This window comes from Rhizobium croatiense (genome assembly GCF_019793465.1).
GTDB lineage: Bacteria > Pseudomonadota > Alphaproteobacteria > Rhizobiales > Rhizobiaceae > Rhizobium > Rhizobium croatiense.
Map to the genome: position 1 here is coordinate 344,609 of NZ_JAILYJ010000001.1, position 57,671 is coordinate 402,279.

Below are 57,671 nucleotides of genomic sequence, written 5' to 3' on the forward strand. Positions count from 1 at the left end.
GAGGGCGGCAACTCGTAGCTGGATGGTGACGGCAGATCGAGCACGAACCTGATATCCGCAGCGTTCGCCGCCGCGACCAGCTGGTAATTGCCGGCTTCGGCACGGAAAGCGCCGGCTTCGACGTCGAAATAAGCGAGATCGCGCGGCCGGATTTGCATTATCGCCGTGCCGGTCTCGCCGGGCTGCAGCGATAATTTGGCGAAGGCGCGCAACTCCTTGTCCGGCCGCGCCACTTTGGTCTTCGGCGAACGCACATAGAGCTGCACCAGTTCGGAGCCGGCCCGGTCGCCGATATTGGTCAGGTCGACGCTGACGGTGACGCCGTCGGAAGCCATTTCGCCGGCCGACAGCCGCGGCTCGCTCCAGCGGAAGCGGGTATAGCCGAGGCCGAAGCCGAAGGGGAAGAGCGGCTCGACGGCGTGTGTATCGTGATGACGATAGCCGACGAAGACGCCCTCGGCGTAGCGCACATGCCCATCCTTGCCGGGATAGACGGCGGAATCGCCCGTCATGGCGGAATTGTCGGCAAGCGTCTTCGGGAAGGTCTGCGGCAGGCGCCCACTCGGCTCGACATCGCCGAACAGGACATCGGCGACGGCATTGCCGAGTTCCTGCCCCGGATACCAGATCTGCAGCACGGCGCTAACCTTGCCGAGCCAGGGCATTTCCACCGGACCGCCGGTCTGCAGCACGACCACCGTGTTGGTGTTGGCGGCCGCAACCCGCTCGATCAGTTCCTCCTGTAGGCCGGGCAGCCGCATGTCGGGCAAGTCCAGTCCCTCAGTATCCCATTCGCCGTCGCGGCCGACAAAGAGAAGCGCCACGTCGGCATTGCGCGCCGTCTCGACGGCCGACTCGATATCGGCCTCGCCGAGCGGCTTTTCGACGCCGAAGCGCACAGCGATGAGGTTGATCCCCTCCTCGGTCGCGGTGGACGGCTCATATTCGACGGTGATCTTGTATGACCGTCCGGCATCGAGGGACACCGCCCCGCGCTGTTCGTCATTGGCGGTGCCGAAATAATTCTCGCCGCGTGTCCAGCCGTCACGGCCATCGACCGTCAGTCGGCCATCGACGAAGAGCCGCGCCAGTCCGGCGTTGGTCATGCCGAATACGTAATCGCCGCTCTCCTGCGGCACGAACTGCATCGTCATGCGGGCCGAAAAATCGGCAGGGTCGAGATCGCCCGACGGCAGCTCGAACCAGAAGAATTCGCCCTTGTCGACCGTTTCGACATGCAGCGGCTCGCCCTTGCAGCCGCGGTCCTTGAAATACTCGACCGCGATCTTGCCCTTGAACACGTCGATCAGACGGTTGTGGCGGCAGCCGACCGCATGGCTGATGCTGTTGGCGTTGGAGAGGGCGGCGCGGATGCCTTCGAGCGGGCTCACCGTATAATGCGCGGCGATCTGCGCGCTGCCGCCGCCCATGACGCGCGCGCTTGCGGCATTGGGGCCGATGACGGCGATGCGATCGAGGGAGGTTTTGGCAAGCGGCAGGATGCCGTCATTCCTGAGGAGCACAGCGCCTTCCGCGCCGAGACGCCGGATCAGCGCCCTGTCTTCCGGCAGGTCGACCGCTCGCTCGCTCAGATCGGGTTTCTTCTCGAACGCACCGACCCGCTCGAGGAGAAGCAGCATGCGCCGCGCCGCAGCCCGTACCGTCGCGGCCTCGACCTTGCCCTCGCGCACGGCCGCGACCAGTTTGTCGCCGCGATCGCGCGCCGGACCCGGCATTTCGAGATCCAGGCCGGCATTGATCGTCTCGGCCGTCGAATGCGAACCGAACCAGTCGGACATGACGATGCCGTCGAACCCCCACTCCTCGCGCAACAGCTTGGTCAGCAGCCAGTGATTCTCGCTCGTATAGGTGCCGTTCAGGCGGTTATAGGAGGACATGACGGCCATGACGCCGGCGCGACGCACAGCCTGTTCGAAGGGCGGCAGGTAGATTTCGCGCAGTGTCCGCTCGTCGATATCGGAAGACATGGTCTGCCGCTCGATCTCGGATTCATTGCCGGCGAAATGCTTGATCGTCGCCGCGACGCCCTCACCCTGCACGCCCTCGATATAGGCAACGGCCAGTTCGGCGGTCAGCATCGGGTCTTCGGAATAACATTCGAAATTGCGTCCGTTGAGGCCGGAGCGATGGATGTTCACCGTGGGCGCCAGCAGCACTGCGGCACCCTTGCTCTTTGCCTGGCGCGCAAGGGCTGCGCCCATCTGATGGATAAGTTCGGGATTCCAGCTGGCGCCGAGCGCGATGGCGACGGGAAAGCAGGTCGCCTTGACGCCGGCGACCAGCGAGCCGGCGCCGCGCGCGCCGTTCGGTCCATCCGTCACCTTGATCTTCGGCACGCCGAGACGGTCGACCGGGACCGTCGTCCAGAAATCGGCGCCGGACAGAAGGGAGACCTGCTCTTCGAGCGTCATCTGGTCGAGAATGGAATCAATCATGCAAACCTCCCTGCTACGACTCCGGATATTTCAAGACGGCGATCCGGGCGCTTTGATCCTTAAACCTACCGATTACTCGGTATTTTTAAGATGTCAACTGCCACTGTCTGATGTATGGATAGAGCTTGCAAGCTGCAGCTTTGCCGATTGGCGCGTCGCCGTTAAAAGGAGGCAAACGGAAAGAGACGATGACAGAACAAGGGACCGGCGCGAGGGAAAAGCAGCGGCGCAAATCCAGCAAGGGGGAGGCGCGCCGAGCGGAAATCCTCGCGGCGGCGATGCGCCGCTTCGCCGAAGACGGCTATCAGAATGCCGCCATTGGCGATATCGCCCAAGATGTCGGCCTGTCGCTGCCCGGCCTGTTGCACCATTTCCCGACCAAGGTCGATCTCCTGCTTGCCATTCTGGACAAGCGCGATTTGGAAAGCGCAGATTTCATCGACCACTATCGTTTGGACCTTCGGGGCCTGCTTAAAGGCATGGTCTCGGTCTTCCGTCGCAACGCCGAAATGCTCGAGGTCACCAGGGCTTTCGCCATCCTCAATGCCGAAAGCCTGATGAAGGACCACCCCGCCAAGGCCTGGTTTCTCGATCGCGCCACGCAGATGCAGAAGCATATCGCCGCGACCTTCGAACGCGCCGCCGCCAATGGCTCGTTCGCCAAGAACATCGATAGCAAGGCGATGGCGGCCGAACTGATCGCCGTAATGGACGGCTTGCAGATGCTCTGGCTGCGCGACCCCGATCGCTTCGATATGGTCGGCGGGCTCGAAGCCTATGTCAGCCGCCTGCAGACGAGCCTCGTTCTGGATGGCTGAACGAGGATGGGGTGCAGATCGGAGGGCCTGGCATTGTCGCCTACTGCCGGCCGTTGCCTGCCTCCCGCGATCATGCGGCCTCTGGCGGTTACTCATTCCTTGCCGGCGGCAGCGACTTCAAGCAACGGACTATCCTACCCGACATTGCGCGGTGGCGGCTGAGGGACTTGGTAAGGCGGCGACATGCCTTTGGAGCGTTCTCGAATATAGCGAGCACAGAGATCTTTCAGACCTCGGTATGATCCAATTCCGAGAAAGCTGCTCAGCCGTATTACTGTCGTTTGCGAGACGGCGCATTTTTTTGCGACTGAGGCAGCACTTTCGAAGGCTATCATCTCCGGATGCTCAAGCATCCGCCTGGCAACCTGTTCCATCTGGTGAGGGAAAAAGATCCTTCTTTCGGCAATGCACTGTTTTAATTCCTGGAAGGTTTGAGGACGTTGATCTTTCATAGAACGCATGGCTGACATTGGCGCCTCCGTGGCGGATGCATTTCGCGCAGGACAAGTCGACTCTGCATTCGTGGAGTCGGCGATGCAGGGGAGCCACGAGGACCGAACTGCATCGCCTTGACGTCAATCGACGGCAACTGGCCTGCCTGTCTGCCAGCTCACTGTGGCGGCCTCCGCCAGTTTTTGAGCCTGAAGCCCATCCAATCCACCTGGCCTCGGCGATGGGTTGCCGCTGTCGATCGCTTCGATGAAGGCATTGATCTCGTTGGCATAAGCCTGCGCGTAGCGTTCGAGAAAGAAATGTTGAACGGGATCGCCGCTGACGCCGTTCGCATTGGAAAGCTCGACGCTCGTCGCGGCGATATTTTTCGCTGCAAGCATACCGGCAGCCCCATGGACTTCGATGCGCTGGTCGTATCCATAAGTCGCCCGGCGCGAATTGGTGATGACAGCAATGCGGCCCGAAGCCGTCTGCATCTGGACGGCGGCGGTATCCACATCGCCCTCGGCCCCGATCGCCTTGTCGACGAGCGAGGATCCGAGTGCGTTCACGACCACGAATTCCTCGCCCACGAGGAAGCGGGCCATATCGAAGTCGTGGATCATCATGTCGCGGAACAGGCCACCGGAGGATTTGACGTAGTCGGCCGGAGGCGGCGCTGGATCCCGGCTGGTGATCGTCACGATCTCGATCGCGCCGATATCGCCGCGGCGCAGGCGGGCCTCCAAACTTGCGAAGTTCGGGTCAAATCGGCGATTGAAGCCGATCATCAAAGTCGACCTGTTGTTCTCGACAATCTCGAGGCAGGCATTGATGCGGTCGACCGACAGGGATACCGGCTTTTCGCAGAGAATGGCCTTGCCGGCGCGCGCTGCCGCCTCGATGAGATCGGCGTGGCTCGGGGTCGGCGTCGCGATGAGGATCGCATCGACGTTCGAGGAGTTGATGACATCCTCCGCCTCGGCAACCTCGGCGCCCGTCCGTGCGGCAAGCTCTTCTGCTGATGCCTTGAAGGCATCCGCGACATAGGCAAGCTTCGCATTGGGGTTGGCCGCGATCGTTGTTGCATGCACCTTGCCTATCCGGCCGGCGCCGATCACTCCAAATCTGATCATTGATGTCTCTCCATGATATGTAAGTCTTGACTATCGAAACATTCAAACGGTGAACGCGTCGCGGAAGCGGGCAAGCGCCGTCTCGTCGTCTCCGGACGCCCACGCCTCCATGCCAATCGTGCCGCGATAGCCCATGTCTTTGAGCGCGCGGGCAATTGCCTTGTAGTTGATCTCGCCGGTGCCCGGTTCCATGCGACCGGGCACATCCGCCACCTGGATTTCGCCGATATAGGGCAGCGCGCGCCGGCATAGCTCGATCAGGTTTCCTTCGCCGATCTGGGCATGATAGAGGTCCAGATTGAGCTTCAACGCCGGCCGGTTGACGGACGAGACGAGCGCGAGCGTATCCTCGGCCTTGGCAAACGGCGTCCCGGGGTGATCGACTGCCTGATTGAGGTTTTCGAGCACGAAGGTCACACCCTCCTGCTCCCCGAGCTCGGCGATGCGCTTCAGCGTATCGCATGCCTTGAGCCACATGGAACTCGTCACCTGGTCAGCCTTGACGACCGGCAGCCCGTTGCCGTCGAGACCGGTGCCATGCAGGTTGAGACGTGGGCAATTCAGCTCCCGGGCGACGGGGATCGATAACTTCGCAGTTCGCAGCAATTCTTCTGCGCCATCGTCGTCGGCGAGCGTACCGGTCACATAGCCAGTCATCGACGAGAAGACCGCCCCGGATCTCGCAAGGGCAGCGATGTCATGTTTCGTCCAGTCCCAGATCTCGGCCTGGAAGCCGAGTTCGGTGATCCGCTTCAGCCTGTCGACAACAGGAAGCGACTTGAAAACCATCTCGGCGCAGACCGCGAGCGTGAAGGGGGATGAGATATTCGACGAACCGTCGTTCATGACCGTTTCCATGTTTGATGACTGAAAAAGCGGGCAGCCTTTGAAAGCCAATGGGCGCCGCCTCCGGGTAAAGCCAGGGCGCTAGATGGTACCGCCGAGCTCTTCGGACAGTTGCTGCAGTTCCTTGCCGCCGGCCATGAGGTTCTGAAGCTCGTCCATCGCGATATCCGCCTTGGCAAAAGTGCCGAGCGTCTGGCCGCGATTGAGGATGGTGAAGCGGTCCGCCACGGCATAGGCATGCCGAACGTTATGGGTGATGAAAATCACGCCCAGTCCGTTCTGTCGGACCTGGTGGATGTATTTCAGCACCATCGAGGTTTGTGCCACGCCGAGCGCCGATGTGGGCTCGTCGAGAATAAGGATCTTTGCGCCGAAATAGACCGCGCGCGCAATCGCAACGCATTGGCGTTCGCCACCAGACAAGGTGCCCACCGCCTGATTGGGATCGCGGATATCGATGCCGATTTTGCGCATCTCTTCACGCGTGACATCGTTGCAGTGCGCGAGGTCGAAGTGACGGAATGGGAAGATGCCTTTGCGAGGCTCCCGCCCCATGAAGAAATTTCGGGTGATCGACATCAGCGGAATCATGGCGAGATCCTGATAGACCGTCGCAATCCCTGCATCGAGGGCGTCGCGCGGGCTGCGGAAATTGACCGGCTTGCCTTCGACCAGAAACGCACCTCCGCTTGGCCGGACGACACCGGACAGCGTCTTGATCAAGGTGGATTTGCCCGCGCCATTGTCTCCGAGGAGACAAAGTACCTCTCCGGCCGACACTTGCATCGACACGCCGTTGAGAGCGATCACGGAGCCGTAGTGCTTGACGATATCGGTTACTTCGATGATCGGTGTTCGGTTGTTGACGTCTGGCATGATCAGCGCTCCCCGGTAACCTTGCGGCGGATGAAATTGTTGAAGAGAACAGCCAGCAGCAGCATCGAGCCGAGGAAGACCTGAAACCAGTCGGAGTCGAACTTGGTATAGGTCAAGCCGATGGAAACCGAGCCGAAGATGATGGCTCCGAAGAAGGCGCCGATCGCCGAACCATAGCCGCCGGTGAGCAGGCACCCGCCAATGACGGCGGCGATGATTGCCTCGAACTCTTTCTGAAAACCGCGTCGGGCGTCGGTTGAGCCGGCGTCAAGCACGGTGATGATGGCGACCAGCGCGGCAGCACACGCCGTCAACGCGAACAGGCCGGTTTTCACCCTATGGACCGGGACACCTGAATTTCTTGCTGCATTCGGATCGCCGCCGGCTGCGAAGATCCAGTTGCCCATGCGGGTGCGCAGCAGGACCCATGTTGCAGCCAGGGCAAGCACGACGAACCACAGGACCGACACGGGGATGCCCGTGACCTTCGGCAGGCCGTTCGGGAACTTGCCGATCAGGTCGTGATCTGCGAGCCAGACGAATACGCCCTTCAGCGCATCGCCGGAAAAGAGCCCGAGCAGCGGACTGTCCTTCACATGGTCGCCGATGCCGCGAAGCTGCGTGGAGCCGCCGGTGGCCCATTTCAGACCAACGAGGGTCAAGCCGCGCAGTATGAAGAGAAATGCCAGGGTCACGATGAACGACGGCAGCCTGGTGTGAATGACGATCTGCCCATTGATCGCGCCCATGAACGCCGCAAACAGCATTGTCATGACGATGGCAACCGAAAGCGGTTGACCAAAATTGGTCAGGATGACGCCGAAGATCAGTCCTGCGAAAGCCACCATCGAGCCGATCGAGAGATCAAACTCTCCGCCGATCATGAGCAGTGCCGCCGCAATGGCGAGGATTCCCAATTGCGATGCCGGCGCCATGATGGTCATCAGGCCCGAAAGAGAAAACATCGTCGAATCTGCAGTGAGAAAGAAAAAGACGATGACGAGAACAAGGCCCGCCACGGCGCCCAATTCGGGCCGCCGCATCATATGTGTTAAAAAACTTACTTGTTTGACGCGCTCATCGACCGTCGGCGCAGCCGCCGTGTTCTGCTCAAGCGAAGCCATAACTCCTCCCGTGGAATCTTTATTTTGAGGTAGCGGCGGCGCTGCTCGGCAGCGCTCTGTCAACGAACCCCCTCCCCTTGAGGGGGAGGAGATTCTGAGAGAATGCCTTCCGTCAGTTCTGGTCAGCGAATGCCCTTGGCGGAAAGATCGACCACCTGGGCGGCCTTTTCCTTGGTGATAAGATTGGGGCCGGATGGCACATTGCCTCCAGGGATCAGCCCGTATTTGGCGTAGTTGGCCAGAAACACGACGGGCAGATAGCCCTGCAGGAACTGCTGCTGATCGATCGCGAAGGCTGCCTTGCCGTCGGCCACTGCCTTCAGGAAATCTGCCGAAAGGTCGAAGGTCGCCACGTTGACCTTGCCGGTCATTCCGACATCCTCGACAGCCGCGAGAGACGGCTCGCCGGCGGTGCCGGCGCCGAGCGCCATGACGGTATCGACAGCGGCATTGGAACTCAGCGCCGCTTTGACCTTTGCCCGGACGTCGGCCGGATCGTTGCTGACGGGCAGAACCGTAACTTTGCCGCCAAAACCGTCTGCGAAGCCCTTGCAGCGCAGATCGAGCGCGACATTGCCGACCTCCTGATTCACGCACAAGCCTTCCTTGCCGCCCAACTCATGCAGCTTTGCACCGGCGGCCTTGCCCGCGGTGTATTCGTCCTGGCCGACATGCAGAAGCGCCCCCAATTCCTTCGAAACGTCGGATCCGGAGTTGATCGAAATAACCGGAATGCCGGCGGCCACGGCCTTCTTGATGGACGGGCCGAGCGCCGAGGCATCCGGAATGGAGACGATCAGCCCGTCAGGCTTCTGATTGATGGCCGCATCGATGAGCTGCCCCATTGATACCATGTCGAAGGTTTCCGGCGCCCGATAGTCGACGCCAACGCCGATATCCTTCGCCGCTGCATTGACCCCGTTCTTAACCACGGACCAGAACGGATCATTGGCCTGGCCATGGGTGACGGCAACAATGCGAATGTCCGCTGCGTTGACGATTGCTGAAGAGCACATGAACGCGACCGCGGCCCCCGCGAGAAGCGATTTCAAAGCAAATTTCATTTAACCCTCCCAAAAACAGTCCGCCTCATGCGAACGTGCGATTGCTACCGGTTGCAACTCCTTTGCTACCGGTAGCAAACTCAGACAAGTTACTTTATTGTCGGCAAAAATCAAGCATCCATTCCATTTTTATTTTTTTGTGGAATATTCATTCCAGTCGGCAGGAGATAGGCATGCGCAAAAGGGCGACAGCAAAAGAGGTGGCGGAAGCCGCCGGCGTATCGAAATGGACCGTTATCCGCGCGTTTACACCCGGTGCATCCATCACCGACGTCAGCCGGCAAAAAGTGCTTCAGGCCGCAGAGGCGCTGAACTATTCGCCGAACCTGCTTGCCCGCAGCCTCGCGACAAACATCACGCATCAAGTGGCGGTTTTCGTCGACGACTTCGCCAATCCGCACAAGCTTCCGGTCCTGGAAATGCTCACCGAGCGCTTGCAGGCGGAGGGACTACTGACGGTATTGATCAATATCAATCGGCATTTCGATCACGTTCACGCGCTGATCAATGCCGACCAACGGCAATTCGACGCCGTGATTCTGTTCGGTACGGCATTTCGCGAGGAAACTCTCGGCGATCGACGCCTCGGCCCAGGTTTTCCGCCGATGTTCGTTCTTGCAAGAGACAGCCAGATTCCCGGTGTCCCTGCAGTCGCCTGCGATGCTGAACTCGCCCTCAGCCAAATGGTCGATTACCTGTTCGACAAGGGGTATCGCCGTCCGGGTTTTATGACGGGAGCAAGAACCCTGTCGACGGCACTCGGCAGGCGCCATCACTACGCGAATTTCTGGCGACGGAAGGGCGTGGGGAGCGTGGTAGAGCTGAACGCAGACCGGTACAGTGCCGATGCGGGCGCCGAGGCGGTGCGAGCCTATCTAAGCGCGACCCCCTCCTCCTCACGGGTCGATGTATTGATGTGTGAAAATGACATTCTGGCGTTAGGAGCCATGGCCACGGCCCGCAGTGAATTTGGTTGCCGCGTTCCGCAAGACCTTGCGGTGGTCGGCTTCGACAATATCGAGCTCGGCGCGGCGCCCGCCTATGGCCTGACGACTTACGAGCAGCCCACTTATGAAATGATCAACACGATCGTAGAGATGATTATCGGAGCCCGCGCCGTCGAAACAGTCACCTTGCCAGGGCATCTCGTTCCCAGACTATCCGCCTGATTGGCGGTTGACGGGAGCCGCGCCAGATACGACTTATCGGAGCATGGACGGCCCGAAGCTCCGGTATTGTCGCGCCTGGAAGCCTTTGGCGGCTGGCTACCGGCGGGGCCTTGGCTTGGAGGGCTGACTGGAACAATCTTCCAAGCGTGCCAACCATTCGATGATGTGGCTTACGGCTTCGCGATACCTTTGCCCGACGAGCAAACCGGTATGCGTCGTCCCCCGAAGACCCAGATATTCGCTGCCAATAAGCCGTGCCGTCGCCCGGCCCCGACGATCGTCGTCTTCATTGTTGACCGCTGCTATGACCAGGCCGGGGCAAGTGATCTTGCCGCTTTCGATGGAAATTCCCCTCGCTCCGAAATGAAAGGAAAATGCAGCGAATGCCTTGCCGGATTCCATGGACAAGTATTTCCGCTGGAACGCGATATCTTCGAGCGTTTCATCGGCGCTGCATTGCTCGTCGCGCGCGGCCGCCGGCACGACAAGGCCAGGCATTCGTGGCGCAAGCTCCTGATAGGGCACCTCGTCATGCACCTGCCTGGAAATGCTGGAATCGATCAACACCAGCCCGGCAATCTCCACGCTTTCCGCCAGTTTCTGGCTGAGGATTCCTCCCATGCTGAAGCCGATTACAACAGGCGGGACCGCGCATTCTTCAACGATTTCGGAAATGGCCTGCCGGATGTCGTCCAGATAGTCCTCGAAGGTGACTTTGGTAAAATCGACCGATCGGCTTTTGTAGTGGCCGCGCAGGTTGATACAGTAGGCGTTCCATCCGGCTGACATGAAGTGAGGAACGTACTTGCTCCACATCCAACTGCCGGTGAAGGCGCCGTGGACGAAGAGCAAAGGCGGCCGAGCGGGCCGCTCCGAACCGGAGCTTCCACGAAATATTTCCAGAAACAAGTCGATTTCCCCGATGTATCTCGCCGTGTGCTCCGGTCGTTCTTTTGCGTAGTCCCGCATGCCGTTAACTCCTTTCGATAAGGCCAGACGTCACTCACGGACAAAGGATATTTCCTACGCAATATTGATCAACGGCGGCTCATGGAATTAGATACCGGACAAAATATCTCCAATCAGGTGTTGCCATGGATGGTCTCGCGGGCCTTTTCGCTCTTGTCTACGCTGCCGAACAGCAGAGTTATGTCGGAGCCGCGCGCATCGCCGGAATTTCACCATCGGCGATCGGAAAATCGATCGCGCGCCTCGAAGGCCGCTTGGGGGTGCGGCTCTTCAACCGCACGACGCGCAGCCTCAGCCTAACCGAGGAAGGGGCGGTCCTCTACGAGCGCTACAAGCGCATCATCGACGATATGCAAGACGCAGAGGCAGGTACCCTGCGAAGCCGGCAGCGGCCGAGAGGACGCCTCCGGGTCAGCGTCCCGCAAATCGTCGGACATCACCTGCTGATGCCGATCCTGCCGATGTTCGCCGCGCAATTTCCGGAGATCGAACTGGACGTCGATTTCGAAGACAGGGTCGTAGACCTGGTCGCCGAGGGCCTGGATGTCGTCGTGCGCAGCGGCGAACTTGCCGATGCCCGATTGATCGCCCGCCATCTCGGCGAGCAGCATTTCGTCGTTTGCGGAAGTGCCGATTATCTCGATCGTCGCGGACGGCCACAGACGCCGAACGACCTCTCAGGGCACGCCTGCATTCACTTCAAATATCCATCCAGCGGCCGCATCGCGCCATGGTCATTCCATCAGCCATACGACCGGCTGCTTTTGCCGAAAACCCTGACGTTCAACAATACGGATGCCGGGCTGCGGGCGGCACAGGACGGCCTCGGGCTCGCGCATCTGCCCGTCTATGTCGCGCAGCCTCATCTCCGAGCGGGTAACTTGGTTCCCGTCCTCACCGCCTTCATGGTGCCTTTCGGCTCGCTCTCGCTGGTCTGGCCATCCAACCGCCAGCTCTCACCCAAAGTCCGCGCTTTCGTGGATTTCGTCGTCGAGAATTTTGCCGCCCGGCCCGAGGCTCTTTGCCCGGCAGCAAACTGGTCACTGTGATCCGGATTTCCTCCGCTACTCCGCGCCGAATTTCTTCGGCGCAAAGAGGACCGGTTTCAAGAACCGGCCGCACGCGCTTCTATCAAAACTCCCTACATGAAGCAGCCGCGGCCGTCGCCGTCGCCGCGCGGCCGCCAAAGGCGCCGGTGAGCTTCTGGCCGAGGGTGCGCGCCGGAGAGGCGACCGGTCTGCTTTGCGGGGTGACGGCGCGTGGCGCCATCTGCGCGGCATCCAGCTTGAAACGGGCGATCAGCCGGGCGAGGTTGGCGGCCTCTTCCGCCAGCCGGTTGGCCGCGGCAGTCGATTCCTCGACCATGGCGGCGTTCTGCTGCGTCACCTGATCCATCTGATTGACGGCGGTCGAGACTTCGGAGAGACCGGTCGACTGCTCGCGCGCGGCGGTTGCGATCGAGCGGACATGCTCGTCGATCTTGACCACATGATCCTGGATATGGCCCAGCGCCTCGCCCGTCGCCGTCACCAGTTTCACCCCGGAATGGACCTCATCGCTGGAGCGGTTGATCAGCACCTTGATGTCCTTGATGTCCTTGGCGGCATTGGCCGAACGCTGCGCCAATTCACGCACCTCCTGCGCCACGACGGCAAAGCCCTTGCCGGCCTCGCCGGCACGCGCCGCTTCGACGCCGGCATTCAGCGCCAGAAGATTGGTCTGGAAGGCGATCTCGTCGATAACGCTGATGATCTTGCTGATTTCGCCCGAGGCCCGCTCGATCCGGCCCATCGCCGAAACGGCCTGGCTGACGACGTCGCTCGACTGGGCGGTGCCTCTCTTCGCCTCGTCGACCATGTGGCTGGCTTCCAATGCACGCTTTGTGGAGTGCTTCACCGCGACGGTGATCTCCTCCAAAGCAGAGGAGGTTTCCTCCAGCGACGCCGCCTGCTGCTCGGTGCGCTGCGACAGGTCTCCGGAAGCGGTCCGCATCTCGCCGGCGCCGCCGTTGATGATGTCGACGGCCGCCCGCACTTCGCCAAGAACGGAGCGCAGGTTGCTCATCGTTGTGTTGACGTTGTTCTGCAGCCCCGCAAAAGAACCCTGGAGCTCGCCGCGCATATTCTCGGTCAGGTCGCCATTTGCGAGCGCCGAAACGACCCGGCCGGTTTCCGCAACGCCACGGTCGACCGAGGCGACGAGCTGATTGAGGCCGATGACGATGCGATTGAGATCGGGATAGCCGAACTCTTCAGGCGCGCGCTGGGTGAAGTCGCCTGCTGCCGCCGCCGTGATGACCGCGTCGACGCTCTTCTGCATTTCGATGACCTTGGCCCGCTTGTTCGCGCCGGCCGCATCGAGTTCGCGCACCTTGGCGCCGTTCTGTTTGAAGACTTCGACGGCACGGGCCATCTGCCCGATTTCATCGCCTCGGTCGGCGAAGGGAATGTCGGCGTCGAGATTGCCGCCGGCGAGATCGTTCATGCTCGCGGTGATGTGGCCGATCGGCCTTGCGATCACCCGGGCGCCGAAGACAGCAGCACCGATCAGCGTGGCGATGGTCAAAAGGCCGATGCCGAGATTGAGAAAGAGAACCAGAACAGCGGCAGCATCCGCCTCTTCCCCAGCCTTTGTCGCCATCGCCTTTGCCGAATCCACTCCTTCGTCGATCAGCTTGGCCGCCTCATCCGAAAGCGCCGTCAGCCTTGCCTGAGCGTCCCTCTCCTTTGCGTCGAGGGACGTGTCACCAGATTTGAGGGCGAGCTTTGCCTTGGCGATGTCGACCATTTCGCCGGTGGCGTTGAAAAGGCTCTCGGCCAGCGTTTTGAGCTTCACGATCCGGTCCCTGTTGACCTGCAGTCGCAGTCCGCCCATGGCATCGTCGAGGTATTTGACCACCGAGTGGTGGCGGGCCGCAAGATAGTCGGCGGCCTTGGCAATCTCGTCGGCGGAGGCGGCGAGACGCAGATCGCGCACCCCGATCTGCATGCCGCGCCATGACGCCTTGGCATCGACCAGATCACGGGAAACGACCAGCTGGCCCTCCTGATATTTCGCGCTTTCGTATACATGCTGGCCGCCCTGCCAGACGGTAAGAAGCATGACCGCCACCAGGAAAATGCCGATGGCGGAAAGCGTGGCCAGTTTGGTGCTGATGCGCGAAAAGATGCTTGCGGGCATGTATCGGTTCCTGCTGAGCGCAGCAGGAGTCCTCATATCCCCTGCCCGCCACGGAATGGGTGATCGACTTCATTCGACCGCCATTTATGCGCCCGGCTTTTGAGAGCACCTTCGCTTTCGAAGCGCTGCCCTTTGCCTTGGCCTGGGTCCACTAACAGTCGATGAACATATAATAAAAAGTTCCACCTTCGCCGCGCCGGGAACTTGATGCGCGATCGGGATATCAAGCGCCGGAAACGGATAGGCCCGAGAACCAGCCCGATGGAACGGGCTGGTTCGCGTGACGGCGCGGATCGGAAGCGGTGAACGCCAGCATGCCGAAAAGTGTGAGCGGTTTTCGGACGACATCATGCTCTAACTCTTTAATTTAGAACCGGATTCAGATTTTAGGTCGACCGGACCTAAAATCATCCTGATCTAGGCGTCATCTGGCCCTTTGCAGCTTCCAGGTCCTGATCTCAAACGGCATGATCTCGGCAGGTCCTTTCCGCTCCATCGGCTCTTCGAGAATGTTGAGCGGCTGCGAGGCGGACCATCCGGACGGCAGCGCAAGGGAGAGGCGGCCGCGCCGGCCGGCAGGTTCATAGAGGCGCAGGATCAGGCCATCACCCTCCTCCGCCGGCTTCAGGCCAGAGAAGGCGACGGGGGTGCCGGCGACGGTGAGCGGTGCGAAAGTGCCGGCGGACAGGTCTTGAGCTTCCGAGGTGACGAGCGGCTGGTTGAGATCGATTGCCTCGTCGAGAACGCCGCCCTCATGCCAGGCGCCGTCATGCGGCATCAGCGCATAGGTGAAGCTCTGCTCGCCTTCGTCGGCCAGCGGATCCGGATAGATCGGCCCGCGCACCAGGCTCATGCCGATCACATTGCCGCGGGCGCTATGACCGTATTTGGCATTGTTGAGCAGTGCCACGCCGAAGCCCGGCTCGCTGATGTCGACGAAACGATGGGCGACGGCCTCGAACATTGCCTGTTCCCAGGAGGTGTTGGTGTGTGTCGCCCGCTCGACGATGCCGAAGGCGCATTCGAACGTTGCTTTGCGGGCCTTTACATCGACCGGGTTGAGGGTGCGCAGCAGGGTGCGGCGGTCATGCCAGTCGATCGTCGTTTCAATGTCGAGCCGCTTGGCATTGGCGCTGAGCACATAGGTCTGGGTGACGCTCGAATTCCGGTAGCGATGAACGACACGGATCGCCGCGCGGTGCGGGCCGCTTTCGACGAGCGAGATGCTTTCGGGCGCATCGAGACGGACGGCCTTTTCGGCGTAATCGGCATCGATATCCCAGGCGTCCCAATTGCGCGGCTTGTCGGCCGGATAGACCCAGAGCTGGTTTGCCGAGCCGTCGACCGCTTCGCGGCCGCTCGCCTTATGAACGAGGCTCGCAACCGCGCCGTCCCTGCCGATGACGACCGCGAGATGATCGTTTTCGAGGCGATCGGAACCTGCCTTCAGCCCGCCCGCCGGCTTCAGCGCTTGCCGGTCGAAGACCGCAACGGACAGGGGGGCGACGATATCGGCGGCCGCGACGACGGTGCCGTCGGCAAGCGTGGCGCTCAGCGGCCGCGGCGCAAGCGACGGATTGACGACGACAAGCGCATCGCCGACGCTACCTTTCGGCAGACGGGCCGACAGTGCCTGCAAGGCCTTGGCCTGTTCGGCCTTGGCATGGTCGATGACACCGCCGAGCTCCTGCTCGGCATCCTGATAGACCTCGCGGATGCTAGAGCCCGGCAGAATGTCGTGGAACTCGTTCTTCAGCACCACCCGCCAATCCGCTTCGAGGCTTTTGGGCCTGTCGGCGCCCAGCAAATGCGCGAGCGACGCCAGGGTCTCGGCGGTGATCAGCGCGCGTTCGGCGTGGCGGTGCTTGCGCTTGACGCCGCTTTGCGACGTCAGCGTGGCGCGGTGCAGTTCGAGATAGATTTCGCCGTCCCAGACGGGAAGATTCTTTTCCCGCGCCGTGCCGTGCGCCTGCTCGTAGAAGCCCTTGACCGTGCCCCAGCGCGCCTGCGGAATGGCGGGGAAATCGCGCAACTGCACTTCGCGCTCCACCATTTCGGGCGTGACGCCGCCACCGCCGTCGCCATAGCCGACGGCGAGAAGCGAGGCGTGATGCTGCACCTTACCGCGGAAGTTCTTCCAGGTCGGCAGATAGCAATCGGCCTGCACGAAGCCGTTATAGCCCTGCATCGGATTGTCGAAGGTGTGGGTCAGCACCTGGCTGCCGTCGAGTCCCTTCCACCAGAAGAGATCGGAGGGAATATGGTTGGTCTCGCTCCAATTGACCTTGATGGTGAAGAAGCTGTCCATGCCGCCCTGCCTCAGGATCTGCGGCAGCGCGCCTGAGAAACCGAAGCAATCCGGCAGCCAGCACACCGTGTGACGAAAGCCGAAAGTTTTTTCAAAATAGCGCTGGCCGTAAAGAACCTGGCGGACGAGGCTTTCGCCGGTCGGCATGTTGGTGTCGGGCTCCACCCACATGCCGCCGACGGTTTCCCATTTTCCGTCCGCGACCTTCTGCTTGATGCGCTCGAGAAGTTCCGGATCCTCCTCTTCCATCTGCGCGTAATAATGGGCGGTCGACTGGTTGAAGCGGAAATCGGCCGAGCGCTCCATCAGCGACAGCGCCGTGTTGAAAGTGCGCCGCATCTTCCGCCGCGTCTCGCGATAGGGCCAGAGCCAGGCGAGGTCGATATGGGCGTGGCCGGTCAGCAGCAATTCGCCATTCGGTGGATAGCGCTTCTGCAATTCCTTCAGCCGCGCCGTCAGGGCCTCGAAGGCGGACGCCGCCGAAGCACTCTGCTCGTCGGTGAGACCCGCCGGGTTCGCCTCAAGCTCCGGCAGTTCCCAGATCTTCTGCTGCATCACCGCATCGGCGGTGCGGGAGACGTAGGCCGCCGTATCCGACGGCCAGTCGAGGCTGCGCAAGGCGTGCTCGGCGGCGTCGACCAGATGCGGCACGACTTCATGATCACCAAGCACCTCGATCGCCTCGGAAACCTGCTTCAACAGAAGATGCAGGCGATGGGCCGGACCGTCGAGCCAGATGAAGCGGGCCTTGTTCAGTCTCGGTGCCCGGTTCGGTTCGCCGAAGGGAAAACGCGCGACGCTCTCCGTCACAATCGAAAAGCGGCGGCCCTTGACCGGAAACTCCTGATGATAGGGATCGAGCCCGAATGTCTCGCTCTGGCCATCCGGATAGCTCAGCGTGATCAGGCTCTCGCCGCCGAGATCGAGCTGCAGGCGGATATCCTCGAGCGGCCAGCCCGCCGGCGCCTCGGCGCTTGCGGCAAAATGCACGACGCCCTGGCGATGCGGCCAATCCTGCTGATGGCCGATCGGCTCGCCCTCGAAGGTCCAGCCGTCGATCGGGCTACTCTGCCGATCCCGCCAGTGCGCCAGCTCGGCGATGCGGACTTTGAGGCGATCGAGGCGTTGGGCAATGGTCAGAGGCATGGTCTATCCCTGTTGAAAAAATCGGCGGCGAACGATCCGGAGTCATGGCTTTGGGAGATGAAGATGATGCGACAGAGATCGCGATATACCGGCCCCTCCTCCCAGCGGGTCCTGCCGGGAGCTTAGATTAAGTAACTTTGATTTGCCGTCAAGTGCGAAAGGGATGTCGCTCGCCCGACAGGCAAATGTAACTTTGTCAGACAAGTGCGTCCGTCTCTAAATCCGCACGACGTCAGAGGCTCGATGGACATGTCAGTTCCCGCATTAGAGTGCGCACGGAGACAGGGTTGGCAGGCTCGGCGAACGACATCTGCAGGTAGGCGCGTGCGCGGGTTGTCCGCACGTCTATGAGAAACCGCCGGCCGCCGTCGCGTGGCCGCAAGCGTGAACCGTCCAGAAAGCGCAGCAGGCCCCACGGCCCGGGCGTGCTTTTTTTCTCAACCGCACTACCGCTATCGAAGGAGATTTCGAAGCCACGTGATGGCAGATCGCCCGGCCAGCTAAAGGTCACTGCCCCGCCTGATGTGGTAACCGGCGCGTTTGCGCCGCCGATCGAGATGGTAGCCGCACCACGTTGTGCAAGTGCCTCCAGCGAGACAGGGAGATGCGGCGAGGTTCCCTGACGAAAGAGCGCGTCGCCGATTGCGGAAGCTTTCTGAAAGAACGTTGCACTCTCGGGGGCATAACCAGAAACCCGGGCTCCCGGTTTCCAGCGCCACGGCGTCGTTGATATATCCATCAAAGGCGCCAGTTGCGTCCGGAAATAGGTCTCCACGAGACCCTTGGGCGCGAAAATGCGCGCGACTTCAGCCATATCCGCGTCCGACCCGTTAAAGAACGGATAGCGGCCTGCGACAGCAGCCTGGCAGGCCATAGCGATCTCGCCCCAAGCCCCTAGCGGCTTTGCTGTCGGGACCGGATCTTCGGTCTTTTCTACCGCCTTTGGAGATGCCGTCTGCGAGATCACGTCTTCGACCATTTGTACGACGAGGAGCGGGGCCTGCTGCAGGGCGACAACAGAGTTGGCACGCTCCTGCGCATCCATCAGCGACTTTTTGCCGATTTCGGAATTTCCGTCGAGAAGGGCAAGCGCGACATTCAGCGACACAAAGAGGCGCGAAATTTCCGACATGCGACCCTGCTCCACGAATTGGATGGCAGGTCCGAGTGTCGCGGCAATTCGAAGCTGGTTCGCATGGCTGCGGCTGCGGTCGGTGCCCCCCGCCTGACGCCATGCCTCACGGATCAGGGCCGAGAGCGGTGAGTTGGTGGCGCTTAGCACACCGCTGAAAATAACCGCGCTCGGTTGGTCGGTGAATGGCCGAACACGAAGATCGCCAAGATACTGAGACCACGTCTCCAGCGTCCGCTTCTGAAGGAGGTCCATAACTGCATCAGCACTTGTCTCGTCTCCGGCGTGTAAGAGGATTGTAGTTTCGGCTTTCGCCTTCTCGATCGCCTCTTTTGCAGCGCCAGAGCGCGCGTAAGACCATCCTGCCTCAGTGTAAAGACCGGGCACGGCCCGCTCGATGGGCAGTCCGGACCTGCGGATCAATATCTTGTCGAGACCAGGTGCTGCCTGCCCGAGAGACCAGGCAGGCAGGCCCGCAGTTTTCTCGGCCCGGGCGAGTTCCAGCATGGCGCGCTCGTTTGCCAAGCCCTCTGAAGCAAACTGTCTTGCTTGAGCAATTGCTTCGGGATCCGGCTCTTCAAGATCTGTTGGAGGTCCGGACATGGCAGCGACATGCATTGCCATGCCGGCAAGTTCGGGAAATGTCTGGGCTCGATCTTCGATCCAGCCCGCCAGGAACCGCGGTTGCCAGTCCGATGTGCTCTTCAAGATAGACCAGGCGCGTAAGGAATCGTAAAGTGCGGTCGCCTCCCCTTCCGTGGCGAGAGCAACACCAAGGGCTTCAGCAAGCGGGCCGCTGGCCAGCGCGTCGACGGCTTGGCCATAGCGCCGGCGTGCGGCCTCTGCTGGATCGAAAATCCCCAAATGATGAATGAGACCAAGGGGTGAACGCTGCGCATCCTGCTCAACAAGTCGAACTCCTGCAAGGAATGCATCAAGCTGGGCTGCGCGCGCCGCCGGTGTTACCGTGCGTCCGGCTTCTACGACACGTGCGACATCGGGCAGTTGCGACAAAAGCCGCTCACGAAACCGCCATTCCGCCCATCCTGCCCAAACCGCCAGAATTGCCAGGAAAAGTCCGATCACAAGAGCAGCAAGACCGCGATCCGCGAGGGTTTTATGCTGTGTGCCCGATAGAAGCGCCGCTTGGACAGCGTCGTTACAGTGGCCGAGGAAACGGGCGAGATCCCGGCTCGCAGGCCCTGCCTTCGCTGCCGCCCTCGCCCGTTCGGCGAGCCTGCTGGCCGCCATAACGCCCCCGATTGGAAGAGCAGCGGCCAGCGCGCGCTCCCATTTTCGGATTGACAATGCCGGATTGTTACGCGCTCGCGCATCAACCAAAGCAACGAGGGCATCGCGGGCATCCAGGAGCCATTCCTGGGGGACCTTCCGGCGCCGTGCTTCCGTCTCGAACGCGGCGACGAGGCTCCGTGCCATTGCCGCAAGCTCGCGTGGATCTGGATTCTTTTCGCTTTCGGCCCGTTTTGCAAGATCCAGCAGGGGCTGTGCCAGTGCGGCAAGCACATCTGCTTGGATAGGGGCTGGACCCGGCGGTTCGATATCCCCCTTCACAGCTTGCCCTCAGCCGCCCATTTTCGCAGCAGGGCCTCGCCGACCTCGAAATGCATAGAATCTTCGCGGCTATAGCCCGCACCCCAATACCAGCCAGCCTCATTGAAGAACTCCGCGAGCACCACGAGCCCGAATTGCGTGCTGTTATCGCCCATGTTGTCGAGGTTCTTCTTGAGCGTCAGGTCGACGGCTGCCCCCCACGCATGTGAGGACACCGACTTCGCCGACCCACGTACATACCTTGCACAGAGCGCGCCCGCGGTGCCGATTGCGGCATAGATGTCGGGCTCTTCTTTTTTTAGGCGCGCCATGATCTGCTGAAGCGAATCGAGCGCTGGCCTGATCATGGTCAGACGAATACCGCCGACGTCGCGGGTTTCGAGTGCATGCAGCAATTTGGGATTGGTGACCGGTGCACAGGTGGTTGAATAGGTGCTTCTCGGTTCGCCCAATATCTGTCGCAACACGGCCGGGGTCGGGCGTATGACATTCTCGTTGAAACGCTTCTTGGCCAGTTGCATCGGTTCAGTCAGATTTCCTTCTTCCTCACGCGGTGCCATACCGCCGAACTGGTCCGTGAAGAGGGGTGAAGGTGCTGTCTGTTGGATGGATTGCGGATTAATGGCAGGGGCTGTCTGAGCAGGCTCGGAAGGTGGAGCTTTTTCCAACTCCATCACCCTGCCGCTGACATCCGCCATCTGTCCTTTGAGGGTGTTCAATTCAGAGCGCAGCCCCCGAATTTCACTGTCCTGCTGGGCAAGTTGCTGTGTGAGCCGATCGATTTTGCCCGCATTCGGATCACGCTCCGTATCTTGCAAGAGGTTTCCGACAAACGCGAAGATGACGGCTGCGAGAATGATGCTCATGCCGATGACGATGGCCGCGATGGCATTCATTGGCCTCAAGATACCGCAGCTCCATCAATCTGGACGACAATCACTGAGACATTGTCCGGAGCACCGTTATCGAGTGCAGCGCCGATCAATCGCTGACAGGTCACCGCCGGCGTTGAACCGGCAGCCACAAGGGCAGCGATCTCGGCGTCCGCCACACAGTCGGTTAGCCCGTCAGAGCAAAGAATGAGGACATCACCCGGGCAAAACGAAACTTCCGTGGTTTCGACGATAAGATGATCGGACGCTCCAATCGCGCGTGTTACAACATGCGCTTGCGGGTGCTGCCAGGCCGCAGCGGGAGAAAGGCGCCCATCGTCGAGAAGCTCCTGCACGACCGAATGGTCGCGCGTCAGCTGTAGCAATTCTCGATCCCGCCAGCGGTAGGCTCGGCTATCGCCCGCCCATGCAAGCGAAATAGTGCCGCCGTGCAGAAGCGCAGCCACCACGGTTGCACCCATCTGCGCCACGTCGGCCGAGGTTGCCCATCGCCGAATGGCGGAATTGGCTGCCTCGAGCGCGCCCACCAGATCGGCGCTCGAAATTGGAGCATGGGGAAGCAGGGCTAGATGCTCGATCACCAGGCCTGCCGCGACGTCGCCGTGGCCATAACCTCCCATTCCGTCGGCAACGGCCCAAAGCATGCCTGTGGGATCTATGAGTATCGCGTCCTCGTTGCGGTTGCGAACATGACCGGTGTGGCTGAGCCCGGCCCCTTTCGGCCTGCCCGGCCAGCTCGGGACCCGCGTCGAGGGACTATCGGGATACTCCGGGGTCATGACCGGAAGAACCTCATCATTCGCTCCGCCGTGAGGGCCGCCACGGAAGCGGTTGCACCCACGGTCATCCTATAGTAATTTTTTGGCCAGGCGAAACATTTTTGCCGAGAGGAACCTAAAATGAAGCGCCTGCTGACTTTGAAGCTGCTGGTGTCTCTCGCTTTATTCTTCACGTTACAAAGTGAATTGCGTGCACAGGAACTAAACGAGACGGCGCTCAAGGAACGTTTCCATAGGCAAATGGAATTGTTCAAGGCGGCCAAGCTCGGGCCGTCGCGCGGCCTCGTGCTGACCAATTCCGGGCCTGCGCCGGGGGCAACGCCAGTGCCGATCGCCACGCCCGAGACCCCGCCGGCCAAGATCGATTCCACTCAAGCGAGTAGCAATCCGGCCGCTTCGGCAGATGTGGCTAAGGAGGAAACAGTCGAGGCCGGCGCGACTCCCGGACAGGGTCCGGTGGAGACTTCACCAACAACCGCAGCAGCGACGATAACAACACCGCAGACATACTGGAAGCTGCCTGACGATGATCAGGTTAACTACCGCGTGCAGTTTGCCTTCGATTCTTCTGCCATCGCACCCAAGGAGAAGCCGATGCTGCTGAAGCTCTGCAGTGTGGTGAAAGAAATGGATATCAAGCTCATTCGCATTGTCGGTCATACCGATGCCTCCGGCGGGGCGAGGTACAACCAGAATCTCTCCACGCTGCGTGCAAGGGAAGTGGCGCGCTTCTTCACAGAGGATTGCCAAATTCCTCGTGAACGGCTCGAGGCTGTTGGCGTTGGCGAGCAGTTTCCGCTCGATGCACAAAAACCGAGAGCTGACGAGAACCGACGCGTCGAATTCCAGGCAGTCAGCTAAACGCGCACAGCAGCCGCAGATGCGATCTAATCGCTATTCAAAGGCGTAGGTGAAGCCGTCCGCAGACGCTCCGACCGTCGCCTTTGTCAATCGCTTGCCGTCCAGCGCCCAGTTCAATATGCCAGTGCTGAGGGCCGGCAGAAGCGTGTTGGTCAAGATCGCATCGATCATGCGACCGCCCGACTCCACTTCGGTGCAGCGCGCCTTGATCAAGTCGATAACGCCCTCACCTATGACCAGTTCGGCGTTATGGCTCGTACGCAGTCGCTCTGCGATCTTCGCAAAATTTGCCTGCGTGATTGCTTCGATCATCGAATCCGAAAGGGGATAATAGGGCACGACGATGACGCGCCCGAGGAAGGCGGCCGGGAACACCTGCAGCAACGGCGTCCGCAACGCGGCTTCGAGTTCTTCGGTTGGCGTGCGGGAGAGCCCGTTGCCTGTCAGTCTCATGATGACATCCGAACCGACATTGGAGGTCAGCAATATGAGTGTATTTCTAAAATCAATCCGTCGACCCTCGCTGTCGTCCATCATCCCCTTGTCGAAGACCTGAAAGAAAATCTCGTGGACATCGGGATGCGCTTTTTCGACCTCGTCGAGCAGAATGACGGAATAGGGCCTGCGGCGAACGGCCTCGGTCAGAATTCCTCCTTTGCCATAGCCGACATAGCCTGGGGGTGCCCCCTTCAGGGTCGAAACCGTATGGGCCTCCTGAAATTCCGACATGTTGATGGAGATCAGGTTCTGTTCGCCGCCGTACAAGGCCTCGGCAAGGGCAAGCGCCGTTTCCGTCTTGCCGACACCGGACGGTCCACAAAGCAGGAAAACGCCGACCGGCTTTTCCGGCGACCCTAGTCCTGCGCGGCTGGTCCGTACGCGGCGCGCGATCGCTTCCATGGCAAGGTCCTGGCCGACAACGCGTTCGCCCAGAATTGCGGCGAGCTTGAGCGCCCTTTCCGTCTGGCCGGCGAGCATTCGCCCGACCGGAATACCTGTCCAGTCCTGGACCACCGAGGCGACCGCGTTGCGGTCTACCGACAGCAGCATCAATGGCGTTTCGCCCTGCATCTCGGCAAGTTCGTGCGTAAGTGCCCTTAGGCGCGAAAGGTCGGCACTTCCGTCGGGAGCTTCTTTTTCGCCTTCCGCTGAGGGATCGTCGGGGACCGTCGGAATGGGCGCGGTAGCGCCCTGTTGCGACAACGCCGCATCCAAGGGAACTCCCTCGCTGCGCAGCCTGGCCCGCAGGTCGAGAATGTCAGACACGAGCAACCGTTCCTTTTCCCAGCGGGCTTGCGCCTCGGCCAGGGCCGTCTCCACCGCGCCAAGGGCGTTGTCGACCTTAGCTTGACGCTCTGCAACCTCAATGCCGATGGACCTTTCGCGGCCGATGATCCCCTGCTCGATTTCGAGAGACTGTTTGCGCCGCAGAAGATCTTCAACCTCGGCCGGCGTCGCGTGCTGTGATACCGCCACGCGTGCGCAAGCGGTATCAAGCAAGCTGACTGCCTTGTCGGGCAACTGACGGGCCGGAATGTAACGATGTGAAAGGCCGACCGCCGTTTCGATCGCCTCGTCGAGGATCTGTACCCGATGGTGTTTCTCGAGTATGCCCGCCACGCCGCGCAGCATGAGAACGGCGCTTTCTTCGCTGGGTTCCTCAATCTTGACGACCTGGAAGCGCCGGGTCAGCGCCGGGTCTTTCTCGATATGCTGTTTGTACTCCGCCCATGTCGTTGCCGCGATCGTGCGAAGTTCGCCGCGCGCCAATGCTGGCTTCAAAAGATTTGCGGCGTCCCCTGTTCCCGCAGCCCCGCCCGCTCCGATCAGCGTATGTGCTTCGTCGATGAAGAGGATGATCGGCGTTTCCGATGCCTGCACCTCGTCGATCACCGTCTTGAGGCGTTTTTCGAACTCGCCTTTGACGCTCGCCCCGGCCTGCATCAAGCCAACATCCAGCATGTGGAGCGCGACCCCTTTGAGTGGCGGCGGTACGTCCTCTGCCGCAAGGCGAAGCGCAAAGCCCTCAACGACCGCCGTCTTGCCGACCCCGGCCTCGCCCGTCAGGATCGGGTTGTTCTGCCGTCGGCGCATGAGAATATCGACGATCTGGCGAATTTCCGGGTCGCGACCCACAACCGGATCGATCTTCCCTTCTCGAGCACGCCTGGTCAGATCAGTCGCATATTTGGCCAACGCTGAATCGCCGCCAGCCGGCCGCTCCTTTCGCACCGGTTGTCCAGCTTCGCGTCTGCCTCTATTTTCAAGCGATTGCGACAGTACGTCGTCCAGGCGAGCAAGGACGGAATCGGCTTCGATCCGGTCGAACTCACCGCTGATCTTCAACAGCAAGCCATCAAGCACCGGCACCTTTCTACAGGCCAGAAGAACGTAAGCGCCGCGCACTTCTTCTGAACCGAATTGAAGACTTCCGAGACTCCAGGCCTCCTGGACAGCGTGAAATATGTGGTCTGAAAACTCTTCAATGGACGTCGCGCCGTAAGGCAGCTTGTCGATCGACCGCGCCATGTCGGCTGCAAGGCGCCCGAGGTCCACGCCAGCGTCGGCAAGGATCAGCTGGAAATCCGCGCGGTCGACGAGCGCCAGCTGCTCGATCCAATGCACGAGTTCGACATAGGGATTGCCCCGAAGCTTGGCGGCGTCGGCTGCCGTCTTGAATGCACGCAGACATATTGGATCGAGCTTGCCGATTAGTTCTTTACGTTTGAAGCTGTGAGAAGACACGTTCTGCTGCATGCCGGTCGGGCTCCTGCCAGGTGCTCTCGAATGAACGAGCCTAGTCTTCAATCTCAATGGCAAACTGCCACATTATAGTGTTCTTGACAAATATTCGAACCGCATGTCTTTGATGAATAGTGACCGCGTGGTTTGGAGTTAGCAGATGATTGACCCATTGCCCGGTGACATCTTTCGCAAGAACCAGGTACTCAACAATACCTACGAGATCGAGGGTGTGCTCGGCCGCGGCGGAACGGGCGAAGTCTACCGCGCCAGCAACAAGATCACCGGCCGTGTCGTGGCGCTCAAGGCACTCAAGCGGGAGCTGTCCGCCGATGCCGGCTATCTGGAATTGATGAAGCGGGAAGAAGAAATGCGCGGCATCTCGCATGACGCGGTCGTGCGTTATACCGACTGTAGCCAGACAGCCGAAGGTTACGTCTATCTGGTCATGGATTACGTCGCAGGTACGCCACTCAACGACTATCTCGAGCGTGGCGGGATTTCTCCCAGAGACCTGCTGGTCGTGGCCCAAAGAGTGGCGGAGGGCCTGGTTGCGACACACGAACGCAAGATCGTCCATCGCGATCTGTCGCCCGACAACATCATCTTGCGCAGCGGCCGGCCGGAGGAAGCCGTTATCATCGACTTCGGCATTGCCAAGGACAGCAAGACGGGCGCACGCACAATCGTCGGCAAAGAGTTTGCCGGAAAATATGAATATGCAGCGCCCGAACAATTGCACGGGCAGGCCGAGCCGCGATCAGACCTTTATGCCCTCGGCGCATCCTTGCTTGCGACCTTTCGCGGAAAAATTCCCAACGTCGGAACGAGTCCCGGCGAGGTTGTCCGCTACAAAGAGCGCCGGCTGGACACAGCGGGCGTTCCGGAGCCGCTCAAGGCGTTGATCGACGATCTCACCCAACCCGACCCATCGCGACGCCCGCCAACGGCTGCGGCCGTCGTCAAGCAGGTGGGGGAGATGTTGCGGAAGGAAGGTGGGAGTGGCGCCAGTCCGGGCTGGCGGCACTGGCCGGCGATCTTAGCCACTGCTGTCGTGGCGGCAATCGCGGGATTTTGGTTTGCCGGCTTTGGCGAGAGCCTGTTTGTGAAAAGCCTTCCGGTCCAGGCACCCTATAAACTCAGCGCCGGGCTCGACGGGCAACACCAGGCGACCTTGTCCGGCTTTGCTCCCGATGCCGACCAGCAACAGGCGATATTGGCGGGTTTTGCGCGCACAGCCGGGCTGCCGGCACCCACGGGTGCGCTTGCACTTGCGAAAGGGGAACCTTCCGAGCGCTGGGCACAGGATATCGACAGCTTTTTCGCCGCCGCCGACGGGCTCGACGAATGGAGGCTCGATGTCTCGGACCGCACCGTCCGCCTGACCGGCCTTGCTCCCGACACGACAGCACGTGACACTGTCGTCAGCCGGTTCAGCGAGGCGAGCAAGGCCGCCGGCTATCAACCTGTCGTGCGGATTGCCGCAGGACCGAGAAGCCTGACGCCCGACCAGTTGAAATCTGCCATCACACCGTTGGAGACCTGCGGTCCGCTTGTCGTCCAGGCACCGGCAGGGGCAAACTTTCCTCTTGGCTCGACAGTCGCCATTCGGGGAAACGTTGCGGCAAGCGGAGATATCGAAGCGCTCCGGCAAAGGCTCGCACCGCGTCTAGGTGATCGCGATCTGCGATTTGATACGACAGTGCTCAACAAACAGTTGTGTGTCGTCCAGTCATTGTTGCCCGACGTGCCCCAAGGGCCGATGACGATCGTGCTCGGTTATGGTGACAAATCCGAACCGAACATGTCCGGCATCTACTCGGTTGGCGACAATCCGGTCATCGATGTGCTGGCTCCGGCCGCGATCACGGATGGCTATCTCTGGGTCGCGATTGCCGATGTCACCGGCAATCTGTTCAACGTCCTTCCCAACATCAAGCGCCCGGACAACGCGCTTTCCAGTCTCGGGACGGTGTCCAATGGCATGCGTACCATCCGTGTCGCCTACTCCACGGCAGATGGAGCGACCGATCCCGCAAAGCTTTCCTTCGCGGTCGACAATACATTCGGCAGAAGCCTGATATTCGCGATGCAGACCGACCGTCCTCTGTTCTCGCAACTTCGCCCCACAACCGAATCCACAAAGTCCTTTGCCGAGGATTTACATGCAGTTATTGCCAGCGGGAAGGTTTCGATCCTATCGACTACGACCCGATTGATCGACACTCGGAATTAGTTGCCGCTCGTCGATAAGTGGCATTAGTACAGAGCGAAAATTTATGCTAAAACAGGATTGCGAGAAGAATATTCGGTAAAGCGGGGGATCTGTTGTTCGACTCTGCGCTCTGGTTGAATCCGATAAACGGTGACAACCCGTCCGGCGAAAGCCTACGGAACGACGGACGATTCCACGAGCTCGAACGCCTCGTACAGCCCCAGATCGAAATCAGCCGCGACGAGCGCAACAACCCCGTCGCACGAACGGAAGTGCCGGTCGACTGGTCGACCGTGCTTCGCAAATCAGAGGAGCTGCGGGCGCACGGGCGCGATCTCAGGCTGCTCGTGATTGTAACGCGTGCCCTTGCAAATGAGCGGGGACTGGCCGGCCTCGCCAACGGATTGAACCTGATCGGCCAAACCTTCGACATGCACTGGCAGACAATGCACCCGGAGCTTCGCGACGGCCTGCCTCCACGCGAGGCCGCTCTTCGCCGCATCAACGCACTGATCCAGCTGCAAAATGACAAGGATGGTCTGCTCGGCGATCTGCGCAAAATGACGTTCTTTACGCCTCGTGGCGCAGGCCCGGTGACTGGACGCGATCTGGAGCGGGGGGCGATCGACAGCCGCACCGTTTTGAACGAAGCGGCGCCGGGTTTGAGTGCGGCCGAGAAGGGCTCACTCGTCAGCGAACATGAGCAATTGGTCAATCGCGTGCGGTTCGGTTGCGCGGCATTTGCGGAACAGGCCGCTGATGAAGCCGCGGCGCTGGCCGCCGATGCAAGGACTGCCGTCGCAGCTCTGGAGGCGGCCGAACAGTCGCTCAACCTGCAGATCGGCGGCGACTTGCGCGTTACCCTGCCGGATCTGAGCCGGTTTCTGCAGCGCGTGGCGGCGACCCTGGAGCGTACCAAGCTTAATGCGCAACAGGAGAGTCAGAAAGATGACACTGCCGGCGACGAACCTGCGTCGGCTGCCACCAGCGCTGCGGCAGACCGGGCTCCGAACCAGCCGGCAACAGTCTTCCCCTCCCGCCTGAGCTCGCGGGACGAAGTCACGCGCTGCATCGACCTCATCATCGCCTTTTACGACCGTACGGAGCCATCAAGCCCCATTCCCCATCTGGCCCGCAGGATCAAGCGAATGGTGCCAATGGATTTTCTCGAGCTCATGGAGGACCTTGCTCCTTCCGGGCTAAAAGAATTCCGGCTTCTCGCCGGCGTTTCGGAAAGCAAGAAACCTGCCCCTGGGACAAAAGGTGACCACCAATGAGCGAAACTAAGGCGAAGGTAATCGAACGCAACAGGGCGCCTCGCGTCCAGATCGCCTATGAAGTGGAAACATATGGCAGCCCGACCACGATCGAACTGCCTTTCGTGATGGGGGTGATGGCAGATCTTGCCGGTGCGTCCCAAACGCCAGAGGCACTCAAATCCGTGCGGGACCGGACCTTTGTAGAAACCGACGCTAACCGGTTCGGTCGCTTCATGGAGGCACTGAGCCCGCGGGTCAAGGCGCGGATCAAGAACACGCTTCCCCAACCGCCCGGCGAAGAGCGTGACGAGGAACTTGCCGTCGACCTGACCTTTACGAGCATAGGTGACTTCGCTCCGGACCGGATCGCCGAACAGGTTCCGCAGCTCGCCGAACTGTTGAAGATGCGCCGCCAGCTTGAGGAATTGCTAGGCTTCATGGATGGCCGCGTCGACGCCGAAAAGCGTATCGCCCAGCTTTTGAACAACGAGCCCCTTTTGGCAAAAATCGCCGACCAGGCGATTGATGATGGCAGCAAGTCGGAGGGCTGAAACATGGCCGAACAGGAAAGAACCGCCGCTGTCGACGTCAAGGAAGCCGAAGGCGTCGATCTTCAGGAATTCAGCGACCTTCTTGAAAAGGACTTCAAGGTCAAGAAGGATGACAGCGACAAGCTGCAAACCCTGGTGCAGAATCTCGCGCTTGCAGCGCGCGCGCGCTCGCAGTCGACGACAATTTCCTCGAATGCGATCAAGTCGATCAAATCCCTGATCTCCGGCATCGACAAGCTTCTGACCGAGCAGGTCAACGAAGTTCTCCATGCGCCCGAAGTGCTGCAGCTCGAGGGAACATGGCGCGGTTTGTGGTATCTGGTCAACAATACCGAGACGGATCAGAAGCTGAAGATCCGCGTCATGAATATCTCAAAAGAAGCCCTGGCCGACACGCTCGAAGACTACGAGGGCCAGATGTGGGACCAAAGTCCCATATTCAAGAAAGTCTATACGGACGAATATTCCATGCTAGGCGGCAGCCCGTACGGCTGCCTGATCGGTGCCTACGAGTTCTCCAACCACCCGAAGGACGTCGCCCTCCTTCGCAATATGTCCGGCATCTGCGCGTCGGCGCACACGCCCTTCATTGCAGCCGCCGCCCCGCGACTCTTTCGCATGGAAAGCTGGCAGGAACTGCCAAACCCCCAGGACCTGCAACAGATTGTCTCGTCGCCCGCCTACGCTTCCTGGCAGTCCCTGCGCGAGAGCGAGGATGCGCGCTACATCGGTCTGACGATGCCCCGGGTCCTTGCGCGCCTGCCCTACGGCGCGGAAACCATTCCGGTAAAGGGCTTCGCCTTCGAGGAGGATGTCCAGGGCGATCATCATCGCTACGTATGGATGAATGCCGCCTTCCCGATGGGCGTCAACATCAATCGAAGCCACAAGCTGTTTGGCTGGGGCACGCAAATTCGCGGCGTCGAGAACGGCGGAGCGGTCATCAATCTTCCAGTCCACAATTTCCCGACCGACGATGGTACTGTCGCGATGAAATGCCCGACGGAGGTCGCCATCGACGATCGCCGCGAGGCAGAGCTTGCCAAGCTTGGGCTCATGCCGATCCTGCATCGCAAGAATACAGACATCGCAGCCTTCATCGGTGCGCACTCGCTACAGGATGACGAGACGCGCGCCGGGCGCCTGGTCGATCCGGATGCACAGGCCAATGAGCGCCTGAGCGCAAATCTGCCGTATCTTTTCCCGGTTTCGCGTTTTGCCCATTACCTGAAGGCAATCGCCCGCGACAAGATCGGTTCGTTCAAGGAGCGGTCCGACATGCAGATCTGGCTGACGGAGTGGATCAATCGCTACGTTCTTGCCAACCCTGCCTTTGCCGACGACAAGGCCCGCGCCAAACGGCCGCTGGCTGCGGCCGAGGTTCAGGTCGACAGCGTCGAAGGCCGCCCGGGATGGTATAATGCCCGGTTTTATCTGCGCCCCCATTATCAGTTGGAAGGCATTAATGCGTCACTGCGTCTCGTATCGGAGCTGCCGTCGACGAAGACCTGAATTCACAAGGGAGGTTATTCATGAAAATTGACGGTTTTCTCAAGGTGCCGGATATCACGGGACCGAGCGTTCGCGATGGCCACGAAGACGAGATCGAAATCCACGGCGTGGAGTTTGAGATGGTCGCCCCCTACGATCCCAATTCGCTCTCGCGACGGGGCCGCGTCAGTCTGGGCATGATCAATTTCATCAAGCACTATGACAAATCCTCGCCCTATCTGAAGAAGGCGCTGTTCGCCAACACGCTTCTCGGCGAGGTCAAGTTCTCCGCGCGCAGAACGATCGAAGGCGAGACGAGCGATTATCTGGTCGTTACGCTGAAGGAGGCTTCGGTCACCCAGTACAATATGAAGCCAAGTGAGGACGAACCCGATCTCATCGAGGAGCGCGTCGGCTTCGCCTACAAGAACATCACGTTCAACTATGACGACAAGGACGAGGTCGAAATGGATGTCTATGTCGGCAAGTGACAGCTGGCGAAAAGAAGTTGGAAGAGAGTTGAGACCGCTTGGCGGGCACCAGCGCGCAACCCGCGAAACGATCCAGCCATCCTTGTGGGATCGCCTGGTCAATGACCTGCCGGGGCTCGGCTCCGAGATCAAAGATCTCCGGCAGATGTTGCAAAGCGAGATAGACGCAGAGCGGCTGGACGCGATGGTGGCCGGCGGCGTCGGGCAAATAGAGTCGGCGACGGATCTCAGTTTCGAGCAGAAGAAGAACATCCATCGTCTGCTTTCCCTGGAACGTCGTCGTCTGGAACTGGAAAGTCGCGGCGTGGTCGTTTCGAGCGATGTGCTTCGTGAAGCGGTGCGACGCGACATCGAGGCGCTTTTCAATGTGCAACGTTTCGAATCCTCGCCCCTTTTGACCGATGCGGAGGCCGACCTGGTGGGCGACAACCCTCCCTCGCTTGAAGATTTTCCGCTGGTGCGCCGCAGTGTAGTCAATTACGGCGTGCCGCCATTTTCGGGCCGCTCATCGCGTGATTTCGACCGTGAGGAACTCGCCAAGGAAATCGCACAAGTGCTTGCGGCATTCGAGCCCCGGCTGAAGGAAGGCGCAACCAAGGTGACTGTCAGCCTTGGCGACAAGTCGATCGGCCTCAGGATCGATATTGACGCGCTGCTCCTGACGACGCCGGCGCCAGAACGGCTACGCATCCGAACCATTCTCGATCTCGACAACGGCTCGGCGAGAACCGAGTTGAAGGACACCTGAAATGGATCGGGTCTTCCTTGAATATTATGAGGAGGAACTCACCCATATTCGCGCGCTTGCCGCTGAGTTTGCCCATATGCACCCCGCAATCGCGCGCAATCTTTCTCTGGATACCATTCCGTGTCCGGACCCCTTTGTCGAACGGCTTCTTGACGGCGTCGCGTTTCTGGCAGCCCGCACCCGCCAGAAGGTGGACGCAGAAAGCACGCGCTATGTCCGCAGCGTGCTTGAAAACTTCTATCCCGACCTCGTCTCGCCGGCGCCAGCAACGGCCATGGCCTTGCTGAAGCCCGGCCAGCAAGTTCAAACCATGTTTGCCGGTCACCTTTTGAAGCGGGGAACACGGCTCGTTTCGAGCGTCCGACCTGGAATTTCGACACGGTCCATCTTCACCACGGTCCAGGACGTGACGCTCTGGCCGCTTGCGATCAGCTCCGTGACCTACATACAGGACCGAAGCGCACTCGCGGCGGCGGGGATCGACGCCATTGACGGGGTTGCCGGCGCGTCCGGATTGAGCATCACCATCAATCGAACCGGCAAGGGCAAGCTCGCCGACTTGTCGCTCGATCGTCTGGACTTTTTTTTCAGTGAAAAGAGCAAGGCGCCGTTGCTCTTCGATACGCTATTTGGCGCCTGCGCTGGCGTTGGCGCGCGCCCGGAAGGGCGCGACAACCCCCTGAAGCCGCTGCCCGCGCCCGAGATGGTCGGCATATCTGACGACGAGGCGCTCATGCCTCGCACGCGCGAAACCTTTGAGGGCTACCGCCTTTTGCGCGAATATTTTATCGCCCCCGAGCGGTTTCACTATGCGCGTGTGACGGGGATGCGACCGGTCGTTCGCCAATGCGGCGAGAGGCTGGAACTGGTTTTCCTGCTTCGCCGGCCCGTTCCGGAGCTTGCGGGCCTCACGGCGAAGGATCTGGAGCTTTTCGCAACGCCGATCATCAATCTGTTCGAGCGCTCCTGCAGCGTCATCGAGTTCGATCCGCGGCGGACCCGGCAGGTCCTCCACGCCGATCGAACGCGGCCGCGCGATTTCGAAATCTATCGCGCGGTGCGTGTGGAAGACGCCGATGGCGAAGGCTCCGATGCTGAGATACCAGCTCTTTTCAGTCTCGGTCAAAACCGAACAAACGGTTGGGTCTATTTTACAGAACGTCGCCCACGGCGGCCGAGCGAGGACGAGCTTCGTCAGGGACAAACCCGCACATCCTATATCGGAGACGACGTCTTCATCTCGCTCTCACGCCCGGCACAGTCGAAAACGGGGCGGCCGCTCAAGCGGATTGAGGTGACGGCCCTTTGCACCAACCGGGACTTGCCGATACTGGACGACACGCCCTCTCTTACTCTCGAAAGCGGCGATCCTGTCGAGACCGTGCAATTGCTTGGCGCGCTACGCCAGCCCTGGCCTGCCATTCCGGCAACGCTTCCGGCCGGCGCCGTCGAAGCCTCAAGAGCCGATGAACTCGCCTGGCGCTTTATCGCACAATTGTCGCTGAACTTTCTCAGCCTGGCGGAGGAAGGCCGCGGTGTCGACCCTCTTCACGCCCTGCTCGATCTTTATGCACAGCGGGGAGATCCAAGTCTCTCGCGCCATGTACGCGCCATTGCGCGAGTCGAGGCCCGGCCTCTCATCGAGCGCCTGCCGATCGCTGGGCCGATGTGCTTTGCCCGCGGCAGCGACATCACGCTCCATGTCGACCAGTCGGTGCTTGCCGGGCATAGCAGCTTGTTGCTTACGGCGCTGCTCTCGAGGCTCTTTGCACGCTACGCGGCGATTAACGGATTCGTGCGCACAAGAGCGCGGATCCTCCAGAAACAGGAGGATGTGCTATGGCCGATAACGCCGGGCAACCGCTTCCTGATCTGAACAATAACGTCGTCGGATCTGCCGAGCAGTTCGACTTTTTTGAGCTCCTGCGGCGGCTCGAGAATACGGACATGATCTTCGGTCAGGCAGGCCCGCCGCAGCGGGAACCGGCCCGGCTCGGACAGCACATACGGCTTGGTTTTGCCGTGCAGGACATCGCAAGGCTCGAGCCCTCCACCGAAACAGCGCCCGCCCGGGTAACGGTGGCGACGATCGGCTTGCTCGGTCCCGAAGGTCCGATGCCGCTTTATCTGACGCGCTGGGTGCTGGATCGCCTGTCGCAGCGATGGTTTGCCGGTGCCGACATGCGCGAGGTCAGCGACACCACGTTCGTCGACTTCGTCAATGTGCTTCAACATCGCATGATCGCACTCTTCTATCGGGCGTGGGCGGATGCGCACCCGGCCGTCCAGATCGAGCGCGCCGAGGGCGGTCGCATTCGTGCCATGGCGGCGGCCATGGCAGGGATCGGCCTGCGAGGCAGGGCTGAGCGTGAGCCGACCGCGATCGACCTGACGAAGCTTGCTCACGCCGCAGCCCTTGCCCATCAAGTCGACGGGCCTGAGAGGCTCACGCAGTTTCTTGGCGATCATTTCAAGGTTCCTTTCAAGCTTCGGGAATTTGTCGGTGTCTGGATGGACATACCGCTAAGGATCCAGTCCCGCCTTGCCGGCGCCCACGCACAGCTTGCCAGAAGCGCCACGATCGGGCCGAGAACATTCCAGCGACAGCAACGGATCGAACTTTCCGTCGGACCGTTGACGCTTGGAGATTACGCAGCCTTTCTGCCTGGCAGCGAGCGTCGCGCAACCTTGCAAACGGCAATCCGCGATCTGATGGGAAACGGGCTCGATGTGGATGTCAGGCTCGTGCTCAAACGAGACGAGGTTCCCGCAGCCCAGCTGGGAAAAGCGCGGCTCGGGCATATCGCCTGGCTCGCTCCGAAACAGGATCGAGGCGACGCAGCTGATTTGTGCATGCGCACCCTCGTTGGTTTTCGTCCTGAGATTGCGGAGGCCACCGCATGACCTTGATCCTTACCCTCGAACAGTCCCCCAGGCCCCAGGCCGTGCGCCAGATGCGGCTCGTCGAGGGCGAGCTCGTCATCGGTCGGAGCGCAGACGCCGACTGGCGGATCGACGATCCGGACATGTATGTTTCCCGTGCCCATTGCACTATTGCTTGCGTTCACGGTCGATATCAGGTGACGGATACGTCAAGCGGCGGCCTCTTCATAGACGGAGCGCGCGCACCACTTGGAGTGGGAAATTCCGCCCCGTTGCATGACGGCGCCCGGCTGCAGTTCGGCAATTATGTCGTCCGCGTCGAGCTGCAAAGCATGCAGGCAGAGCGCCCGTCTGAACAAACGACATCGCCGCCGCCGATCGGCTTCGAAGGGGATTCTTTCTTCTCGGAACGCAGCGAGCGGGTTGAATCCCCCCGGCGACCCGCCGGATTGCCTGACCCATTCGAACACCCCGCTGCGGCGCCGTTTGCCGATCCCGACCGACAGGAGCCGAAAAAAAACGCCCCCCTGTTCGACGATCCGTTCAGCCTCGACCCGCTACCGGCCCAGCGGCAGGACAATCGGGCCTGGGATCTTTTTACGACGGGCACGGCTGCAGAGCCGCCGGCTCCGGAGCTCGCCACACCACAAATCAGGCCGCAAGCCAATCCGGAACCACAGACGGAGCCGAGGCAGCAGAAGACAGCGCCGATCGAGACCGACCTGCGCGACGCCTTTCTGCGCGGATTGGGCTTCCGTGGCGAGGAGTTTCCGTCTGCCGATCCCGTCGTCCAAATGGAGAATTTTGGCCGGGAGTACCGGATGATGCTGGAAGGGTTGATCCATCTCCTGCGCAAGCGGGCCGAAGAAAAGGGCGAGGCCCGGATCGCACAAACTGTTGTCGGGGCCTCCGAGGTCAACCCTCTCAAATTTATGCCGACCGTCGACGATGTCATCGCGACGTTCCTCACGCAACGCAATGTCGGATTCCTGCCGCCCGAAGCGGCGATCAACGGCTCCATCCGCGATCTCGCCCACCATCACGTGCGCACATGGCGCGGCGTCCAGGCCGCGCTGGCAAGGATGGTGGACCGCTTCGATCCGGCGGCGCTGGAAAGCGAATTGAAGTCTCAATCGGCCTGGGACGCGCTGCTTGCCGGCGGGCGACGGGCAAAGCTCTGGGAACTTTACGAGAAACGCTATCGCGAAATTGCCAGGAGCGCATCAACGCGCTTCCTCGGCGAAATCGGCAGCGATTTCCGGGACGGCTATGAAGAGAGGGAGAAAGAATGATGCTTAACCGACGTGGTTTCTTGATGATGCTCGGTGCGACAGGCTTGATTTCCGGTTGCATGAGCGGTCCGCCAAAATCCTCGACCGTGACCGTAAAGGCGACAGGACAGGCGGGGATGAATCTTGCCGCTGATGGCGGGGATCGCCCGGTAACCGTGCTCGTTCTCAGGCTCAAGGATGTCGGAAAGTTCAATTCTGCCGATATTTTCGCCCTCCAGTCCGACCCTGCTTCCGCACTCGGGGCAGACCTTCTCGGCTCCGACCAATTGACCGTCTCTCCCGGCGGATCGGCCACCAAGACGGTGGCGTTCCCGCCGGAAGCCACGTTCCTCGGAGTGGTCGCGTTTTTCAGGACGCCCGGCGGCCGTGTCTGGCGACAGGCAGTCCCGGTCAAGCCGGAATCGACGGTGACGGCGAATGTAGCATTGAGTAGCGGCGGCATGGCGCTCGCGCTCGCCTGAATGGAGGGCGTTCCAGCATGACGGATACGAATAAGGTGCTCTGGTCCGAGGGGCTCTTCCTTCGGACGCAGCATTTTCAGCAGCAAGACCGGTATACCGAGGCCCTGATACGCGGCGCGCTGCAGGCGGGGAGGTTGCAGACCTTCGGCTTTAGATCCCTTACGCTGGATACCGCACAGCTTGAAGCAGGCCGCGTTGCCGTCTTGTCGGCGCGCGGCATTTTTCCGGACGGCACGCCCTTTTCCATTCCCGAGACGATGGATGCGCCGGTGCCATTGACCATCACCCGCGACATGGGTGCGGGGGCGGTGCAGCTTGCCCTGCCGCTGGAACCGCCAGGCGGCGCTTGTTTCGATGCCGCTCATAGCGAGCCGACCGGAGCGCGTTATAAGGGACAGATCGAACGCGTCCGTGACGCCGTCAATGGGGGCGCCGACCCGGAAGAGATCGAGATCGCCCGCCCCCAAGCCCTGCTCCTGTCGCCGGTGCAGATGACCGGCGGCTATACCGCGATGCCGGTTGCGAAGGTCGACGGGCTGCTGGCCGACGGCAGCGTCGCGATGGGGGAAAACTTTCTGCCACCAGCCCTGACGACCGGCGGCGTGGCTTTCTACGGCCAGTTGATGCAGGAGGTGATAACCGGGCTCGACCGTATCGCCGATGCACATGGCAAGATGGTTCTCGGCGGCGCCGGCCGCAGCGTGGAAAATCTGCTGGTCCTCGATCTTGCCAACACGGCGCGTCCGCGGCTGGCCCATATGCTCCCCCAGGAGGTTTTTCACCCGGCGGAACTCTTTCTCGAACTGAGTGGGCTTGCGGGGCGAATGGCGACCTACGGCTCCGGCTCCCGAAGGCTGACCGAGCTTCCGACCTATGATCACATGGCGCCGGGACCTGCCTTCGCGGCGCTCGCAGACACTTTGCGTTCGCTGCTGCTCAGCCTGCGTTATGTCGAGCCGAAGTCGCGGGCACTTCCCGTACTCAAACACGCGACCAATGTCTGGAAGGTTCGGGTCGACAATCCCGAATTGCTGACCGCCAGTCGCATTGTCGTGCGGGTCGGATGTGACATGTCCGAGGAGGCGCTGCGCAAAATCTTCGTCGATCAGGTGACGGTGGGTGCTGCCGACGAATTCGAGGCCCTGTGGAAGTCACGACTGCCGGGCATCCGTCTAAAGCCGCTTCATTCGCAGCCTCGCGAGATCCCCTATGACGGTGACCGTCTCTGCCTTGAACTCGATCAGCGCAGCGAGCATTGGGAATCCCTTCTGCGTTCGCCCGGCTTCGTAATCGGCGTGTCCGGTGTTTTGCCCAGCGAACCGCAGGTCGACTGCTATTCGGTTAACAGGTAGCGCCATGGCAAGTGAGGATCCATTCGGTCTTTCGGGCGATAAGGGTCGTACACGCATCCGCCCCCCGCCCCCGGCGAGCGCAAGACAGCTTCCTGCTGGCGGAATCCTGGCAAGAAGGGCGCGGTCTCATCCAAACAAACTGATCAGTGCCTTTGCAAAGTTGCTCGAATTTGCACCGGAACTCGAAAGTGCGTTGCCACCGAGCAATCCAGAAGTGCTGCGAACGAGACTGATGGAAGAGCTCGTTTCAGCGCGAGACGCTGCGGTAGCCTCCGGTTCGGCGCTTGCGCGGGCGGACTCGGCTGCCTGGGCCGTCGCCTCGCTTCTCGACGATCTGGCGCTGAACACGCCCTGGGGTGGAGCAAGCGCGTGGCCGCGCCAGCCCCTGGTCGTCATGCTCCGCGGCGATGTCGATGCCGGAGCGCAATATTTTGCCAGGCTGGAAGAATTGGAACGCCATCCCGGTCGTGATCAGGAATTGCTGGAGCTTTATTATTTCTGTCTGGCGCTTGGTTTTCGCGGCAAGTACCGTGTGCCTGGCCGTGCGGGCGACCGCTCCATCAGCGCCGTTCGCGCCGCCGCGGCTCGTTTCCTGCGTGACGCCGATGCTGAAGCTGCACCACTCTCGCCCAGATGGGAGGGCGTTGCGGCGGCTGACGAGCCATCCCGTTTTGCCGTGCCGATCTGGGTCCTTGCCGTCGTTGCGGCAGCACTGTCGACGGCAATTTACATGTTGTTGTCGATGCGGCTCGATACCAAGGCTGAGGAGCTCGCAACGCTGGTGCGGGCACTGCCGCCGCCCGAGCGGGCGGAAATATATCGCCCCGAGAAGAGGACACCACCGCCGAACGCACCACCGGTAGAGCCCATTATTTTCCAATTGCTGCCGGAATTTCGCGCCGCAGCGCCCGCTTCCCTGCTGCCGGCACTGAAAGGAAATGAAAACGCCTCGTCGGTTACGCTTCTTTTGCAGTCAAGTACACCGGAGCTTTTCCAGTCTGCCAGACCCGAATTGACGAAGAGCTTTGAACCGCTTGTTGCTTCCATCGCAGCGGTTCTCAAGCAGAATGCGGAGCTGATCGGCGGCATTACCATTACCGGGCACACTGACAATGTCCCGCTGCAAGCGAGCAATCCGCTGTCCAATAACCAGCGCCTCTCCGAGGCCCGCGCTGCAACGATCGCCTCATTGCTGGCCGCCTCCGGCGTGCCGACAGGGCAGGTGAAATCGCAAGGACGCGCGGCGACACAGCCGCTTGCCGCAAACGACAGCCGCGAGGGTCGGGCCGCCAACCGCCGCATCGAAATCCTTATTCAAAAGAGGCTCTGAGATGGCGATCTTCCGGTTCCTCTGGGCTGTTCTCACCTCTCGCTGGCTCTGGACCTTCATCGGGCTCATTTTGCTGTCCCTCATCGTCTGGATATTCGGTCCTATCGTCAGCGTCGGAGACAGTGCGCCGTTTGCTTCCGAGATCGTGCGACTGGTCATCATCGGCCTTTTGTTCCTCGTGTTCATCATCTGGTGGGCTGCGGCGCGGCGGCGTGCGGTGCGCGCCAACCGTCTCTTCGTTTCCGAGATTGCCCCGCAGCCCGAGGCTCCGCCAAGTCCAGCTGAAGAGGGCGTTGCCGCCGTCGGAGTGAAATTCCGGGAGGTCATGGCGGGTCTCAAACGCCAGAAGGTCGGCGGCCGAAAGTTTCTCCGCGAGATGCCTTGGTATGTCATTATCGGCCCGCCTGCGACCGGCAAGACGACAGCCCTCCGGCAATCCGGATTGAGTTTTCCAATCGATCTCATCGACGACCTTCACGGCGTCGGCGGCACGCGCAACTGCGATTGGTTCTTCACCGAGGAGGCGGTGCTGATCGATACCGCCGGTCGCTACGTGCAGCAGGAGAGCCAGCCGGAGGTCGATGCAGCGGAATGGCTGGGCTTCCTCGATCTCTTGAAAAAGCACAGGGGCCGTCGTGCGTTAAATGGCGTCATCGTGGCGCTCGGCATAGACACGCTCTCGGAAGACGATGCGGCGATCCGGATGCATGGAAGGCAGATCCGCAAACGCTTGACCGAGCTTCAGGAACGCATCGGGATCCGCTTGCCAGTCTATCTCATGCTGACGAAAGCGGACCTGATTAAGGGCTTCGAAAGCTTCTTCGGGGCGCTCTCGACGGCCGATCGTGAACAAGTGTGGGGAGTGACCTTCCCGCCACGCGCCCGCATCGAGGGCATCGAAGTCACCGAGGAATTTTCGGCCTTGGCCGGCGTGCTCGAACGGCGTCTCATTCCGCGTCTCGAAGGCGAGGAGAACCTGACGGCCCGGGCGGAAATATTTCGTTTCCCAGCCCAGGTCGAAAGCCTTTCAGAACCGGTTCGTGTGCTGATTGAGACCGTCTTCGGCGAAAGCAAATATGCGGAAAGCGCCTGGTTGCGGGGTATCTATCTGACCTCCGCCACCCAGGAAGGTACGGCAATCGACCGGCTGACGGCAGCATTGGCCTCATCCTTCGGCCTGCCCGCCCAACCCGTTGCACCAATGTTGCGGGCCGAAAAGCGCAGCTTCTTCCTCAAAGACCTGCTGACGAAGGTCATTTTCAAGGAGGCGGGCCTCGGCACCTTCGATCCGGCTGCAGAGGATCGGCGCATCTGGATCTGGCGCGGCGCCGCCGTGGCAGCAACAGCATTCGTGGTCATCGCCGGTCTGTTGTTCACGATATCCTATCGGAAGAACGACGCCGCCCTGGCGGCACAGGCCGAACAGCTCGAGGCCCTGCAGCTTCCCCTGACGCCGGTTGCGGCGCGCCAAGCGCCGGTGGATCCACTCGACCTTGATTTGGCGCTCGAAGCCGCCACGGAAGTGGCGAATGCACGGACCTACCAGCCAGGCGGAATAGCCGCCTTAATAGGTCCTTCCGCTGAACCCGAAATTCTCCAGGCGCAGTCAGACGCCTACAACCGCAGCCTGCGCAATATATTGGAGCCACGCATGGTCGCGCTGCTCGAGGCGACGATGTGGCGGCAGATCCGCGATCCCGAGTTCCAGTTGGGGGCGCTGAAAACCTATCGCATGATGACCGGCCTGTCGCCGATGGACACGGACTTCGCCAAGCAATGGTGGACGGAGAAATTGCCTGAATCGGCGCCCGTGCCACCTTTCAAGACCGAGATGGCAGCAGATCATCAGCTTGCAGCGATCGACAATATGGCAACGGAACAGGCCTTCGTCGCTCCTGACGAAGCGCTGGTAGGCGAAGCGCTCCGCACGATCTGTTCGATCCCGCTGCCGGTGCGCGCCTATAGCGCGCTGCTCTCCGATCCGGAGGTCACGGCGTTGAAGGAATGGATCCCGGCAGATCATGTCGGCCCGAACGGCCTGAAGGTTCTGGCGCGGCGCTCCGACAAGACGCTGAGGGTCGGCATCAGCGGTGCCTTCACCTATGACGGATTCCATAACGTGATCCTAATCCGGCTCGAAGACGTCGCAACGCAGGCTGCGCTAGACCGCTCGGTTTTTGCCGGCGGATGTTCCGAGAGCGCCAGCCCGTCGGTCGCCGTCCTCTCGCAAGATATCCTCAAGCTCTACTATGACGACTATATCGCCAAGTGGGACAGCTTCATGCGTGACGTCAGGCTTGCACCACTGGCCGACCTGCAGACGGCCAGCGAAAACCTCAAAGATCTCTCCAGCGCCGATTCCTCAATGAAGCGTCTGCTGACCGCCATCGTGCGCGAGACGGAACTGACCCGTGCCGATGACGGAGGCGGCGGCCAGGCTCCTCCGCCAGGAGCATCCAAGCTTTTGTCCAAGCTTGGCAAGATCGGCAAACTCGCCGCCAAGGGCGTGAAGATAATGCCGAAAGCCGGCTCCAAGTCGGATGTCGATCTTTCGGGCGCGCTGGTCGCCGAGCATTTCAAACCCATCAAGGCCGCCATTGTCGAGGTCGATGGCCAGCCTCCCGCACTCAATGATGCAGTCGCAGCCTTGACCGCGCTGTCGAACATGCTTCAGACCGTGTCGGCAAGCCCGGATGCGCAGGACGCAATGAAAAGACAGGGCGGACTGGCGGAACTGACCGGTGCAGTGGCAAAACAAGCCGTGACCCTTCCCGATCCGCTGGACGACTGGCTGGCCGGATTGGCCGGGAATACGAGCGCGCTGGCAACAGGGGCGGTCACTTCAGAGCTCAATGCCATCTGGCGTGCCGACGTGCTTCCCTTCTGCCAGGCAGCGCTTACCAACCGCTATCCGTTCGTTCCCGACAGCGCAATCGATGTCAATGTCGTCGATTTTCAGCGCGTCTTCGGTCCCGGCGGGCTGATCGACAGTTTTATCAATAATAATCTGGTCAACTACATCGACACGACCAGCCACCCCTGGAAATGGCGCTCCGACATCAAGCTCGATCCCCGGCCTCTGGCGGCGCTGGAGCAGGCGCGGCTGATCCGCGACAGCCTCTTCCCGGGAGGCGCTGGGCCAATCCTGACCTTCACGCTCGAGCCGAAAGATCTTTCGCCGACAGTCAGCCGCGTGACCTTGAATGTCGACGGTCAGAGTCTCTCCTACTTCAACAACCCGACGCGCCCGCAGCCCATGACCTGGCCCGGCAAGGATGGAACCGGCGTGATCACCCTCGCCTTCCAGCCCCTCGACGGTTCGCCGGAAGTGATGGTCAGCGAGACTGGAAGCTGGGCGTTTCTGCGGATGCTGCGCGCCGGTCGGCTGAGCGGGACCAATCTTGCCGAGCTCTTCAAGCTGCGTCTTGCTGCGCAAGGGTACTACGCCGATTTCGAGCTTCGCGCGGCAAGTGTCGCCAATCCCTTCGATTTGAAGATGTTTGCGAGGTTCTCGTGCCCGACGCAGCTTTGATCCTGCCCGGATTTTTCGGAAAGCTGCCGGCGATGGGCGATTTCGTCACACGCCGCCTGCCGTCCTCCTTCGTCGGGCGGTGGGACCGGTGGATCAGCCGGCATCTGGTTCACCGATTTTCGCAAGGGCCGATGGAGAACGCTCCGGTGCTGCGGTTTCTGTTGGGCGGGGAGACATTCGGCGCGATGACCGGCGTGATCCTGGCAAGCGCTGATCGTGCGGGCCGCCGGTTTCCGCTGACCATCGCAGCACCGCCCCCACTTGCCGCCATCGAGATTGCAAGCGTGGCCGCAGAATGGTTCGATCAGTTGGAAGCGACAGGGACGTCAGCAAGAGACCACAGGATGGACGGCGACGCGTTGGCCAGCGCCCTTGCGGCACTGCCTTATCCGGCGGCCAAGGCGTGCGACGGCCCGGTTCGGGGCATGGTCTTCTGGACATGGGGAGGTGAGATAACTGCGATCGACGCTGCCATGCCCGAGGCCGCGCTTGGGCAGTTGTTCCCCGAAGATGAGAGCCATGTCCCATGAGGATCTGGAACCAGACCGGTTACCCGACCGAATTCACGATGGGCATGGACAAACAGGGCCTGGAATACATCGTCGTCGTCGTCAAGGGAACCTTCGACTTTCCCGATGTCGCGGGGGGCGTCGCGCAGAAATCGCCCGTGCAAGTCCCGCTGGTCATGGCCGACACCTACACTGGCGAACCGGGTTATTCGGCAACTCTTTGGGAATCCGACTTCGCGTTCCGCAAAACCTTCTGCGACGTCATCGCCAATGGATGCGCCTACGCTCCACAGGGCCGTCCAGCAGACCGCGTCACGGTCGGCATCAAGATTGGAAACTGGTCAAAGGTTTTCGAAGTCCTCGGTCAACGGGAATGGCGTGCTCGAGGCCCGACCTTCGTCGCGACGGCTGCTGAACTCTTCCTGCGTCAGCCCTTCTCATACGATACGGCTTGGGGTGGTGTGGACCGGCTCGATCCTGATGAACAAACGCCTGCAAGTTACAAGCAAAACCCCTACGGCACCGGTTGGGCGCGCACGAGCAATCAGCGCCTTATTCCCGGCCTAAGGCTGCCGAATACGCAAGCAGTAAACGAAGAGATCCGCTCGCCGTTCGGCGACTATCGGCCGATGAGTTTCGGCCCTTATGGTCGGGGTTGCCCGGGCAGGATCGAGTTCGCGGGGACCTATGACCAGAACTGGATCGACAACATCTTCCCATTCCTGCCTCCCGATTTCGATGAGCGCTATTTCCAGATGGCGCCACCCGATCAGCAGATATCTTACCCCGAAGGTGGTGAGCAGGTGATACTCATCAACCTCACTCCCGAGGGAAAGACCTGGTTTTTGCTACCCGATACGGCACTGCCAATGACGATTTTTCGCGATAACGAGATAGTCCTCGACAAGATCATCCGACCCGACACGCTGCTGTTCGACATCGAGAGCAGGCGCTTATCAATGGTCTGGCGAACGGAGGTGCGGATACGGAAAGTCATCACCGAGTTCGAGGAGGCCTGGGTCGGTCCTCCGACTGCGACGATGAGAAGGGCTCGGGAAGAAGGCAAGCAATATATCCGGGACGTGGCAACGCAGAAGGAAATGGTCGCTGATGATGAGGTGAGCGCATGACGACCCGTGCGCTTGACGTCCTCTCCTGCGGGATGGTGACCGCCGTTGGTCTCGATGCGCCTTCGGCCTGTGCTGCCATACGTTCGCGCATTGATGGATTTCAGGAAACCCGATTTCAGTCAGGCCCGGATGAGCCGATCATCGGCGCTCCGATCCCTTTGATGCCCGAAGTTGTGGGCGAGCAGCGTATGGCATACATGGTGACTGCCGCGATCCGAGAAAGTCTGGATGCCTTGTCCACCCCGCGTGCAATGGCCACCCAACTGGTACTCTGCGTTCCCGAGGAGGGCCGTCCGGGTTCTCCGATAGAAGACAGCGTACGGCTCGTACGCCGAATTGGCGATCTCCTTGGAAATTCTGCCACCGGCCCCACGCGCGTGATCAGCGAAGGAAGGCCGGCAGGACATGCCGCCTTGCGAACGGCAGCGCGATTGTTGGCCGATCCTGACACGGACCACGTCGTCATCGCCGGTGTGGATAGTTATCTCACGGCTGGAACGGTCACACACTATCTGGCCGAGAACCGGTTACTGACACCAGACAATGCCAACGGTTTCATTCCGGGCGAAGCCGCCGGCGCGATCCTCTGCGGCCGGGCGGGACAGGGCAGTTTCCGACTCGCCGGGCTAGGGCTCAGTCGAGAACGGGCTTTCATCTACAATGGGCTCGATGAGGACGGGCTGCATCTACCATTGCGTGGCGATGGGATGACGGCGGCTTACAGGGAGGCCTTGGCGGAATGCGGGATCGAAATGGCGGATCTTGGCTACAGGATCGCAGATCTCATCGGTGAGCAATATTGGTTCAGACAATCGGCCCTTGCGTCGATCCGGCTGGTGCGCGGGGCCCACGATTTTCAGGATATCCGGTCTCCCGCCGAATCGCTCGGCAATATGGGAGCCGCCGTCGTGCCCATCATGGTCGGAATGGCGATGACCGCCGCCGCCAAGGGTTATTCGGGCGGCAATCCCGTTCTGATCGAGGCATCCAGCGACAATGGTGCTTGCGGTGCTGCGATCTTCTTATCCCGGGTGCCGTGATGGGAAATGTCTTTGCAAACGGATTGGAGATTTCGGGCAAGGACACCGATGGGAAGACCATCGCCGCATTCCCTGACACCTGCTTCACTCCGCCTCAGACGCCCGCGACGCCACCAGGCGTCCCAGTTCCCTATCCGAGCTTTGGCACGTCGAGCGACACCGACAAGGGGACTAGCACCGTCAAGATCGGAGGCAAGACGGTCAACATCAAGAACAAATCATATCTGTCGAAGACAACCGGTACAGAAGCCGGTTGCGCACCAAAGAAAAACCTCATTACCTCGAAGAATACCGGCAAGGAGTATTTCCACTCCTGGTCGAATGACGTGAAATTCGATGGCGAGCCGGTCATCCGCTTCAGCGACATGGCGACCAATGACCACGCATCGCCTCAGGCCGGTACGCCGCCTTGGGTTCATGTGCTCTCAGCAAATGTCGGAGGAATAACGTGCGGCACACTCCTGCAGAAGATGAACCTACGGCTGCATCCGCACAACAAGAAGAATTGTCCGCAGGGATATCAGTCGGAACACTACGTCGGAAATGAATACTTTCAGCCCGATCGAGCTCATAATACCTCGTACGATCAGTGGAAGGACTACAGTGTGAACAAGGCCCCGTGTGTCTGCATCCGTTCGATGAAGCACAAGAAGGGCGGCGGTTTCCAGGAAACCGGCAAAGGAAGCCGCAAGGACACTCCCCATGACACGAAGACGAAGGCGGTCAACGACTACAACGCAAAACTGGAGGCACAGACTGGCAGGTCGCCCAAGCTACGAGGGGCTGTCGCCAAGGGAACGAAGTCGATCTCCGAACAACACAAGGAGTGCAAGAATTCGAGCCCTGCCACGCAAGAGAAGGTCGCGAAATGCCTGACTATGATATTTATGGCCTATATTCAGAGCGTCGTCGGTCCTCCGCCTCCCAAGAAATCGATGGAGGAGCTTAATGAGATGCGGACGATGCGTCACAGGACAGTGGCATGACCGGGCGCAAGACAATAGATGGGGTGCCCTCAGAGGACGTCTATCTGGAGGTAATGCGTGGCTTTCATCTTGGCGGCACGATTTTTGGCGTGTCGATTGAACTGAGCGATGAATATAGAGAACGTGGGCGTTCCTATCTGCTGTTGGTGGAGTTTACCGGGCGGAGCGCCCGGTTTCACGTGCTGTTGCAGCTAGAAAACCAGATGTTGGCGCACATCAGCAGTTCGCAGGATGATCATGTGTTTCTTGAGGTCGGCGGCCTGACCCATTTCCTGCGCGGCGGTTCGCACAGCACCGCAAGGGCCCCGGAACCCTTCTTTCACAAGATGTTCCGTCTGCCTGATGGGGCGCTCTTCATTTACGGCGAGGACGGCTGCGTGTGTCGTTTTGATGGCATTTCGTGGCAGCCGATCCAATCCGTGGTATCCTCATTCCTGAGAGCGATGCATGGGCCGTCGGCCGAGCTCCTTCACGTGGCCGGTAACAACGGTACCCTCCTCCATCTACAGGGGGACCGTTGGCGGCAGGTCCCGCTCAATTTCAACCGCTCAATCGAAGCGATCCATGTGTCCCCCAACGGGGCGATCAGCATCGGTTGCGAAGACGGCATCTGCTTTGAGTACCGGGACAATCTGTTGAAGGAGATTAAGGCGCCCGACAGTGATTTCATGTCGATATGTGACTTCAAGGGCGCGCGGTTTTGGGGTGACAATCACTTCGGGATTTTTGTCGAAGACAATTACGTCCTGAAAGAGTTCAGGGCTTTGGACTTTGCCTATGCGATGCAGCCGTCGCCCGATTTGCTCGTCGTCACCGGGTGGAAAGAGATCTTCGTGTTTGACGGAAATTCCTGGTCGGGGTTCGAATTTGGCTACGATGGACAGCTGTACATTCAGGTCATCGATATGAGCAGGCGTTATCTCTGAGCGCTTGCGCCGTTGGCGGTCAGATATTCCCTGACCTTGTCCGGGTCCAGTTCTTTCACAGGGATCAATCGTCTGGCGCTCAGCATCCGCACCACAAACAGCTCGCCTGCCTCGGGAAATTCCGCATATCGTTCCTTGGCGATCTCCTGCCCTGCTTCCCCCGCCACTCGTAACCCGTCGAGATGGGCCTCAAGCCGCTCGACCAGGCGAGCGAGCCGCTCCTCATCCATGTCAGGATTTTCGTCCGGATGAAGCAGATGATAGTTATAGACGGTCCATAGAAACGCCGCCATCTCGGCATGTTGGCGGACAATATCGCGAAGAACGGGCGCGGCTGGCATTAGTTGAGGTTCACCGATCCACCACGGACGCGATTGGCCGCGCTAGCGTGGCTCGTCACATAGGTGCCGCGGATGGTGATGTGCCCGTCCTTTTCCATGATGATGGTCGCCTTGCCGCAACGGAGCTCGATCCGCTCCTCGGCGGTGATCTGCACGCGCTCGCCGTCACGGACGACCGTTGGCGTCGAAGACCTGCGGGCCGGATCGATGATACGGCCTACGATTAGCGGTCGCGACGCATCTCCGCCTTCGAAGAGCAGCGCAACTTCGGCCCCGACCATCGCGGAGGTAAGCTCGGCCAGGCTTCGCGCACGTACGGCAATTTCCTCAGGATTGCCGGGATAAACGACCAGGGGCACACCTGCATCGAAACCGAGCAGCAGCCCGATGACCACTCCCTCGATACGCTCCACTACATCGGACATATGATCCTTCCTCAATTATGATTGATCTTGCTGCCCTTCCATGTGACCTCTCCCGAGGCCTTGCCGTTGAACTTGCCCGAGGCGTTGATCGAAATGTCCTTGCCTTCGATCGATATCGTGCCGTCCTTTTTCATCGCGATGCTTGCCGACCCGCACTTGATCACGACCGAGTCTCCAGCTTCGATCAGCAGGTCCTGTCCGATCTTGATCGCTCCATCCTCGCCCACCTCGACGAGACTGCCCTTGGCGACTTTCACCGCCCTGCTGCCGCCAATTTCCGTCGCATCGTCGTCGCCGATCTTGGCGCTGCGCGCTTTGCCGATGCTGCTCGTCTGCCCGCCACCAATCGACACGCTCTGGTCCGAACCGACGTTCCAGCTGTCGGAGGCGCCGATGTCGTGGCTCTGGCCGGCACCGACGCTGACGGAACGGGACGCGCCGATCGTATTCGATTGCGTCGCGCCGACCGATCTGGTCTCTGTCGCGCCGACGCTATCGACGCGTGCGGCGCCAACCGTTACTGTCTGGACGATGGCGACGGCCTGGCTGTGATTGGCGCCGATCGTCTCTGTGGAGTTTGCGCCGATACTGATCGTCTCGTTGGAACCGACAGTAAGCGAGCGATTGGATCCCACCGTCTCGGTATCATTCGATCCGATATTGACGGTGCGGTCGACACCAACCTTGGTCGTCTTGTTGTTGCCGACATCCTCGTCGAGGTTCACGCCGACGGAGTGTTTGGCGTTGTTGTCGATGCGATCCGACTGATCGTGTTCGACGAGCTTGTTGCGATCGTGCTTGATCAAAAGGTTGTGGTCCTTCTGCGCCTGGAAATAGACTTCCTCCGATCCGGCTTTGTCTTCGAAACGCAATTCGTTCCAGCCACCGCCCCCCGGCGAGGAATTCGTCTTCAATCCGGATTGCGTGGCGTTTCCCGGCAACTCGTAGGGCGGCATTTCCTTGCCGTTATAGACCCTGCCGGTGATGATGGGTCGGTCAGGATCCCCTTCGAGAAAGTCGACGATCACCTCCTGGCCGATCCGAGGAATCTGGATGAAGCCCCAGCCGGCACCGCTCCAGGTCTGCGACACGCGCACGAAACAGGAGCTGTTCTGATCCTTTTTGCCGAGGCGGTCCCAGTGGAACTGCACTTTCACGCGTGCATATTTGTCGGTGAAGATCTCCTCGCCCGCTGGACCGACCACGGTCGCGGTCTGTGGCCCGCGCATGACCGGCCTTGTCGTGGTGCGCGGTGGCCGATAACTGATGGACGTCGGAGCGACCTGAAAAATTGCCCGGAAGGTTTCCTCCCCTGTATCGGCGGCAGGCCGGTAGCCGGGGTCGAACAGACGGTAGTCGGCGCGAAGCACGACATATTCCGCGTTCTGGTCCTTGCGCGGGAAATTCTCGAGTTTGAAGGTGCAGCCGGAGGCGAGACCCCGTACCGTGCCGGCGGCAGCAATCCGCTGATGTGCCGCCTGAATTTCCTCCCGCCGCACGACGGCAACCGCATCGCCGCGGCCGACCGTCAGATGCGCGCCCGGATGGCGATAATGCTCACCCTGCGCCTCTGCGTGAGAGAAAGGTTGCGCCGATTGCGCCATGAGGTCGGCGCCCGGCTTGGTGAAATCGTAGTCCGTGTGAGCGAAAATGCCGGGCTGGACGGAACTGGTCGAAACCCAGTCCGTCATATATTCCTCATCCCGACGCACGGGGTCGCCCTCGGCCCGGAACTTGACGCTCCCGTAGCCTGGCGCCGGCTTCAGCTTGTTCATTGCATCGGCAAGGACGAGGGTGTGTTCGCCCTCAGCATACTCGAAGAAATACATGATGCCTTCGTGCTCGAGCAGCCGCTGCACGAAGTCGAGGTCGGTTTCGTCATATTGCACGCAGTATTCCCTCGCTTCGTAGGAACCCTGCAACCGCTTTTCGAATTTTGCCGCCTTGTATTTCGAAAAGATCTTCTCGACGATTTCGACGACGCTCATATTCTGGAAGATCCGGCAATCGGTGCTGTTGCCGAGCAGCCAAAGCCAGGGCCGCACCTCCGCCTCGTAGTAGGCAAACCTCTCCGCGATGCGCGTCAGGCGAAAATCCGTGACGAGCCCGCTGAACCAGCGCTTCTTGTCTCCGCTTTCTCCTTCAACCGACAAGGGTTTTCCGAGCAGCTTCAATGCGTCGACATTTTCATCGGAACTGATGAAGCCGACAGTGAAGGCAAAACACCGGCTGACCTCATCGCGGCCGATGAAATGCGTGAAGGTCAGCGCTTCGGAACCGAGCGGCGTCTGGACGGTTGTCTTGCGATCATCAGCCATGCGGAGAATGCCCCTGTCTCGTGACGCCGGCGATCCTGATAGAGAAGCCTAGCACAAAGGCCGGTCGCCTCGGAAGTGACATCAACAGTGCAACCATCCGATGCCTGTCGCGTGGCCGTCCGGTAGACCGCAACGCCTGAAAGGAGGGGATCTGTCTGACCTGCGCAATCGGGCGCTGCGAAAATGTCATACGCGGGCGATCGATCCCCCAAGCGCGCGATCAGTCCTGACAGAGAATGCTAGCTCTTCAATCGCCAGTGCCGCTTCACGCGCTCCATTAGCAAAAACGATGCGAGCTGCTCGCATATGATACTGGGTGAGAAAATCGTCCGACAGGGCGAGTTCGATGGTCTCGTGCGCTCGCTCGACATCCACCGCTCTCAGACAGAGCCCCAAACCGGAGCTTTGCGCATAGGCGGCTCTGATGGCCTGCTCGTCCATCTCGGGCGCCTCATTAGGAACGAAGATTGCCGGGATGCCGCCATAAATAGATTCGTGGAAGCTGTTGTAGCCGGCAGTCGTGATCATCAGGTCGACGGCATTGAAATATCTGGCGATCGGATAGATCGCCTTTTGCACGGTGCCTCCAATATGATCCTCGCGCTTCGGGGCGAGGGGATTGACCGCATCGATGATCTGGACGCCATGCTTGAGCAGCCCGTCGATGATCGCCGGCCGCAGCCGGCTGACGTCGAAATTTCGTTCCGAGCCGAGCTGCACGACGGCGATAAGACCGGCAGGATCGACACCGAGAGCCGAGGCAGCTTCTGCCCGCGAGAGCCTGTCGTCATTGTCAACGAGGAGAATCGGAGAAACGCCGATCACGCCGGCGCGCAATTGCGCGGTGATGCCGTGATCTTCGTCCGCGGCGAACTCGCCCGGCTCGATCACCATGTCGAACCGATGCTGCATCGACGGATCGAGACCATGACGGGAAGCCCACATCCCGCGGCGGATCCAGACCCAGTTCAGATCGGGACGGGCGGCCAGCACTTTCAGCAGGCCGGGAAAGGGATGGTTGCTGTCGAAGACGACGCTGTTGATGGCAAACGCCTCCACGGCGGCCAGCAATTCCTGTGCGAAGACCTCATTCCAGCTGTCGTCCGTGACGCCGATCTTCGGGGCGGACGGTATGTAGTCGACCGGGTGCCCACGTGCTTCGATAATCGAAGATCCGGCCGACATTGTCAGGAAAACGGGCTCCATGTCCGGCGACATGCGCTCGGCGATTGCCATCAATCGCGTGATGTGTCCAAGGCCTATGCCGTTTGTCGCGACAAACAGGACGCGCCGACGTCCCATCAGCGACCGTTGCGGTCTTCCCGGCCTGGAACGGACCGTTGCGCGCCCGCTCGACGCGGAGAAAGCGTCAGCGTCAACGGCCTTGCCGACCGTGGCAAGCGCGGGAGGCGAGCTAAGCCCGAGTTCGTCATAGAGCGCACGCATTCTTTCCGGGTATCGGCTCGTCGAAAACTTCTTCTCGACCAATGCGCGCGCGGCTGCCGACTGTGCGCTGAAGGCCTCGGGAGAGGCGAGAAATCTCTCCAGAACGTTGGTTGTTTCTTCAGGCCGGCAATAAACCGCACCGTCTTCGAACAGGTCCCGAAACGATGGGTCCAGGATGGTCACAAGCCCGCTCGCCATCGCTTCGGCAATGCCGATGCCAAACGCCTCAACCCATCGTCGGCTGTGAAAAAACACATAGAAATCGAGCCTGTTCAGAAATTGAGACACCCCACTGCTCGAATAAGGCAAGATATTCCAGTTTGATCCAATCAAAGGCACGACTTGGTCCGGCACGCCGCCCATGACCTTGACCTGGACATTGCCAAGGTCGGGATAGGCCGCGCGCGATTCAGCCTCGGTATCCGGCCATTTCAGGAGATCGCGACGTGAATGTCTGCCGATAACCGCCCGTTCGCGCGGCGGCTGCGCGGTCCTGATCGGCCACTCGTCAAGGTCGATGAGGTTGAAAAGATCATGACGCAAGAGCTCGGGCCTGTCGGCGATGATGTCTTCGAACTGATTGCGCACCTTAGGGCCGACCGGTGCGAAGATGACGGGCGCCCCGAACATTCTCTCCAGATTTCGTTTCACCACGTCGATATTATATTGCGCATTGCCGGCTCCGTCGAAGGGCGGATGCTGGACCGAAAGGAGGACGACCTTCGATCTGAGGCGTAGCGGCCGTGTCGGCATGTGCGCGAACGCCAGGGGATTATGCGCGAAAAGAATGTCGCACTCGACTGCCTCCTCGCCCGTCAGCCACGGCACTTCCTGACGCTCAAGAACGTCGAGAAGTCGTTCCTCGAACCGTCTGGAGCGGATGTCGGAAACGCCGAGAAATGGAAGCAGAGCCGTCGAGAGGCCAAATTGCTGGGCGGATTGGATCTCAACCCGCACCGCCGATGAGGAGCCGCCATAAAATCGAGGATCGGCTGCATGGACAATATCAAAATGCATTCGAAAACCAGATTGGGTCTATCAATGCTAACAGAGTGAATTCCCAGTTGTCAGGCCCAGTTGCTTTAATAAGCGCTGCCGCTGCGGCCGAAAGATGAGCTACGTTCGGGACGGCCCAAATTCCTTACAGCAACGGGCCTTGGTTTGACCGAACGGGTGATTCTGGATGTCGCAACCGGGACATAGGAGCTGTTCGGATACGTGCTGATGAAATTGCGATAGGCTTGATCGGTGTTGCTTCGCCGTGCGTTGCGCCAGGCTACTTCTTCCGCGGCAGTCGGCGCACCTCGGTAACCGCTGATCATTGACGCCAGCGTCATATTGGAGCCATGAGAGGTGCATGAAGCAAGTATCAGCGTTCCGAGGATAGAGATTTTGCGAAGCATATATTGCCCTCCCCGCAGCTTATTTTAGTAAGCATTCACAAACTGCGAAAGTCAAGGCCAGCAAGGTGAAACTCATTATTTTCGATGGTCCGATGCAGCCTTGAAGGACTTCTCTGGCCTTTCAAGCAACGAATAGATGCACGTTTCAACCTTAAAGATTAATCGGCGGTTTGTCTTGAGTGTGCCCGCCTTTTCGCTATGCCAACTGCTCGGCAAGGAATTCCTCGAAGCTCAATCCCAACGTCACCTCACGCGAAATCGCCCACTTTCGCAACATAAGGTCGTAACGCCTGCGCACATAGTCCTGATATTGGCCGGGCGAAAGCGAAGGAAGGTGGTGCACTTGCGGAATGAATTCGGCCGGCGTCTCTGCCCGGGACATGAGTTCCTGATGGAAATCGGAAAGAAGGATGATCGGATATTCGCTCTTGGCCGTGCAGATCTTGAGGATGGCCTCAATGGCTTCGACAAAGCCGTCTGGTCTTGGCCCGAGCCAGGTGACAAGAGTGCGGGATTTTACGCGGTTGTGCGCGTCGGCAATCGTATAGCGGAGCTCCTCGGGCATAGTCTGCTCTCGCCTCAAAAACGCGAAAGCGTCGAAAGGCATTCTCATATTGAACAAGCTGCGCAAACGGGTGGTCGGAAAAACCATCTGGTGGGTCTCCGTGCAAAGGACTGGCTTGCTCGATATCCTGGCAATCTCGTTCGCCTGCGTAAGATTACTCTCGACAAAGATCTCGGCATCGCACTGCCGATAGAAGGCGGCCTTGAACCTTGCATGGGTGCCCCGCCGGCGACGCTCCGCCGCGCTCGGCAGATCGAGCATGATGAGCTTGCCGTAGTCGATCGCATTTGTACGAAGCCAGGTTTCGGTCAAGGACCTGTACTTTTCGAGCCGGCTGGTCACGAGATAGGCGATGAATCGCGTCGGTTTGTGAAGCGCCCGTGCATTTCTCAGGAAGGCTTCATAGGCCGGACCATCGTCATTTTCAGTATCGGTCGGGTCGAGGCAGAGCACTCCGTCAATGTCGATGCACGCCTTCGATAACAGGCCGTGATGCATGAAATTCCACTGGAAGAGCCTTGGCTGTTCGACGACCTCGAATATAAAGTCGACATCCTCGACGCTATCGCGCAGGCCATAGACCGCCGCGAAGACAAATTGAGCGCGTGTTTTGCATGCCATCAATTTGGCTTTGGCTTCCCGCATGGCGCCACCGGTATTGATGCTGTCGTCGAGGACAAGAACCTTTCGAACATCCGATGCGCTCCTGAACGAAGCCGTATTCTTGGTTGCACCGAACGAATAAACGCGGCCTTCGATGAAACTGTCCAGGTCGGTCGTCGGTAGGTTGGCGACAAGGCCGAGCATGTTGGCGGCCAGCAGGCCGCTGCGTGGAATACCGACGACCAGATCGATCTCGCGCGGCAGCATGTGCAACCCGTTGACGATGGCTTTGTGAAGATCCGATATCGAGCGATACTGCATCCGCATGCCGATGCCCCCGTTCAGGTCAGCTCCGGACCGTCATTTGCCGTTCTGTTCCAGAAAGAGATCGACCTGAGCCTCCATCTTTTGCCGTGTTGGCGTGTCAAGTTTCTTGCCGATCGCCGCGCGCGCTTCATCGGCTCGATTGACGCCCAGCTTTTCGGCCAGCACCCCATAATAATAGGCAAGCGGCACATCCGCCTTTCCCGTGAAGCTGCCTTTGTCGTAACCGAAGGCAAGATCGAGGTTGGCCAGTTCAAGGCCGCGATTGGCAGATAACTTGAAAAGGGAAAGCGCTCGATTTCGATCAGCAGGAAGTTTATCGGCGCCTTTCAGGTACAGCCTCGCGGCATAATAGGGGGCGTATTTGTTGCCCATGTCCGTTGCCTTGAGCAGGGTCTCCAAGCCACGTCCAAGGTCCTTTTTGGTGCCCTCTCCGCTGATATAGGCCTGACCCAGATTTGCCATGGCGTCGATCTGGCCAGTGTCGGCCGCCGCGATGTAAAGCGCTACCGCCTGCGAGGCATCCTGCTTTACACCCGTGCCCAGCCTGTAGCAGTCACCCAGCGCCGTGATAGCGTTCGCCCATCCGCTGGAAGCGGCAAGACGATACCAGAGAATGCCTTCTTCTGGCTCCTTCGAGACACCTTGGCCAAGAATATAGGCCGTGCCGACGTTCGTGCGTGCGCGCAGGTTGCCCATTTTTGCGGCCGCCATGTAGTAGGAGAGAGCCTGATCGTAGTCGACCTTCCGGCCGATCCCCATGCGTGCCATATAGCCGAGGTTGACGAGAGCCGCGCTATACTGATGACCGCCGGCGACTTTGTAGAAATACTCCGCCCAGTTGTATCGACCGGCGATCTCGAGAACGCGACCAAGCTGATATTGCAGCCGGGGATTGTTCTGGTCTGCTGCAAGCGCAAAGGCGCAGGCCCGCAACGCGTCGCGCACATTGACGAGACCATTACTGACGCCGGGGACTTGTCGCTGCGGATCGTTCGGGTCAGCAGCGTAAAGATCGCATTCGGTCACAAGACTGCGCATCCCGCCCGCCGTCTCGGGCAGTAAACTCGGCCACATCCTGAACGTTTCGCTTACCGCTCGCTCGCCCGATTGCTGGAAGACGAACTCCTTAGCCTCGGAGTCGCCTGCGCTCGGCACCTGGCTGGCAATGGATGAGGCGACAAGGCTTTCGCGGACATAAAGCCCGCGTTTCGAAAGGGCAGCAACCTGGACACGGCTCTTTTCTTCCGCCTCCGCCGCGTGCGCGCTTTGGGGAAAGATCTTTGCGAAGCGCTCGAAATCGGCAGGATCTGGACTATCCTTGATGAAGGTCCACAGCACCTCGTCAATATTAACCGGACTCGAGGTCTCGGTGGGCGGAACGACGGCTTCCGCGTTCAAGATTGCCGCCTGTGGCCGGAACACGAACCGCGTTTCGATCGAGCCGGTGATCCAAGGTATTTGGGCATTGCCGGTCGCTTGCCTGACATCGCCGCGAACCGTTCGAAACGTGTCATAAACATCTAGGTTCGGTCGCTGCAGGGCATTGGCGAGCGCCGACGAATAGGGACTGTTCAGCCCGGTGCCATCATAGGCGACTTCACCGGCACTCGTTGCATAAGCTACCAAGACCTGCCCGCTTCCCGCCTCAGTATCTGCCAGCCCCTGACGAAGGCCTTGGAAATTTGCAGCCGGATTGTTTCGGCATGCATCAAGAATGAAGAGCTTCAGCCCGACAGGATCGTTCTTGACGATATCGATGAGATCATTGAGGACGAGTGCATCGGCGACGACCCGTTGCGCAGAGCTGGTATCGACGTCCACGGGCAATAGGAGATTGCGGCCACTGGCCTGCAAGGCGTGGCCGGCATAGTAGAAGACGGCAATATCGGCACCGACCAGATGCGTCCGAACGGTCTCTTTAAGGTCCTTGACCGCCTCTTTCTTCAGGTCGTAAAACAACAGCACATCGAAATTCAATTCGGTCAGGGTATTGGCGATCAGCTTGGCGTCATTCTGGGGATTGCTCAACGGCGCAAAAGGATAGTCACTATTGCCAATGACGATTGCCGCGCGCTTTTCTGCGTGAGCAGATCCCGTGAAGGCTTGACACGCGATCAGCAGGAATAAGCAGATAAGGAAACGTGGGACTCGCCCCTGCGCAGATGTGGAAACCATCACTATCGCTCCAATGAGAAGACCATGCCCGAAACCATCGGTGCAAAGCCTGAGTGTTGCTTATCTGCCTGCCACTCCCGCGATCGAGAATTCGAAGTGTATTAGCCCCCGGATAATCTCAGCCAGTCTACCTATTTACACACCAAGCGGTAGCCGTTCTGCAATACAAATCGCAGACCGGCATCGAACGAACCTCAACGGGCGGAAACGCAGTAGCGGCGGTGGTAAGGACAAATGGAGGACGTCGATGCCATCGCAACAAGAGCGCGGCCGCAGAATATACGACATCTCGGAAGCCCGCATCGAACGCGTGGTCCGTGAAAACCGGGGGTTCATCCGCGTGCTGTGCAATTTTTGATTCCCGCCTTA

The 57,671-nt window shown here is 60.2% G+C and carries 45 protein-coding genes (1 of these 45 cut by a window edge); 24 read left to right on the top strand and 21 right to left on the bottom strand.

What is annotated here, in order from left to right; genetic code table 11:
* Window positions 1–2,456 carry the 5' portion of a glycoside hydrolase family 3 C-terminal domain-containing protein gene (locus K6M89_RS01540; protein WP_222138181.1) on the bottom strand. It extends 4 nt beyond the left edge of the window, so the window shows 2,456 of its 2,460 coding nt (coding positions 1–2,456); it begins with the start codon at window positions 2,454–2,456; the stop codon falls past the left edge of the window.
* Window positions 2,457–2,644: 188 nt separating this feature from the next.
* Here K6M89_RS01540 and K6M89_RS01545 point away from each other — a divergent pair, with 188 nt between their 5' ends.
* The gene (locus tag K6M89_RS01545; RefSeq protein WP_222138182.1) at window positions 2,645–3,274 is read left to right on the top strand and encodes a TetR/AcrR family transcriptional regulator; all 630 of its coding nucleotides are present in this window, start codon (window positions 2,645–2,647) and stop codon (window positions 3,272–3,274) included.
* Between the two features lie 134 nt (window positions 3,275–3,408).
* On the opposite strand, the gene K6M89_RS01550 is transcribed toward K6M89_RS01545, so the two are convergent.
* The 6 genes from K6M89_RS01550 to K6M89_RS01575 form a co-directional block, all read right to left on the bottom strand.
* Window positions 3,409–3,744: a MurR/RpiR family transcriptional regulator gene (locus K6M89_RS01550; protein ID WP_222138183.1), complete on the bottom strand. Its 336-nt coding sequence runs from the start codon at window positions 3,742–3,744 to the stop codon at window positions 3,409–3,411.
* 105 nt (window positions 3,745–3,849) lie between these two features.
* On the bottom strand, window positions 3,850–4,842 hold the full coding sequence (gene iolG, locus K6M89_RS01555) for an inositol 2-dehydrogenase (protein ID WP_222138184.1): 993 nt from the start codon (window positions 4,840–4,842) through the stop codon (window positions 3,850–3,852).
* Window positions 4,843–4,884: 42 nt separating this feature from the next.
* Window positions 4,885–5,688: a TIM barrel protein gene (locus tag K6M89_RS01560; protein WP_222138185.1), complete on the bottom strand. Its 804-nt coding sequence runs from the start codon at window positions 5,686–5,688 to the stop codon at window positions 4,885–4,887.
* Window positions 5,689–5,769: 81 nt separating this feature from the next.
* A complete protein-coding gene (locus K6M89_RS01565; protein WP_097581172.1) occupies window positions 5,770–6,564 on the bottom strand; it encodes an ATP-binding cassette domain-containing protein in 795 nt (264 codons plus the stop codon).
* A gap of 2 nt (window positions 6,565–6,566) precedes the next feature.
* A complete protein-coding gene (locus K6M89_RS01570; protein ID WP_097581173.1) occupies window positions 6,567–7,688 on the bottom strand; it encodes an ABC transporter permease in 1,122 nt (373 codons plus the stop codon).
* Between the two features lie 122 nt (window positions 7,689–7,810).
* Window positions 7,811–8,752, bottom strand: coding sequence for a sugar ABC transporter substrate-binding protein (locus K6M89_RS01575; RefSeq protein ID WP_222138186.1), 942 nt, complete (start codon window positions 8,750–8,752; stop codon window positions 7,811–7,813).
* A 173-nt stretch (window positions 8,753–8,925) separates the two neighbouring features.
* On the opposite strand from K6M89_RS01575, the gene K6M89_RS01580 reads away from it, so the two are divergent.
* Window positions 8,926–9,921, top strand: a complete 996-nt coding sequence (locus K6M89_RS01580; protein WP_097581175.1) for a LacI family DNA-binding transcriptional regulator — start codon at window positions 8,926–8,928, stop codon at window positions 9,919–9,921.
* Between the two features lie 96 nt (window positions 9,922–10,017).
* Here the strand turns inward: K6M89_RS01580 and K6M89_RS01585 are convergent, their stop codons facing one another.
* Window positions 10,018–10,890: an alpha/beta hydrolase gene (locus K6M89_RS01585; RefSeq protein WP_222138187.1), complete on the bottom strand. Its 873-nt coding sequence runs from the start codon at window positions 10,888–10,890 to the stop codon at window positions 10,018–10,020.
* A gap of 125 nt (window positions 10,891–11,015) precedes the next feature.
* Here K6M89_RS01585 and K6M89_RS01590 point away from each other — a divergent pair, with 125 nt between their 5' ends.
* Entirely contained in the window at window positions 11,016–11,939 is a 924-nt protein-coding gene (locus K6M89_RS01590) for a LysR family transcriptional regulator (RefSeq protein ID WP_222138188.1), read from the top strand.
* 82 nt (window positions 11,940–12,021) lie between these two features.
* Here the strand turns inward: K6M89_RS01590 and K6M89_RS01595 are convergent, their stop codons facing one another.
* From K6M89_RS01595 to K6M89_RS01615, 5 genes are all read right to left on the bottom strand, one after another.
* Window positions 12,022–14,070 (bottom strand): methyl-accepting chemotaxis protein, encoded by a 2,049-nt coding sequence (locus K6M89_RS01595; protein WP_222138189.1) that lies wholly within the window; start codon window positions 14,068–14,070, stop codon window positions 12,022–12,024.
* A 424-nt stretch (window positions 14,071–14,494) separates the two neighbouring features.
* On the bottom strand, window positions 14,495–17,524 hold the full coding sequence (locus K6M89_RS01600) for an alpha-mannosidase (protein WP_222138190.1): 3,030 nt from the start codon (window positions 17,522–17,524) through the stop codon (window positions 14,495–14,497).
* 232 nt (window positions 17,525–17,756) lie between these two features.
* Window positions 17,757–20,192, bottom strand: a complete 2,436-nt coding sequence (locus K6M89_RS01605) for an ImcF-related family protein (protein WP_222138365.1) — start codon at window positions 20,190–20,192, stop codon at window positions 17,757–17,759.
* A gap of 32 nt (window positions 20,193–20,224) precedes the next feature.
* A complete protein-coding gene (locus K6M89_RS01610) occupies window positions 20,225–21,124 on the bottom strand; it encodes a M15 family metallopeptidase (protein ID WP_222138191.1) in 900 nt (299 codons plus the stop codon).
* 5 nt (window positions 21,125–21,129) lie between these two features.
* Window positions 21,130–21,900: a PP2C family protein-serine/threonine phosphatase gene (locus K6M89_RS01615; RefSeq protein ID WP_222138192.1), complete on the bottom strand. Its 771-nt coding sequence runs from the start codon at window positions 21,898–21,900 to the stop codon at window positions 21,130–21,132.
* A gap of 120 nt (window positions 21,901–22,020) precedes the next feature.
* Between K6M89_RS01615 and K6M89_RS01620 the strand changes: the two genes are divergently transcribed.
* Window positions 22,021–22,761 (top strand): OmpA family protein, encoded by a 741-nt coding sequence (locus K6M89_RS01620; protein ID WP_222138193.1) that lies wholly within the window; start codon window positions 22,021–22,023, stop codon window positions 22,759–22,761.
* Between the two features lie 33 nt (window positions 22,762–22,794).
* On the opposite strand, the gene tssH is transcribed toward K6M89_RS01620, so the two are convergent.
* A complete protein-coding gene (gene tssH / locus K6M89_RS01625; RefSeq protein WP_222138194.1) occupies window positions 22,795–25,518 on the bottom strand; it encodes a type VI secretion system ATPase TssH in 2,724 nt (907 codons plus the stop codon).
* A gap of 145 nt (window positions 25,519–25,663) precedes the next feature.
* Between tssH and K6M89_RS01630 the strand changes: the two genes are divergently transcribed.
* The 18 genes from K6M89_RS01630 (at window position 25,664) to K6M89_RS01715 (ending at window position 47,699) form a co-directional block, all read left to right on the top strand.
* Complete coding sequence (locus tag K6M89_RS01630) at window positions 25,664–27,739, top strand: serine/threonine protein kinase (protein ID WP_222138195.1); 2,076 nt, start codon at window positions 25,664–25,666, stop codon at window positions 27,737–27,739.
* Window positions 27,740–27,831: 92 nt separating this feature from the next.
* On the top strand, window positions 27,832–28,995 hold the full coding sequence (gene tssA / locus K6M89_RS01635; protein WP_222138196.1) for a type VI secretion system protein TssA: 1,164 nt from the start codon (window positions 27,832–27,834) through the stop codon (window positions 28,993–28,995).
* The gene (gene tssB, locus K6M89_RS01640; RefSeq protein ID WP_097581187.1) at window positions 28,992–29,528 is read left to right on the top strand and encodes a type VI secretion system contractile sheath small subunit; all 537 of its coding nucleotides are present in this window, start codon (window positions 28,992–28,994) and stop codon (window positions 29,526–29,528) included. The genes tssA and tssB overlap by 4 nt, the downstream gene beginning before the upstream one ends.
* Window positions 29,529–29,531: 3 nt before the next feature.
* The gene (gene tssC / locus K6M89_RS01645) at window positions 29,532–31,040 is read left to right on the top strand and encodes a type VI secretion system contractile sheath large subunit (protein ID WP_097581188.1); all 1,509 of its coding nucleotides are present in this window, start codon (window positions 29,532–29,534) and stop codon (window positions 31,038–31,040) included.
* Between the two features lie 20 nt (window positions 31,041–31,060).
* Window positions 31,061–31,510 carry an Hcp family type VI secretion system effector gene (locus K6M89_RS01650; protein ID WP_097581189.1) on the top strand — a complete coding sequence of 150 codons (450 nt, stop codon included), beginning with the start codon at window positions 31,061–31,063 and terminating at the stop codon, window positions 31,508–31,510.
* Window positions 31,497–32,258: a type VI secretion system baseplate subunit TssE gene (gene tssE, locus K6M89_RS01655; protein WP_222138366.1), complete on the top strand. Its 762-nt coding sequence runs from the start codon at window positions 31,497–31,499 to the stop codon at window positions 32,256–32,258. Before K6M89_RS01650 ends, tssE begins: the two co-directional genes overlap by 14 nt.
* A 1-nt stretch (window position 32,259) precedes the next feature.
* Window positions 32,260–34,134: a type VI secretion system baseplate subunit TssF gene (tssF, locus tag K6M89_RS01660; RefSeq protein ID WP_222138197.1), complete on the top strand. Its 1,875-nt coding sequence runs from the start codon at window positions 32,260–32,262 to the stop codon at window positions 34,132–34,134.
* Window positions 34,098–35,162, top strand: a complete 1,065-nt coding sequence (tssG, locus tag K6M89_RS01665) for a type VI secretion system baseplate subunit TssG (protein WP_222138198.1) — start codon at window positions 34,098–34,100, stop codon at window positions 35,160–35,162. The genes tssF and tssG overlap by 37 nt, the downstream gene beginning before the upstream one ends.
* A complete protein-coding gene (gene tagH, locus K6M89_RS01670) occupies window positions 35,159–36,433 on the top strand; it encodes a type VI secretion system-associated FHA domain protein TagH (protein ID WP_222138199.1) in 1,275 nt (424 codons plus the stop codon). The genes tssG and tagH overlap by 4 nt, the downstream gene beginning before the upstream one ends.
* Complete coding sequence (gene tssJ / locus K6M89_RS01675) at window positions 36,433–36,894, top strand: type VI secretion system lipoprotein TssJ (RefSeq protein ID WP_097581222.1); 462 nt, start codon at window positions 36,433–36,435, stop codon at window positions 36,892–36,894. The genes tagH and tssJ overlap by 1 nt, the downstream gene beginning before the upstream one ends.
* Window positions 36,895–36,911: 17 nt before the next feature.
* Window positions 36,912–38,246 (top strand): type VI secretion system baseplate subunit TssK, encoded by a 1,335-nt coding sequence (gene tssK, locus K6M89_RS01680; RefSeq protein ID WP_222138200.1) that lies wholly within the window; start codon window positions 36,912–36,914, stop codon window positions 38,244–38,246.
* Window positions 38,247–38,250: 4 nt separating this feature from the next.
* Window positions 38,251–39,576 (top strand): type IVB secretion system protein IcmH/DotU, encoded by a 1,326-nt coding sequence (gene icmH, locus K6M89_RS01685; protein WP_222138201.1) that lies wholly within the window; start codon window positions 38,251–38,253, stop codon window positions 39,574–39,576.
* 1 nt (window position 39,577) lies between these two features.
* Window positions 39,578–43,108: a type VI secretion system membrane subunit TssM gene (gene tssM, locus K6M89_RS01690; RefSeq protein ID WP_222138202.1), complete on the top strand. Its 3,531-nt coding sequence runs from the start codon at window positions 39,578–39,580 to the stop codon at window positions 43,106–43,108.
* Window positions 43,090–43,638: a type VI secretion system-associated protein TagF gene (tagF, locus tag K6M89_RS01695; RefSeq protein ID WP_222138203.1), complete on the top strand. Its 549-nt coding sequence runs from the start codon at window positions 43,090–43,092 to the stop codon at window positions 43,636–43,638. Before tssM ends, tagF begins: the two co-directional genes overlap by 19 nt.
* Window positions 43,635–44,747, top strand: coding sequence for a DUF2169 family type VI secretion system accessory protein (locus K6M89_RS01700; RefSeq protein WP_222138204.1), 1,113 nt, complete (start codon window positions 43,635–43,637; stop codon window positions 44,745–44,747). The genes tagF and K6M89_RS01700 overlap by 4 nt, the downstream gene beginning before the upstream one ends.
* Window positions 44,744–45,787 (top strand): 3-oxoacyl-ACP synthase, encoded by a 1,044-nt coding sequence (locus K6M89_RS01705; RefSeq protein WP_222138205.1) that lies wholly within the window; start codon window positions 44,744–44,746, stop codon window positions 45,785–45,787. The genes K6M89_RS01700 and K6M89_RS01705 overlap by 4 nt, the downstream gene beginning before the upstream one ends.
* Window positions 45,787–46,773, top strand: a complete 987-nt coding sequence (locus K6M89_RS01710) for a DUF4150 domain-containing protein (RefSeq protein WP_097581199.1) — start codon at window positions 45,787–45,789, stop codon at window positions 46,771–46,773. Before K6M89_RS01705 ends, K6M89_RS01710 begins: the two co-directional genes overlap by 1 nt.
* On the top strand, window positions 46,770–47,699 hold the full coding sequence (locus K6M89_RS01715; RefSeq protein ID WP_222138206.1) for a hypothetical protein: 930 nt from the start codon (window positions 46,770–46,772) through the stop codon (window positions 47,697–47,699). Before K6M89_RS01710 ends, K6M89_RS01715 begins: the two co-directional genes overlap by 4 nt.
* Here K6M89_RS01715 and K6M89_RS01720 read toward each other — a convergent pair.
* The 4 genes from K6M89_RS01720 to K6M89_RS01735 all read right to left on the bottom strand — a co-directional run bounded on the left by K6M89_RS01720 (window position 47,690) and on the right by K6M89_RS01735 (window position 52,592).
* Window positions 47,690–48,040 carry a hypothetical protein gene (locus K6M89_RS01720; protein WP_222138207.1) on the bottom strand — a complete coding sequence of 117 codons (351 nt, stop codon included), beginning with the start codon at window positions 48,038–48,040 and terminating at the stop codon, window positions 47,690–47,692. The genes K6M89_RS01715 and K6M89_RS01720 overlap by 10 nt on opposite strands.
* Entirely contained in the window at window positions 48,040–48,465 is a 426-nt protein-coding gene (locus tag K6M89_RS01725; protein ID WP_222138208.1) for a DUF6484 domain-containing protein, read from the bottom strand. Before K6M89_RS01725 ends, K6M89_RS01720 begins: the two co-directional genes overlap by 1 nt.
* Before the next feature lie 11 nt (window positions 48,466–48,476).
* Complete coding sequence (locus tag K6M89_RS01730; RefSeq protein WP_222138209.1) at window positions 48,477–50,783, bottom strand: type VI secretion system Vgr family protein; 2,307 nt, start codon at window positions 50,781–50,783, stop codon at window positions 48,477–48,479.
* Between the two features lie 186 nt (window positions 50,784–50,969).
* Window positions 50,970–52,592 (bottom strand): glycosyltransferase, encoded by a 1,623-nt coding sequence (locus tag K6M89_RS01735; RefSeq protein WP_246642275.1) that lies wholly within the window; start codon window positions 52,590–52,592, stop codon window positions 50,970–50,972.
* 87 nt (window positions 52,593–52,679) lie between these two features.
* Here K6M89_RS01735 and K6M89_RS30880 point away from each other — a divergent pair, with 87 nt between their 5' ends.
* Both K6M89_RS30880 and K6M89_RS30885 read left to right on the top strand, forming a co-directional pair.
* Window positions 52,680–52,967 (top strand): hypothetical protein, encoded by a 288-nt coding sequence (locus K6M89_RS30880; RefSeq protein WP_246642276.1) that lies wholly within the window; start codon window positions 52,680–52,682, stop codon window positions 52,965–52,967.
* Between the two features lie 36 nt (window positions 52,968–53,003).
* Entirely contained in the window at window positions 53,004–53,195 is a 192-nt protein-coding gene (locus tag K6M89_RS30885) for a hypothetical protein (RefSeq protein ID WP_245443163.1), read from the top strand.
* Window positions 53,196–53,311: 116 nt separating this feature from the next.
* Here the strand turns inward: K6M89_RS30885 and K6M89_RS01740 are convergent, their stop codons facing one another.
* The 3 genes from K6M89_RS01740 to K6M89_RS01750 all read right to left on the bottom strand — a co-directional run bounded on the left by K6M89_RS01740 (window position 53,312) and on the right by K6M89_RS01750 (window position 57,302).
* Window positions 53,312–53,632 carry a hypothetical protein gene (locus K6M89_RS01740; RefSeq protein WP_222138211.1) on the bottom strand — a complete coding sequence of 107 codons (321 nt, stop codon included), beginning with the start codon at window positions 53,630–53,632 and terminating at the stop codon, window positions 53,312–53,314.
* Window positions 53,633–53,828: 196 nt separating this feature from the next.
* The gene (locus K6M89_RS01745; protein WP_222138212.1) at window positions 53,829–55,127 is read right to left on the bottom strand and encodes a phosphoribosyltransferase family protein; all 1,299 of its coding nucleotides are present in this window, start codon (window positions 55,125–55,127) and stop codon (window positions 53,829–53,831) included.
* A gap of 33 nt (window positions 55,128–55,160) precedes the next feature.
* Window positions 55,161–57,302, bottom strand: coding sequence for a caspase family protein (locus tag K6M89_RS01750; protein WP_222138213.1), 2,142 nt, complete (start codon window positions 57,300–57,302; stop codon window positions 55,161–55,163).
* Window positions 57,303–57,671 lie beyond the last annotated feature (369 nt).

Excerpts from the sequence above, each read along its gene's own strand:
- K6M89_RS01545 (WP_222138182.1), top strand. The coding sequence starts at position 2,645 with ATGACAGAACAAGGGACCGGCGCGAGGGAAAAGCAGCGGCGCAAATCC.
- K6M89_RS01550 (WP_222138183.1), bottom strand. The coding sequence starts at position 3,744 with ATGTCAGCCATGCGTTCTATGAAAGATCAACGTCCTCAAACCTTCCAG.
- iolG (WP_222138184.1), bottom strand. The coding sequence starts at position 4,842 with ATGATCAGATTTGGAGTGATCGGCGCCGGCCGGATAGGCAAGGTGCAT.
- K6M89_RS01560 (WP_222138185.1), bottom strand. The coding sequence starts at position 5,688 with ATGAACGACGGTTCGTCGAATATCTCATCCCCCTTCACGCTCGCGGTC.
- K6M89_RS01565 (WP_097581172.1), bottom strand. The coding sequence starts at position 6,564 with ATGCCAGACGTCAACAACCGAACACCGATCATCGAAGTAACCGATATC.
- K6M89_RS01570 (WP_097581173.1), bottom strand. The coding sequence starts at position 7,688 with ATGGCTTCGCTTGAGCAGAACACGGCGGCTGCGCCGACGGTCGATGAG.
- K6M89_RS01575 (WP_222138186.1), bottom strand. The coding sequence starts at position 8,752 with ATGAAATTTGCTTTGAAATCGCTTCTCGCGGGGGCCGCGGTCGCGTTC.
- K6M89_RS01580 (WP_097581175.1), top strand. The coding sequence starts at position 8,926 with ATGCGCAAAAGGGCGACAGCAAAAGAGGTGGCGGAAGCCGCCGGCGTA.
- K6M89_RS01585 (WP_222138187.1), bottom strand. The coding sequence starts at position 10,890 with ATGCGGGACTACGCAAAAGAACGACCGGAGCACACGGCGAGATACATC.
- K6M89_RS01590 (WP_222138188.1), top strand. The coding sequence starts at position 11,016 with ATGGATGGTCTCGCGGGCCTTTTCGCTCTTGTCTACGCTGCCGAACAG.
- K6M89_RS01595 (WP_222138189.1), bottom strand. The coding sequence starts at position 14,070 with ATGCCCGCAAGCATCTTTTCGCGCATCAGCACCAAACTGGCCACGCTT.
- K6M89_RS01600 (WP_222138190.1), bottom strand. The coding sequence starts at position 17,524 with ATGCCTCTGACCATTGCCCAACGCCTCGATCGCCTCAAAGTCCGCATC.
- K6M89_RS01610 (WP_222138191.1), bottom strand. The coding sequence starts at position 21,124 with ATGAATGCCATCGCGGCCATCGTCATCGGCATGAGCATCATTCTCGCA.
- K6M89_RS01615 (WP_222138192.1), bottom strand. The coding sequence starts at position 21,900 with ATGACCCCGGAGTATCCCGATAGTCCCTCGACGCGGGTCCCGAGCTGG.
- K6M89_RS01620 (WP_222138193.1), top strand. The coding sequence starts at position 22,021 with ATGAAGCGCCTGCTGACTTTGAAGCTGCTGGTGTCTCTCGCTTTATTC.
- tssH (WP_222138194.1), bottom strand. The coding sequence starts at position 25,518 with ATGCAGCAGAACGTGTCTTCTCACAGCTTCAAACGTAAAGAACTAATC.
- K6M89_RS01630 (WP_222138195.1), top strand. The coding sequence starts at position 25,664 with ATGATTGACCCATTGCCCGGTGACATCTTTCGCAAGAACCAGGTACTC.
- tssB (WP_097581187.1), top strand. The coding sequence starts at position 28,992 with ATGAGCGAAACTAAGGCGAAGGTAATCGAACGCAACAGGGCGCCTCGC.
- tssC (WP_097581188.1), top strand. The coding sequence starts at position 29,532 with ATGGCCGAACAGGAAAGAACCGCCGCTGTCGACGTCAAGGAAGCCGAA.
- K6M89_RS01650 (WP_097581189.1), top strand. The coding sequence starts at position 31,061 with ATGAAAATTGACGGTTTTCTCAAGGTGCCGGATATCACGGGACCGAGC.
- tssE (WP_222138366.1), top strand. The coding sequence starts at position 31,497 with ATGTCGGCAAGTGACAGCTGGCGAAAAGAAGTTGGAAGAGAGTTGAGA.
- tssF (WP_222138197.1), top strand. The coding sequence starts at position 32,260 with ATGGATCGGGTCTTCCTTGAATATTATGAGGAGGAACTCACCCATATT.
- tssG (WP_222138198.1), top strand. The coding sequence starts at position 34,098 with ATGGCCGATAACGCCGGGCAACCGCTTCCTGATCTGAACAATAACGTC.
- tagH (WP_222138199.1), top strand. The coding sequence starts at position 35,159 with ATGACCTTGATCCTTACCCTCGAACAGTCCCCCAGGCCCCAGGCCGTG.
- tssJ (WP_097581222.1), top strand. The coding sequence starts at position 36,433 with ATGCTTAACCGACGTGGTTTCTTGATGATGCTCGGTGCGACAGGCTTG.
- tssK (WP_222138200.1), top strand. The coding sequence starts at position 36,912 with ATGACGGATACGAATAAGGTGCTCTGGTCCGAGGGGCTCTTCCTTCGG.
- icmH (WP_222138201.1), top strand. The coding sequence starts at position 38,251 with ATGGCAAGTGAGGATCCATTCGGTCTTTCGGGCGATAAGGGTCGTACA.
- tssM (WP_222138202.1), top strand. The coding sequence starts at position 39,578 with ATGGCGATCTTCCGGTTCCTCTGGGCTGTTCTCACCTCTCGCTGGCTC.
- K6M89_RS01700 (WP_222138204.1), top strand. The coding sequence starts at position 43,635 with ATGAGGATCTGGAACCAGACCGGTTACCCGACCGAATTCACGATGGGC.
- K6M89_RS01705 (WP_222138205.1), top strand. The coding sequence starts at position 44,744 with ATGACGACCCGTGCGCTTGACGTCCTCTCCTGCGGGATGGTGACCGCC.
- K6M89_RS01710 (WP_097581199.1), top strand. The coding sequence starts at position 45,787 with ATGGGAAATGTCTTTGCAAACGGATTGGAGATTTCGGGCAAGGACACC.
- K6M89_RS01715 (WP_222138206.1), top strand. The coding sequence starts at position 46,770 with ATGACCGGGCGCAAGACAATAGATGGGGTGCCCTCAGAGGACGTCTAT.
- K6M89_RS01720 (WP_222138207.1), bottom strand. The coding sequence starts at position 48,040 with ATGCCAGCCGCGCCCGTTCTTCGCGATATTGTCCGCCAACATGCCGAG.
- K6M89_RS01725 (WP_222138208.1), bottom strand. The coding sequence starts at position 48,465 with ATGTCCGATGTAGTGGAGCGTATCGAGGGAGTGGTCATCGGGCTGCTG.
- K6M89_RS01730 (WP_222138209.1), bottom strand. The coding sequence starts at position 50,783 with ATGGCTGATGATCGCAAGACAACCGTCCAGACGCCGCTCGGTTCCGAA.
- K6M89_RS01735 (WP_246642275.1), bottom strand. The coding sequence starts at position 52,592 with ATGGGCGGCGTGCCGGACCAAGTCGTGCCTTTGATTGGATCAAACTGG.
- K6M89_RS30880 (WP_246642276.1), top strand. The coding sequence starts at position 52,680 with ATGTCTGCCGATAACCGCCCGTTCGCGCGGCGGCTGCGCGGTCCTGAT.
- K6M89_RS30885 (WP_245443163.1), top strand. The coding sequence starts at position 53,004 with ATGCGCGAAAAGAATGTCGCACTCGACTGCCTCCTCGCCCGTCAGCCA.
- K6M89_RS01740 (WP_222138211.1), bottom strand. The coding sequence starts at position 53,632 with ATGCTTCGCAAAATCTCTATCCTCGGAACGCTGATACTTGCTTCATGC.
- K6M89_RS01745 (WP_222138212.1), bottom strand. The coding sequence starts at position 55,127 with ATGCGGATGCAGTATCGCTCGATATCGGATCTTCACAAAGCCATCGTC.
- K6M89_RS01750 (WP_222138213.1), bottom strand. The coding sequence starts at position 57,302 with ATGGTTTCCACATCTGCGCAGGGGCGAGTCCCACGTTTCCTTATCTGC.